The organism is Ruegeria sp. A5, assembly GCF_056543005.1.
The window spans coordinates 393230-449232 of sequence record NZ_JBQGAV010000001.1 but is presented as its reverse complement, the minus strand read 5'-3'; the positions used below and the strand labels follow the sequence as shown (position 1 = coordinate 449232).

General features: G+C 56.0%; 57 protein-coding genes and 1 other RNA gene (2 of these 58 running past the window's edge). 23 read left to right on the top strand and 35 right to left on the bottom strand.

What is annotated here, in order from left to right:
- The 9 genes from dxr to ACR0AY_RS02215 all read right to left on the bottom strand — a co-directional run.
- Window positions 1-477, bottom strand: partial view of a 1-deoxy-D-xylulose-5-phosphate reductoisomerase gene (gene dxr, locus ACR0AY_RS02255; protein WP_170405627.1) — the 5' end (the start) only. 696 nt of this gene lie to the left of the window's left edge; 477 of the gene's 1173 nt are visible here — the first part of the coding sequence; its start codon is at window positions 475-477; its stop codon lies off the left edge, out of view.
- On the bottom strand, window positions 477-1259 hold the full coding sequence (locus ACR0AY_RS02250; protein ID WP_170393136.1) for a phosphatidate cytidylyltransferase: 783 nt from the start codon (window positions 1257-1259) through the stop codon (window positions 477-479). Before ACR0AY_RS02250 ends, dxr begins: the two co-directional genes overlap by 1 nt.
- Window positions 1256-1987, bottom strand: a complete 732-nt coding sequence (locus ACR0AY_RS02245; RefSeq protein WP_170421502.1) for an isoprenyl transferase — start codon at window positions 1985-1987, stop codon at window positions 1256-1258. Before ACR0AY_RS02245 ends, ACR0AY_RS02250 begins: the two co-directional genes overlap by 4 nt.
- 9 nt (window positions 1988-1996) lie before the next feature.
- On the bottom strand, window positions 1997-2560 hold the full coding sequence (gene frr / locus ACR0AY_RS02240; RefSeq protein ID WP_170393138.1) for a ribosome recycling factor: 564 nt from the start codon (window positions 2558-2560) through the stop codon (window positions 1997-1999).
- Between the two features lie 184 nt (window positions 2561-2744).
- Window positions 2745-3740: an acryloyl-CoA reductase gene (gene acuI, locus ACR0AY_RS02235; RefSeq protein WP_170510026.1), complete on the bottom strand. Its 996-nt coding sequence runs from the start codon at window positions 3738-3740 to the stop codon at window positions 2745-2747.
- A 50-nt stretch (window positions 3741-3790) separates the two neighbouring features.
- Window positions 3791-4885, bottom strand: coding sequence for a dimethylsulfoniopropionate demethylase (locus ACR0AY_RS02230; RefSeq protein WP_170510029.1), 1095 nt, complete (start codon window positions 4883-4885; stop codon window positions 3791-3793).
- 1 nt (window position 4886) lies between these two features.
- Window positions 4887-5393 (bottom strand): DinB family protein, encoded by a 507-nt coding sequence (locus tag ACR0AY_RS02225; RefSeq protein WP_480453672.1) that lies wholly within the window; start codon window positions 5391-5393, stop codon window positions 4887-4889.
- The gene (locus ACR0AY_RS02220; RefSeq protein ID WP_170393142.1) at window positions 5393-6097 is read right to left on the bottom strand and encodes a DUF1326 domain-containing protein; all 705 of its coding nucleotides are present in this window, start codon (window positions 6095-6097) and stop codon (window positions 5393-5395) included. The genes ACR0AY_RS02225 and ACR0AY_RS02220 overlap by 1 nt, the downstream gene beginning before the upstream one ends.
- A gap of 4 nt (window positions 6098-6101) precedes the next feature.
- Entirely contained in the window at window positions 6102-6893 is a 792-nt protein-coding gene (locus ACR0AY_RS02215) for a DUF2182 domain-containing protein (RefSeq protein WP_170393143.1), read from the bottom strand.
- Window positions 6894-6982: 89 nt separating this feature from the next.
- Here ACR0AY_RS02215 and ACR0AY_RS02210 point away from each other — a divergent pair, with 89 nt between their 5' ends.
- From ACR0AY_RS02210 to ACR0AY_RS02170, 9 genes are all read left to right on the top strand, one after another.
- Window positions 6983-7714 carry a FadR/GntR family transcriptional regulator gene (locus ACR0AY_RS02210; protein ID WP_170405607.1) on the top strand — a complete coding sequence of 244 codons (732 nt, stop codon included), beginning with the start codon at window positions 6983-6985 and terminating at the stop codon, window positions 7712-7714.
- Window positions 7715-7830: 116 nt separating this feature from the next.
- Entirely contained in the window at window positions 7831-9231 is a 1401-nt protein-coding gene (locus ACR0AY_RS02205; RefSeq protein WP_170393145.1) for a selenium-binding protein SBP56-related protein, read from the top strand.
- Window positions 9232-9244: 13 nt separating this feature from the next.
- Complete coding sequence (locus ACR0AY_RS02200; protein ID WP_170510031.1) at window positions 9245-9895, top strand: hypothetical protein; 651 nt, start codon at window positions 9245-9247, stop codon at window positions 9893-9895.
- A gap of 62 nt (window positions 9896-9957) precedes the next feature.
- A complete protein-coding gene (locus ACR0AY_RS02195) occupies window positions 9958-10320 on the top strand; it encodes a DUF4345 family protein (RefSeq protein WP_170510034.1) in 363 nt (120 codons plus the stop codon).
- 36 nt (window positions 10321-10356) lie between these two features.
- Window positions 10357-10703, top strand: a transfer-messenger RNA (tmRNA) gene (ssrA, locus tag ACR0AY_RS02190).
- 99 nt (window positions 10704-10802) lie between these two features.
- Window positions 10803-11234, top strand: coding sequence for an ester cyclase (locus tag ACR0AY_RS02185; RefSeq protein ID WP_480453671.1), 432 nt, complete (start codon window positions 10803-10805; stop codon window positions 11232-11234).
- Window positions 11235-11363: 129 nt separating this feature from the next.
- Window positions 11364-12179 carry a sulfurtransferase/chromate resistance protein gene (locus ACR0AY_RS02180; protein WP_170421479.1) on the top strand — a complete coding sequence of 272 codons (816 nt, stop codon included), beginning with the start codon at window positions 11364-11366 and terminating at the stop codon, window positions 12177-12179.
- Window positions 12176-13426: a chromate efflux transporter gene (chrA, locus tag ACR0AY_RS02175; RefSeq protein WP_170510041.1), complete on the top strand. Its 1251-nt coding sequence runs from the start codon at window positions 12176-12178 to the stop codon at window positions 13424-13426. The genes ACR0AY_RS02180 and chrA overlap by 4 nt, the downstream gene beginning before the upstream one ends.
- A 76-nt stretch (window positions 13427-13502) precedes the next feature.
- A complete protein-coding gene (locus tag ACR0AY_RS02170; RefSeq protein ID WP_170510043.1) occupies window positions 13503-13970 on the top strand; it encodes a ClpXP protease specificity-enhancing factor SspB in 468 nt (155 codons plus the stop codon).
- A 27-nt stretch (window positions 13971-13997) separates the two neighbouring features.
- Here the strand turns inward: ACR0AY_RS02170 and ACR0AY_RS02165 are convergent, their stop codons facing one another.
- Window positions 13998-14561, bottom strand: a complete 564-nt coding sequence (locus ACR0AY_RS02165; RefSeq protein WP_170421470.1) for a hypothetical protein — start codon at window positions 14559-14561, stop codon at window positions 13998-14000.
- 207 nt (window positions 14562-14768) lie between these two features.
- On the opposite strand from ACR0AY_RS02165, the gene fumC reads away from it, so the two are divergent.
- The 4 genes from fumC to ACR0AY_RS02145 are packed head-to-tail and all read left to right on the top strand — an operon-like array spanning window position 14769 to window position 17219.
- The gene (fumC, locus tag ACR0AY_RS02160) at window positions 14769-16163 is read left to right on the top strand and encodes a class II fumarate hydratase (protein ID WP_170510046.1); all 1395 of its coding nucleotides are present in this window, start codon (window positions 14769-14771) and stop codon (window positions 16161-16163) included.
- Window positions 16163-16339 carry a DUF4169 family protein gene (locus ACR0AY_RS02155; protein ID WP_170510049.1) on the top strand — a complete coding sequence of 59 codons (177 nt, stop codon included), beginning with the start codon at window positions 16163-16165 and terminating at the stop codon, window positions 16337-16339. Before fumC ends, ACR0AY_RS02155 begins: the two co-directional genes overlap by 1 nt.
- Complete coding sequence (locus ACR0AY_RS02150; protein ID WP_170405591.1) at window positions 16336-16557, top strand: ribbon-helix-helix domain-containing protein; 222 nt, start codon at window positions 16336-16338, stop codon at window positions 16555-16557. The genes ACR0AY_RS02155 and ACR0AY_RS02150 overlap by 4 nt, the downstream gene beginning before the upstream one ends.
- A gap of 59 nt (window positions 16558-16616) precedes the next feature.
- Window positions 16617-17219, top strand: coding sequence for a DNA-3-methyladenine glycosylase I (locus ACR0AY_RS02145; protein ID WP_170510052.1), 603 nt, complete (start codon window positions 16617-16619; stop codon window positions 17217-17219).
- Window positions 17220-17231: 12 nt separating this feature from the next.
- Here the strand turns inward: ACR0AY_RS02145 and ACR0AY_RS02140 are convergent, their stop codons facing one another.
- The 4 genes from ACR0AY_RS02140 to ACR0AY_RS02125 all read right to left on the bottom strand — a co-directional run bounded on the left by ACR0AY_RS02140 (window position 17232) and on the right by ACR0AY_RS02125 (window position 21586).
- Entirely contained in the window at window positions 17232-18113 is an 882-nt protein-coding gene (locus tag ACR0AY_RS02140; RefSeq protein ID WP_170393157.1) for a fructose bisphosphate aldolase, read from the bottom strand.
- A gap of 72 nt (window positions 18114-18185) precedes the next feature.
- Complete coding sequence (locus ACR0AY_RS02135; RefSeq protein ID WP_480453669.1) at window positions 18186-19535, bottom strand: cytochrome P450; 1350 nt, start codon at window positions 19533-19535, stop codon at window positions 18186-18188.
- Window positions 19532-20746 carry a hypothetical protein gene (locus ACR0AY_RS02130; protein ID WP_170510058.1) on the bottom strand — a complete coding sequence of 405 codons (1215 nt, stop codon included), beginning with the start codon at window positions 20744-20746 and terminating at the stop codon, window positions 19532-19534. The genes ACR0AY_RS02135 and ACR0AY_RS02130 overlap by 4 nt, the downstream gene beginning before the upstream one ends.
- A gap of 87 nt (window positions 20747-20833) precedes the next feature.
- Window positions 20834-21586 carry a cytochrome c biogenesis CcdA family protein gene (locus ACR0AY_RS02125; RefSeq protein ID WP_170393160.1) on the bottom strand — a complete coding sequence of 251 codons (753 nt, stop codon included), beginning with the start codon at window positions 21584-21586 and terminating at the stop codon, window positions 20834-20836.
- 105 nt (window positions 21587-21691) lie between these two features.
- Here ACR0AY_RS02125 and ACR0AY_RS02120 point away from each other — a divergent pair, with 105 nt between their 5' ends.
- A complete protein-coding gene (locus ACR0AY_RS02120) occupies window positions 21692-21925 on the top strand; it encodes a sulfurtransferase TusA family protein (protein WP_170393161.1) in 234 nt (77 codons plus the stop codon).
- A gap of 56 nt (window positions 21926-21981) precedes the next feature.
- On the opposite strand, the gene ACR0AY_RS02115 is transcribed toward ACR0AY_RS02120, so the two are convergent.
- From ACR0AY_RS02115 to purC, 6 genes are all read right to left on the bottom strand, one after another.
- Entirely contained in the window at window positions 21982-24801 is a 2820-nt protein-coding gene (locus ACR0AY_RS02115) for an Rne/Rng family ribonuclease (RefSeq protein WP_170510064.1), read from the bottom strand.
- Between the two features lie 507 nt (window positions 24802-25308).
- A complete protein-coding gene (locus ACR0AY_RS02110; RefSeq protein ID WP_170393162.1) occupies window positions 25309-26643 on the bottom strand; it encodes a sigma-54-dependent transcriptional regulator in 1335 nt (444 codons plus the stop codon).
- Between the two features lie 11 nt (window positions 26644-26654).
- Window positions 26655-28433 (bottom strand): sensor histidine kinase, encoded by a 1779-nt coding sequence (locus ACR0AY_RS02105; RefSeq protein WP_370644429.1) that lies wholly within the window; start codon window positions 28431-28433, stop codon window positions 26655-26657.
- Between the two features lie 36 nt (window positions 28434-28469).
- Window positions 28470-29138 carry a phosphoribosylformylglycinamidine synthase subunit PurQ gene (gene purQ / locus ACR0AY_RS02100; protein WP_170510067.1) on the bottom strand — a complete coding sequence of 223 codons (669 nt, stop codon included), beginning with the start codon at window positions 29136-29138 and terminating at the stop codon, window positions 28470-28472.
- Window positions 29139-29164: 26 nt separating this feature from the next.
- On the bottom strand, window positions 29165-29395 hold the full coding sequence (gene purS, locus ACR0AY_RS02095; protein WP_010439914.1) for a phosphoribosylformylglycinamidine synthase subunit PurS: 231 nt from the start codon (window positions 29393-29395) through the stop codon (window positions 29165-29167).
- 100 nt (window positions 29396-29495) lie between these two features.
- A complete protein-coding gene (purC, locus tag ACR0AY_RS02090) occupies window positions 29496-30251 on the bottom strand; it encodes a phosphoribosylaminoimidazolesuccinocarboxamide synthase (RefSeq protein ID WP_170393164.1) in 756 nt (251 codons plus the stop codon).
- Between the two features lie 187 nt (window positions 30252-30438).
- Here purC and ACR0AY_RS02085 point away from each other — a divergent pair, with 187 nt between their 5' ends.
- Window positions 30439-30759: a DUF1476 domain-containing protein gene (locus ACR0AY_RS02085; protein WP_170393165.1), complete on the top strand. Its 321-nt coding sequence runs from the start codon at window positions 30439-30441 to the stop codon at window positions 30757-30759.
- Between the two features lie 121 nt (window positions 30760-30880).
- Complete coding sequence (gene bmt, locus ACR0AY_RS02080) at window positions 30881-31894, top strand: betaine--homocysteine S-methyltransferase (protein ID WP_170510072.1); 1014 nt, start codon at window positions 30881-30883, stop codon at window positions 31892-31894.
- 8 nt (window positions 31895-31902) lie between these two features.
- Here the strand turns inward: bmt and ACR0AY_RS02075 are convergent, their stop codons facing one another.
- The 10 genes from ACR0AY_RS02075 to ACR0AY_RS02030 all read right to left on the bottom strand — a co-directional run bounded on the left by ACR0AY_RS02075 (window position 31903) and on the right by ACR0AY_RS02030 (window position 43343).
- On the bottom strand, window positions 31903-32679 hold the full coding sequence (locus ACR0AY_RS02075) for an enoyl-CoA hydratase-related protein (RefSeq protein WP_170510074.1): 777 nt from the start codon (window positions 32677-32679) through the stop codon (window positions 31903-31905).
- 73 nt (window positions 32680-32752) lie between these two features.
- A complete protein-coding gene (locus ACR0AY_RS02070) occupies window positions 32753-33208 on the bottom strand; it encodes a cytochrome c-type biogenesis protein (RefSeq protein ID WP_170510077.1) in 456 nt (151 codons plus the stop codon).
- A complete protein-coding gene (locus ACR0AY_RS02065) occupies window positions 33205-35169 on the bottom strand; it encodes a heme lyase CcmF/NrfE family subunit (RefSeq protein ID WP_170393700.1) in 1965 nt (654 codons plus the stop codon). Before ACR0AY_RS02065 ends, ACR0AY_RS02070 begins: the two co-directional genes overlap by 4 nt.
- Window positions 35170-35243: 74 nt before the next feature.
- Window positions 35244-35822 carry a holin family protein gene (locus ACR0AY_RS02060; RefSeq protein WP_170465392.1) on the bottom strand — a complete coding sequence of 193 codons (579 nt, stop codon included), beginning with the start codon at window positions 35820-35822 and terminating at the stop codon, window positions 35244-35246.
- Window positions 35813-36424, bottom strand: coding sequence for a holin-associated N-acetylmuramidase (locus ACR0AY_RS02055; RefSeq protein ID WP_170510079.1), 612 nt, complete (start codon window positions 36422-36424; stop codon window positions 35813-35815). The genes ACR0AY_RS02060 and ACR0AY_RS02055 overlap by 10 nt, the downstream gene beginning before the upstream one ends.
- 147 nt (window positions 36425-36571) lie before the next feature.
- On the bottom strand, window positions 36572-37018 hold the full coding sequence (ccmE, locus tag ACR0AY_RS02050; RefSeq protein WP_170405562.1) for a cytochrome c maturation protein CcmE: 447 nt from the start codon (window positions 37016-37018) through the stop codon (window positions 36572-36574).
- Window positions 37019-37025: 7 nt separating this feature from the next.
- Window positions 37026-38054 carry an N-acetyl-gamma-glutamyl-phosphate reductase gene (argC, locus tag ACR0AY_RS02045; RefSeq protein WP_170510082.1) on the bottom strand — a complete coding sequence of 343 codons (1029 nt, stop codon included), beginning with the start codon at window positions 38052-38054 and terminating at the stop codon, window positions 37026-37028.
- 94 nt (window positions 38055-38148) lie between these two features.
- The gene (murI, locus tag ACR0AY_RS02040) at window positions 38149-38958 is read right to left on the bottom strand and encodes a glutamate racemase (protein WP_170405556.1); all 810 of its coding nucleotides are present in this window, start codon (window positions 38956-38958) and stop codon (window positions 38149-38151) included.
- A gap of 8 nt (window positions 38959-38966) precedes the next feature.
- On the bottom strand, window positions 38967-39845 hold the full coding sequence (locus ACR0AY_RS02035) for a lysophospholipid acyltransferase family protein (RefSeq protein ID WP_170421435.1): 879 nt from the start codon (window positions 39843-39845) through the stop codon (window positions 38967-38969).
- A gap of 78 nt (window positions 39846-39923) precedes the next feature.
- Window positions 39924-43343: an indolepyruvate ferredoxin oxidoreductase family protein gene (locus ACR0AY_RS02030; RefSeq protein WP_170635672.1), complete on the bottom strand. Its 3420-nt coding sequence runs from the start codon at window positions 43341-43343 to the stop codon at window positions 39924-39926.
- Between the two features lie 169 nt (window positions 43344-43512).
- Here ACR0AY_RS02030 and ACR0AY_RS02025 point away from each other — a divergent pair, with 169 nt between their 5' ends.
- The 6 genes from ACR0AY_RS02025 to grxD all read left to right on the top strand — a co-directional run bounded on the left by ACR0AY_RS02025 (window position 43513) and on the right by grxD (window position 50344).
- Window positions 43513-44421 (top strand): LysR family transcriptional regulator, encoded by a 909-nt coding sequence (locus ACR0AY_RS02025; protein ID WP_170393176.1) that lies wholly within the window; start codon window positions 43513-43515, stop codon window positions 44419-44421.
- Window positions 44422-44690: 269 nt separating this feature from the next.
- Window positions 44691-46937, top strand: a complete 2247-nt coding sequence (locus ACR0AY_RS02020) for a mechanosensitive ion channel domain-containing protein (protein ID WP_170510089.1) — start codon at window positions 44691-44693, stop codon at window positions 46935-46937.
- Between the two features lie 189 nt (window positions 46938-47126).
- Window positions 47127-49286, top strand: a complete 2160-nt coding sequence (gene purL, locus ACR0AY_RS02015; protein WP_170510092.1) for a phosphoribosylformylglycinamidine synthase subunit PurL — start codon at window positions 47127-47129, stop codon at window positions 49284-49286.
- Window positions 49287-49424: 138 nt separating this feature from the next.
- On the top strand, window positions 49425-49661 hold the full coding sequence (locus ACR0AY_RS02010) for a BolA/IbaG family iron-sulfur metabolism protein (protein ID WP_170393179.1): 237 nt from the start codon (window positions 49425-49427) through the stop codon (window positions 49659-49661).
- A 43-nt stretch (window positions 49662-49704) separates the two neighbouring features.
- Window positions 49705-49995, top strand: coding sequence for a hypothetical protein (locus tag ACR0AY_RS02005; protein ID WP_170510095.1), 291 nt, complete (start codon window positions 49705-49707; stop codon window positions 49993-49995).
- Entirely contained in the window at window positions 49982-50344 is a 363-nt protein-coding gene (gene grxD / locus ACR0AY_RS02000; protein WP_170393181.1) for a Grx4 family monothiol glutaredoxin, read from the top strand. The genes ACR0AY_RS02005 and grxD overlap by 14 nt, the downstream gene beginning before the upstream one ends.
- A 1-nt stretch (window position 50345) precedes the next feature.
- On the opposite strand, the gene ACR0AY_RS01995 is transcribed toward grxD, so the two are convergent.
- From ACR0AY_RS01995 to ACR0AY_RS01985, 3 genes are read right to left on the bottom strand one after another with little or no spacing between them, the layout of a single operon-like run.
- A complete protein-coding gene (locus ACR0AY_RS01995; protein ID WP_170405544.1) occupies window positions 50346-50696 on the bottom strand; it encodes an MliC family protein in 351 nt (116 codons plus the stop codon).
- Window positions 50696-51088, bottom strand: a complete 393-nt coding sequence (locus ACR0AY_RS01990) for a cell division protein ZapA (protein ID WP_170393183.1) — start codon at window positions 51086-51088, stop codon at window positions 50696-50698. The genes ACR0AY_RS01995 and ACR0AY_RS01990 overlap by 1 nt, the downstream gene beginning before the upstream one ends.
- Window positions 51088-51921 (bottom strand): coiled-coil domain-containing protein, encoded by an 834-nt coding sequence (locus tag ACR0AY_RS01985; protein ID WP_170510098.1) that lies wholly within the window; start codon window positions 51919-51921, stop codon window positions 51088-51090. Before ACR0AY_RS01985 ends, ACR0AY_RS01990 begins: the two co-directional genes overlap by 1 nt.
- A gap of 234 nt (window positions 51922-52155) precedes the next feature.
- Between ACR0AY_RS01985 and tkt the strand changes: the two genes are divergently transcribed.
- On the top strand, window positions 52156-54177 hold the full coding sequence (gene tkt, locus ACR0AY_RS01980; protein WP_170510101.1) for a transketolase: 2022 nt from the start codon (window positions 52156-52158) through the stop codon (window positions 54175-54177).
- A 50-nt stretch (window positions 54178-54227) separates the two neighbouring features.
- On the opposite strand, the gene ACR0AY_RS01975 is transcribed toward tkt, so the two are convergent.
- A complete protein-coding gene (locus tag ACR0AY_RS01975; RefSeq protein WP_170510103.1) occupies window positions 54228-55028 on the bottom strand; it encodes a thioesterase family protein in 801 nt (266 codons plus the stop codon).
- A gap of 87 nt (window positions 55029-55115) precedes the next feature.
- Window positions 55116-56003, bottom strand: partial view of a DUF808 domain-containing protein gene (locus ACR0AY_RS01970; protein ID WP_170510106.1) — the 3' portion only. It continues 84 nt past the right edge of the window; only the last 888 of its 972 coding nucleotides appear in the window; its start codon lies off the right edge, out of view; its stop codon occupies window positions 55116-55118.

Genomic DNA, 56003 nt, shown 5'->3' with positions numbered 1-56003 from the left:
GCCCACAAGCGCCTGAAAAACTGCCGAATGTTCGCTATCCACGGGTAATAGCGTGGCGCCATGCGCCCGAGCCGTTTCCAGAACCAGCGGCCCGGCACAAACCAGCGTTTCCTTGTTGGCAAGCGCGAGTGTCGCCCCTTGTTTCAACGCTTCGATCCCCGGAGCCAGTCCTGCGGAACCGACAATTGCAGACATCACCCAATCCGCCGGTCGCGCCCCGGCCTCGATCAGAGCGGCCTGCCCCGCAGCCGCTCGCACTCTGCTGCCGGCCAATGCGTCACGCAGATCATCGAGTTTGTCATCAAACGCAGTCACCGCCACGTCTGCATCCAGGCGCACTGCATCGCGTGCAAGCTGCGCGACGTTGCGTCCACCGGTCAACGCGACCACGTCATAGGCATTCGGATTTCTTGCGATCAGATCAATCGTATTCTGGCCAATGGAACCAGTCGCACCAAATATGGATACCCTTCGCATCACATACCTCCAGGCGCGTAAAACAGCCCTGCGAGCAACACAAAGACTGACGCGCCCATCATCCCATCAAACCGATCCAGAAACCCGCCATGACCGGGTATAAGGTTTGAGCTGTCCTTAACGCCAAAGCCACGTTTTGTCGCGCTTTCAACAATATCACCGATCTGGCTGGCCATAGAGGCAAGAACCGAGACAACGATAAAAGCAATGCCGAAACCGGCATAGTGCGCAAAAACTGTTCCGACCAGCGCGGCGGCAACCCAGCCTCCAACCGTACCGGACCATGTCTTCTTGGGGCTAACTCTGGGCCAGAACTTAGGTCCGCCAAGCGTTTTGCCCACAAAATACCCGGCGACATCCGTGGCCACGACCACAAGGATCAGCCAAACCATCCATCCAAATCCCAGGTTTTCTCGGATCGATATGAATCCCAGCCCCGACATCGCTATCCAAAGGGCAAACAGGACGTATATCCCGCGCGCACGGTTGATCTGTCCTGCTCCTACCAATGCCGGGGCCACCAAACATGGAAGCTTGTATAGCGGTGGTAGATGATAGCTTAGGACCACGGCGAACCCGGTCAGTATCGCCAGCTGAATCGCGACACCCTGACGTTCTGGGTCGATCATCCGGATCAGTTCCCATATCATCAGACCGCAGACGGTGCCGATAAATATCTCAAACCACAGGCCGCCTAGCCAAACTTCGACTGCCGCAATAGTCACAAGAACCGAAGCCGACAAAACCCGGGCAGTCAGATCAGACCATCGGCCATCACTCATGCCGGGACCGCTCCAAACCGCCGTTCACGCGATCCATAGTTGCGGCACAGCCGTTCCAGTTCTGCAGCGGTGAAATCAGGCCACAGAGTATCGATGAATTCGTACTCGGAATAGGCAGACTGCCACAGCAGGAAATTCGAAATCCGCGCTTCACCACTGGTACGGATCACCAAATCGGGGTCAGGCAGAACGCGCGTGTCCAGATATTTGGGCAGAGTTTCCTCGTCCACGTCCTCGGGGCGCAGAATGCCATCGGCCACGTCACGTGCCAAACGTCTGGTCGCGCGCGCCACCTCGTCACGACCGCCATAGTTCAAGGCAACGGTTAGATGAACCAGGTCGTTGTTCTGTGTTTCGCGTTCAAGCGTATCCATCAGCTCGGTCAGCTTGGCATCCAGCCGAACTCTATCCCCAATGAAACGGACCCGAATGCCGTTATCTTTCAAGGTCTTGGTCTCTTTGACGATGTAACGGCGAAACAAGCTCATCAAGCCTGCAACTTCGACCTGAGTGCGTTTCCAGTTTTCAGTCGAAAACGCAAATACTGTCAGATACTTGATCCCTAAACCCGGGCAGGCCTCGACCACCTCACGGACGCGGCGCGCACCTGCATGATGACCAAACAATCGAGGCCGCCCGCGCGACTGTGCCCAGCGACCGTTGCCGTCCATGATGATAGCAACGTGGCGCGGCCCTGCAATCGGAGAGGTATCGGGATCCTTTGGCATATCCGAGGCTCAGACCTGCATGATCTCGGCTTGTTTGGTCTCGAGCGCATCATCGACGGATTTGATCATGGTATCCGTCAGCTCCTGAACCTCGGTTTCCCAGAATTTCTGATCGTCCTCGGACATGCCGTCTGCCTTGGCCTTTTTGATCTGGTCCATGCCATCACGGCGCACATTCCTGATCGAAACCCGTGCGCTTTCTGCATATTGCCCCGCGACCTTGCCGAGCTCGCGACGGCGTTCTTCGTTCAGTTCGGGAATCGGCAGCATGATGATGGTACCATTCAGTTGCGGGTTTATACCCAAACCGCTTTCCCGAATGGCCTTTTCAACCTTGCCGACCAGGCCCTTGTCCCAAACATTCACGGTTACCATGCGCGGTTCAGGGACGTTCACGGTACCGACCTGATTGATCGGAGTCATCGCGCCGTAAGCATCGACCATGACGGGCTCAAGCATTGAAGCCGATGCACGACCGGTCCGCAGCGAAGCGAATTCGGTTCTGAGGTTGGCCATGGCACCGTCCATACGGCGTTTCAGATCATCGGTATCGAGTTCGAAATCATCAGACATGCTGCTCACTCCCCGTCTTCAGGTGATGTTCGGATGGGTCTTAAGCCATCACAAATGGGATGTATAGCAATCATGGTCACGAAATGTGGCAATGGCCAGAACTGTTTCCGGCATTTCGGCCTCATTCCCGACAATTGGGTCGGCCGGATGCATGCTCCGGCCGATCCGTTGTCTGTTTTGTCTATCAAGCGTTCACGTTTACCACTACGCGCCCTTTTACCTGACCTTGCAGGATGTCCGCTCCCAACTGGGGCAGATCAGAAAGGGTTGCTGCATGGACCATCGCCTCAAGCTTATCCATAGGCAAATCGGTCGCGATACGCTTCCAGGCACGGACCCGGTTGTCGTATGGCTGCATCACGCTGTCGATGCCCAACAGATTAACACCGCGCAGCAGGAATGGGATCACGGTTGCGGGCAGCGCCGCACCACCGGCAAGGCCAACCGCAGCTACCGAGGCCCCATACTTCATCTGCCCCAGCACGCGGGCAAGCATCGCTCCGCCCACCGCATCAACACATCCGGACCAAGTTTCACTTTCCAGCGGACGCTTGGTGGTCTCGTTCAACTCGTCACGCGGGACAATTGTGGTTGCACCCAGTGATTTCAGGTATTCTTCGGTTTCAGGACGCCCGGTTACTGCTGCAACCTCATAGCCCAGATGGGCCAAAATGGCCGTCGCGACCGAGCCGACACCTCCTGCGGCACCTGTGACCAACACCGGGCCATGACCCGGCTGCAAACCTTGATCCTCCAGCGCCATGACGGCCAGCATAGCGGTGAACCCGGCAGTGCCAACTGCCATCGCCTGCCGTGTATCCAACCCATCCGGCAACGGCACCAGCCAATCTGCCCGCGCGTTTGCTTTTTGTGAATAGCCGCCCCAATGCGCTTCACCTACGCGCCAGCCCGTCAGCACGACCTTGTCGCCAGGTTTGTAGCGTGCATCCGAGGACTGCTCGACCGTGCCCGCATAATCGATGCCCGGAATATGAGGATAGCTACGCACCAGACCACCGCCTTTGGGCGACATGCACAGGCCGTCCTTGTAGTTCACCGTTGAATATTCAACGGCGATCGTCACTTCTCCATCCGGCAGCGTATCCAGAGAAATCTGCTTCACCGAAGCGCTTGCGAGGCCACTTTCTTCATCTTTTTCAACGACAAGTGCATTAAACATGAACTTACTCCTTCTATTGCCTCAATCGGCTGTGTTCCTGAAACAAGGGCTTAGCGCCAGAATTTTTCCTGCACTTCGGCCCATCGCATTCCATGTTCGGTCATCAATTCAATCCGCGTACCTGGCGCCCAATGGGACCGGTCGACCATTCCAATGGCTACATTCACTCCAAACTCGGGTGAATACGCAGCCGAAGCCACCTGCCCGACCTGCCGGCCCCCGGCCATCAGCGGCCAAGATTCGGTGCACGGTCCGATCTCACCTTCAATGACAAGCGGACGGATCTGCCGGGGTGGACCGTTTTTCGCCTGATCCGCCAAATCGGCTTTGCCGATGTAATCCAGCGGAGAATTGCAGAACCGTGCTAGCCCACATTCATAGGGCGTATTCTCGCGCCGCATGTCCGACCCGAAACTCAACAGACCGCTTTCAACACGCTCAATCCCGTTTGGGCAACCTGCCCGCACATTCAGGTCTCGGCCATTAGAAAACAGCGTGTCCCATAGTGGCATGCCATAATCCGTTCCTTCGACGTATATCTCGAACCCGCCTTGTTTTGACCAGCCAGACCGGGCGACGACGAATGATGTATCTTCAAACGCCAACCGTTTATATCGAAAGAACTTTATATCCCTGACTTCATCACCAAAGACGCGCGTCATCAGCTCGTCCGCCTTGGGGCCTTGTACCGCCAAGGGCGACACATCCGGCTCAGAAATATCGACATCCAGCCCCAGCGCAATCACGATTCCCAGAGCAAATTGCCAAAGGTCACCATCGGCAACCGACAACCAATAGTGATCATCCGCCAGCTTGATCGCAACAGGATCATTCAGCATGCCGCCATTGTGATCTACTATCGGCACATAATAGCACTGGTTCGCCTGCATTTTGTCCATATCGCGCGGGCTGAGCATCTTCATCAGCCGCAACGCATCCGGACCTTTGATCTGTACCTGCCGCTCACACGAGACATCCCAGACCTGAACATGCTGTTTCAGATGCGCCGCATCAGCCTCGATGCTTTCAAAAACCGTCGCAAGCAGCATGTGATTATAAACGGTATACCCTGTGACGCCTTCGGCCTCGACGCCCGGAGTGAATGGGGTTTTGCGCACGCGCCGGTTCGGTGAGATGACTGCCATGTCAGAAATCCTCTGGCAGAAAGACAAGATCGCTGACAGGTGCCTGCGAACCAGCCTCGGTCAGCATTTGGTGCAATTGTCCGCGATGATGCGTCTGATGATTGAACATATGAATGACGCATTGCCCGTAAGACTTTGTTACGTCGTTCTCTTTTGCAGCCGAGTACCACGTGAACGAACCGCTCAGGACATCATCCCCCAACGTATTGGCCCATCTGGCAATACGGGCGTCAATCGTATCGCGCAGCGGCAGCCAGTCGGCCATGCCAGTGCAGATCGAGACACTCTCAGGAATGCCGCCACCTGGCCCCGGTCCCTTGTCAAACCGGGAAATCCAGATCCAATCCCCCCAAAGCAGATGATTGGCAGTTCCCATGATCGACCCGAAAAAAGCGCCGCGATCCCGTACCAATTCTTCGTCTGAAAGAGCTTTGAGAAAGCTCTTTAACTGGTTGTTTTGCCAGTGGTTATATCGCGCCATTTCACGGGCATAGGCACCGGTTATCATTACTTTGGCCCGTGCCAGTCAATCGGGCAGATCTCGGCTGACTTGCCGCCGAAGTCCCATACGCGACCATAGTCGCGCACCTTGGATTTCGTGCCTTTTGCTACAATGATGTCCGGCCCCATCCAGTATTTCGAATTTGAAACCATCACCGGGTGCTCTGGGTCTTTGCCCGCAAGCATTTCGATCTCACCCTGAATCTTGCGCCCTATCATGATCCGGCGTTTGGTGCCGTCCCTTTCGATCTGAACCGGTGCACGTTCAGCCCCTATGATCTCGCTGACCAACATAGTGAACAGCCCGGTTGTGCCACCTGCCTGACCGCTGAATATCTGCAACAGTCCATTGTAAGCCTTGCCGCTAGCACGTTCATCCACATAAGCCGCGACCTTCCACTGGCCTTCGCCCATGCGTCCGGGGATATCGACCAACAGGCCTACATTCAGTCCGGACAAATCTTCGCCTTCGTAATGGCCTTCGTCGATCGCGATACCCATCCACGCATGGCAATGCCCTTCGGTCGGAGGGTGTGCACCCAGCGAAACCACGCATGGGCAGAATACGTCACACGAACAGTTCAGGATCAGTTCACCCTTAACCGCCCAATCGGTCGGGCTCATCTCACGCCGCTTGGGATTTGGCATCCGGCTGTCAATTCTTTGACTGACCGGCAGCTTGTCTGCATCCGGTTTTCTGTTTTTAGCCATCGGCTTATCCTCCGTAAACAATGTGATGAGCGAGCAGTGCAAAACCACCCGCAATCAAGACGAATCCCATAGGACGGGTCACGGCGTGCCCGATCTGGGGAAGTTTTTCCAATACCATGAACAGGGTCGCCAGCCCCATCCAGAGCAGGCTCATTACGCCGCCGACAAAGCCCAACGCCATGAAGCCCCAGCAGCAACCGACACAGAACGCACCCAGTCCGACGCCCATGCGTACACCGCCGCCGAATCCGGTTTTCCAGTGGCCCAGAAAATACGTCATCGGTGCATGGCAAACACCGTGGCAGACTTCTTTCACCCGAGAAAACTGAAAGGCACCCACGGCGATCAACAGGCCGGCGGCCAGATATGGCGATTTAGCGATTCCCAACATATCGACCGCGCCGCCAAACAGCAGCGCCAATTGCAGGCCAGTGATCAGCGCAGCAAAGCCCACCCAAACTATGAAATATCCGGATAGAACGCCCAGCCACCCTGCCCGCGTACCGTTCGCGCTGCGGATCAGATCATCATAACTGCGCAACGTGGGCACCAAAGTCGGCAGCATCATGGCCGCCATCATGATCGCCCACATCCAGAAAAGTGGGCCGAACTCGGCCATGGGCATATACATGTCCATACGCGGATCCATGGCCGCCATCGCCTGACCCATCGGTCCAGGTCGACCGATCCAGTCCACGTCCATATCGCGGCTCATCGAGACCATCATCCACCACGACCAAAGGATCGTGATGTAGAAGCCCAACCAAAGCGCGCTGCGGAAAATTGAGCGACTCACTTGCTCCTCCCGACTCAACTCTCTTGCTTTTCAAATGTCAGACTTTTAAATGTCAGACAAATAAAAATTACGCATCGCTGAAAACAACCATGAAAATCGACCCTCAGAGTACTGCAGATCTATCCGCTCAAATTGCTCAGGCAATCCGCGACGCCATTATTTCGGGTCGGTTAATCGTAGATGAGCGTCTGCCCTCAGAATCTGAGTTGGCCGATCAGTTCAAAGTATCACGGCCTACGGTTCGCGAAGCACTGAAACGTCTGGCAGCGCAGTCCCTTATCCGCACGCAACGCGGGGCATCGGGTGGTGCGTTTGTGAACCGACTGAGTTTTGAGGACGCCTATTCCCAACAAGTCACAACCTCGACACTGCTGCTGTCGATGAACGCTGTCAGTTTCGACACCGCATGCGAAGCGCGTTATGCGCTCGAACGTGCATGCGCTGCTTTGTCGTCACAACGCCGCACCGCAGATCAACTCGCCACCATGCGGGCCGAGATATTTCGTCAGGCGCAACCAGGTCTCACAGATGAGGCTTTCTGCGCGTCCGACGTCGCCTTTCATCGCGCGCTTGTGGATGGCGCGGGCAACCCCGTTCTGTCCTACCAATTGGCCGGTGCGGTCGAGGCTATGCAACCTCTGATGAACATGATTACGTTCACGGCTCGATCCCGCGAAGAGATCATCGCCCTCCACAGTGACATCACAGACGCACTAGAAGCGCGTGATGCCGGCTCGGTCGATGCAGCATTGATCAAACTTGAGGCCTACACACGGCAACTGGCGCAGGACGTGGCCGAAAGACGACGCAAACCCGCCTGACCACAGGCAAAAAGGAACGAAGGACGGCGAGGTGCCCGAGCAGGCAGCATGACATCCGGCGTTAAGACCGGAACTTCCAACATGAATTGAAGATCAATGACTTACGGGAGGACGTTATGAACCAAAGACCGGACCCAACCTTTTACCCATCAGCCAAACTGGCGATGGAGGGCCCCACTGAGACGCTTGCATTCACTTTGATGCTAAGCCCTGATTTTTCCCAACCAGACGGTTTGGCCGTCGTGAACGTGGATCCGACTTCGGATGATTACGGAAAAATTGTCCATCAAGTGATCATGCCAGAGAAAGGCGATGAGTTTCACCATTTCGGGTGGAACGCTTGTTCCTCTGCGCTGTCACCACTTAGTGGTCATGCGTTTCTGGAACGCCGCTACCTCATTGTTCCTGGTATACGATCCAGCCGGATCTACATTATCGACGTCAAGAACCCGCTTGAGGCCAAGATACACAAGATCATCGAACCCGAAGAAGTTTTTGCAAAAACTGGATATTCCCGCCCGCACACGATCCATTGCGGACCGGAGGGGATCTACGTGAGCACGCTTGGAGGCGGTGGCGAAGACGGCACGGACGGCCCTCCGGGCATTTTCATCATGGATTGCGAGAGCTTCGAGATCATTGGGCGCTACGAGATCGAGCGAGGTATCCAAGACAAACACTACGATTTCTGGTGGAACCTGCCACGTGACTATATGGTCAGTTCGGAATGGGGGCTGCCTCCGCAATTCGAAAACGGCATCGTGGCCGAGGATCTGCTTTCGAACAAATACGGGCACAGCATCCATTTCTGGAACCTACGCAGCCGGACCAATATTCAGACCATCGATCTAGGTGAAAATCACCAGATGGCCCTGGAAATCCGGCCCGCTCACGATCCGGTCAAACAATATGGGTTCTGTGGTGTGGTGGTTGACACGACCAACCTGCAGGGCGCGATCTTTACTTGGTGGCGTAATGATGATGGCACCTTCGAGGCCAAGAAGACTATCACGATCGATCCGCAGCCCGCTGATCCAGATGACTTGCCTGAATTGCTGAAAGGCTTCTCTGCCGTTCCGCCACTGGTCACGGATATCGATCTCAGCTTGGACGATAAATACCTTTATGTGGCCTGTTGGGGCACGGGTGAGATGCATCAATACGATGTCTCTGATCCGATGAACCCGACCCTTGCGGGCAAAGTCGAGATCGGGGGGATCGTCAAGAAAACAAAACATCCCAACGGGCAAGACTTTGGTTACGGGCCGCAGATGGTTGAAATCAGCCGCGACGGAAAGCGGGTATATTGGACCAATTCGCTGTATTCCACATGGGATGATCAGTTCTATCCCGGTGAACGCGGGGCTGCGATGGTCAAGGCGGATGTTGGCGAGAACGGGGGCCTGACATTGGATCCGAAGTTCTGGGTCGACTTCCCCGACGGATATCGGGCCCACCAAATCCGGCTTGAGGGTGGAGACTGTTCAACCGATAGTTTCTGCTACCCATCGGTCTGAGTTGGAGACTCTGATGACATCAACGGCTGGTCTCTGGCTGGCCGTTGTGCTTAGCGGCGCTTATCATGGCCTGAATCCCGGAATGGGCTGGCCGCTTGCGGTATCTTCGGCGCTGATGGAACAACGGCCATCAGCTTTGTGGCGCGCATTGACCGCCCTGGCTGGTGGTCATTTCGTCGCCATGCTGGGGGTCCTACTGCCATTCGCTATGATGGCAGTTCTGGTTGAATATCAACGCGAAATTCGTATCGGCGCTGCGCTGATTGTGATCACAATGGGTGTTTACATCGCCATAACACGCCGGCATGCCCGGATGTTGTCGCGCGTACCGCCAAGCAAATTGGCACTTTGGTCGTTCCTCGTTGCGCTGGCACACGGCGCGGCGTTGATGTTGGTTCCGATTTATCTTGGATTGTGTGGATCAGACGAGCTGGAAACGGGCCAGTTCGCAGTCTCTCAGATCATGGCGAGCAATGGCCTGCTCGTACTGACGGTCGCTGCACTTCACACAGCCGCCATGATCCTTGGCGGAGGCATTCTGGCCTTCGCCGTCTATCGCTGGCTGGGCCTTCAATTTCTGTCACGCAGCTGGTTCAATCTGGAACTTGTCTGGGCTCTCAGCCTGATCGCGGTCGGAGTTATAGGCTTGTGGTCAGCGATTTAGATGCTTTTCTTTACATAGTGCTGCGCTAGACTCTGCGAGCAGAGCAGAAAGGGAAAAAGTCCATGATCGCAACCCTTAACGTGATTGCCGCCTTGCTGACCGTCGGCTTTGGTTTGTTCGGATTTCTGGCCCCGGCCTACACAGCCAACGCGCTGGACCTAGCCCCCACCAAAAGCACCATGGGACTTAGTGAGATGCGAGCCTCGGTTGGCGGGTTGTTCGTGGTGACAGGTGCCGTGGTTCTCTGGCTCAACACACCGATGGCATATGCCATGCTGGGCGTTGTTTATGCAGGGGCGGCGTTGGGTCGGTTTGTGTCTTTGGCGCTGGATAATCCCCCGTTCGTCAAGGCGCTGACTTTTGGTGGAATCGAGCTTGTTCTGGCCCTTTGGCTTATTCTCGCCAACATGAACAGAGCTGCTTAACTTATTGAATTTTATATAAGTCAACCTTAGCATTCCGGGTTTGCATCCGACCACGTCCTAACCTATATATGAGGGGTCCTTCGGGACTATGGACATAAACGCGCTCGTAATAAGCGGATCGGACCCGGGGGCGGTACCCGGCGGCTCCACCAACATCCTTCGTTTGAGGATCATGGGGCCGAAATAGGATCGACGAACGTCTAAAGGGGTTAGCTTTGTCTCGGCTGTCTGCCACCGTTACCGGCGAAACTAGTACAATTGCAAACGACAATCGTGCTCCGGTTGCAGTTGCTGCGTAAGCAGTAGCAAGACCGAAACTTAAGCCCTTGCGCCTAGCCGCGTAAGGCGGGGTTCGCAGGTACCTGGCAACAGAAACCTGCATTTTACCGATTATGTCTGCTCCATGCCCATAACTCACCAGGGATTCAGGGTTTATTCATTTCTCTGATCCATCTTCCTGAACAAGCGACAGGAGGGCTGAGATGACGAATTCTGACAGGCTTAGGGCATGGTATTCAGAGGTCTGGGAACAAGGCAATACCGATGCAATCGATCAGTTTTTTGCCCCGGATACGATGGCCGAAGGGTTGATACCCGAAATGCAGGTTGGCGCGGACGACTTTCGCGATCTGGTCATGGCGTTTCGTCATGTTCTGGGCGAGATCACAGTCGAACTGCCGAAGATCATCGAAAATGGTGATTGGGTCTCTGGTATTCTGCATGTCCGCACCTTCCGGGCCGATAACGGTGCCCCGCTTGAAGTTACCGGACAAGTCATGGCGCGCTTCAAAGGGGACAAGATGGTCGAGGCCTATAATCATTTTGATTTCATTACACTTTTTGAACAACTGGGGCAGTTCCCACAGGATACCCTTCCGGTTTGCATGACCGGGCAAAGGTTGGACTGGGCCTGATAAACTTGACCGCAAGCTTGACCCATCCCGCATTTGCGCGCTAGCAGAGGATCAAGGGGTAAGCTTGCGAACACCCCGTGAGGCGGCAGCCCAAGTTCGCATGTATCCAAAGCAATAAGGAAACATGCAATGGCTGCCCCCAATGCAATTACACCCCGACAACTCTTGCGCCTGATCGGTACGCCTCAGGCTCCTATCCTGTTTGATGTGCGAACAGATGGGGATTTCGACGATGATCCCTCCCTCATACCCGGCGCATTCCGAATGCCATATCAAAATGTTGATGGCATAAGAAATCATACCGGCGATCATTCTTGCGTAGTAATTTGCCAGAAAGGCAAAAAGCTGAGTCAGGGCGTTGTTTCATGGCTGCAGGCTGAAGGGGTGGTGGCAGAATTTCTGGAAGGTGGAATGTTCGCCTGGCGCGCTATGCCGGGCGCAATGGTCGTGCCTGTGCCTGCCCTTCCTGCAGTTGCAAAAGGCAACACGGTCTGGTTGACGCGGCACCGCCCCAAGATTGATCGCATCGCGTGCCCCTGGCTGATCCGCAGGTTTGTCGACAGGCGCGCTCGGTTCCTGTTTGTAGCACCGGATGAAATTCAGGGGGTTGCCGAGCACTTCGGCGCCACACCCTTTGATGTTGAAGGAACTGATTGGAGCCATCGCGGCGACAATTGCACCTTTGACACGATGCTGGATGACTTCAAGCTTCGATCCGAGCCTCTGGACCGCATGGCGACGATCATACGTGCCGCCGATACAAACAGGCACGATCTGGCGCCTGAGGCCGCCGGGTTGCTGGCCCTTTCGGTCGGCTTGTCGCGCCAGTATCGGGATGACCAACAACAATTGCAGGCTGGAATGCACATCTATGATGCACTCTATCGCTGGGCGCGCGATGGCTCTAGCGAGACGCATGATTGGCCCGCGGGTCACGGCAGATGACCCCTTCATATCACGAGTTGATCAGGGTGTTTGGGCGCATCGGGTTGTTGTCCTTCGGCGGCCCCGCCGCCCAAATTTCACTGATGCATCAGGAGCTGGTCGAAAAGCGCCCTTGGTTGGACGAACAGACCTATCTGCGCGCGCTTTCCTTATGCATGCTGTTGCCGGGCCCTGAAGCCATGCAGCTTGCCACTTATGCAGGATGGCGGCTGCGCGGAGTGGCCGGGGGGTTAATCGCAGGCAGTTTGTTTGTACTGCCGGGTGCTCTGGTGATCGCGCTGCTGGTATTGCTTTATGCGGCCTATGGTACATTGCCTTTGGTTCAAGCCGGATTCTTGGGCATCAAGGCCACGGTGATCATCATCGTCCTGCAAGCATTACGGAACCTATCGAAGAAAGCACTTACAGACATTGAACACCGGGCAATCGCAGGCCTCGCCTTTTTGGGGATCTTTGTCTTCAACCTGCCCTTCCCGCTAATCATCCTGTGCGCTGCCGTTTGGGGATTCGTGACTTCGAAAGACGACAAGCCCGTTGCCGTTCAAGCCAGCCCAACACTTGCCAATCCTGTTCGCACAGCGGTTTTCTGGCTTATCCTTTGGCTGGGGCCGTTGTTTGTGCTGTCTTTGAGCGGTCAGGAACTGCTCAGCGATCTGGGCTGGTTCTTTGCCCGCCTTGCGGTTGTAACTTTTGGCGGTGCCTATGCGGTGCTGGCCTATATGACCCAGACCGTGGTCGAAACCTACCAATGGATCAGCACGGACCAGATGATCGACGCGCTAGGTCTGGCCGAAACCACGCCTGGGCCACTGATTCTGGTGACTCAGTTTGTGGCCATGCTTAGCGGTCAGATTGCCGGAGGCGCCTCGCTGGCGTTGGCGGCGGGCATTGTCGCTTTATGGGCGACGTTTGTACCGTGTTTTCTGTGGATTTTTCTTGCAGCCCCGCATCTGGACAGAATCGCCGCGCGTCCGCGTCTTGGGGCCGCGATGCACGGAATCACAGCTGCGGTCGTCGGAGTGATTCTCAACCTCTCCGTGTGGTTCGGGCTAAACGTCTTGTTCACCTCAATTCCGGGGTGGCATTGGGGACCAGTTTCTCTCCCCCTACCCGACCTTTCGTCGCTTGAATTCAACGCACTTGTGCTGACCGTTCTGGCTGGCCTGTTGATTTTCCGCATGAAATCCGGTTTAGCAACCACACTTGGTATCATGGTTCTGGCCGGACTAGGCATGCAGATTTTGTAATCAATACAGCCCAGCACAGCCTTTCGTTTCCGTCCGAATGAACTATGCTGGGATTAACCACTTTCGAGGATCTACCATGTCGCAAGACATCGACTACGGGAATCTGATGCACAAGGCCATGCGAGGCCTGATCAAGACCGTCCTGACCGACGTGTCCGAAACCGGCCTGCCCGGTTCGCATCATTTCTTTATCACTTTTGATACACGGCATGAGGGCGTTGAGTTGGCCGATTGGCTGCGTGAGCGCTATCCAGGCGAGATGACGATTGTCATGCAGCACTGGTTCGAAAACCTCGAAGTCGGTGACGATGGCTTTTCGATTACGCTGAATTTCGGGGATGCGCCGGAACCACTTTACATCCCCTATCTGGCGATCAAGACCTTCGTGGATCCTTCGGTTGAGTTTGGCTTGCGCTTTGAAAGCCCGGAAGACGAGGACGAAGAGATCCATGTGACGGAAGAAGCCCCGATTGAGCTTGAGGCCGAAGAGGCAGAACCGCAGCATGATGCGGATGTGGTCTCGCTGGACAGCTTCCGGAAATGACCCAGAAAACCCCGCTTGATGCGGGGTTTATTCTTTTTGAAGGAATGTCTCGACCGAGCGCGACTTAACCCCATCGCGAAACCGGGAAAATGACAGGTCGAGCCCGCCATCAGCTAGTGTCCGGTCAAATTGCTGAAGCTCATAGCCACCGTTTTCGGCTATGAACAACGAAAACACCGTCAGAGTATCCCCTTCGATCCGCCCCCAAACAAAGGGTTCCCCTTTCATCGGGTCAAGCGGCACCTCATGGCCAAACACATTTCGCTTCATGGCCGCAGAATAAACATCGGGCCGATCCGAGCTTTGAAAATCAACCGAGTATTTCTCATCCTTGATGCGACCGTCGGCTTTGTAAGTCGTGGTGGTCCAACTCACGTTGAAGCCCCCTTTAATTTCCTGAATCGAAACGCTCATATCCCGAGGGGTCGCCGTACCATCCGCATCAACAACGTCGGCTGAACCGGTATAGTCGCCCACGAACGGCTCGATTCCCGTCGCCTGAGCGTGTTGCACAAATACTGCCAGCCAAAAACTCGCGGCAAACAATAACGCAAGCGTATACAAAGGGCTTTTGAGAAGTGACACGCGCATGGTTGCCTCCGTCAGGGTTATTGTCCCATCTTAACTTTAGCCCGCCGACGTACAATGGCACTGTTTTCGCTAACAGAAATTATTTGTAGCTGTGCCGCGTCTATACCTTTGCGCGGCCCAAGTTTAAGGTGCGCTCAACTGGCCGATTGCGCCACAGCCTTGCTGCGGGTAAACGGCATACGACTGCATACCAGACCGGAGCGACCGATGTCTCAAACCCGCACTGAATCCGACAGCTTTGGCCCGCTTGAGGTGCCTGCCGATAAGTACTGGGGCGCGCAAACGCAGCGTTCGATCATGAACTTCCCCATTGGCTGGGAAAAGCAGCCCGTCGCCATCGTGCGCGCGTTGGGTGTGATCAAAAAGGCCTGTGCAATTGAAAACAAAGCCATCGGCAAGCTGGACGCCAAGATCGCCGACGCGATCATACAAGCGGCCGGTGAAGTGTTCGAAGGCAAGTTTGACGACAACTTTCCTCTGGTCGTATGGCAAACCGGCTCGGGCACGCAATCCAACATGAACTCGAACGAGGTCATTGCGAACCGCGCGATTGAGATTATGGGTGGCGAGATTGGCTCGAAAGATCCCGTTCACCCGAATGATCACTGCAATATGGGTCAATCCTCGAACGATACTTTCCCCACCGCGATGCACATCGCCACAGCGATGAGTGTGCGCGATGTGTTGATGCCCGGGCTTGAGAAGTTCGCCTCGGCGCTGGAAGCCAAGGCAAAAGAGTTTGCCGGTATCATCAAGATCGGCCGCACCCATACGCAGGATGCCACGCCGTTGACGTTGGAACAGGAATTCGGCGGGTATGCGCATCAAATTCGTCAGGGCATTGCGCGTGTAGAAGCTGCAATGCCCGGTATCTATGAACTGGCTCAAGGCGGTACTGCTGTGGGTACCGGTTTGAACACGCATGGCGGCTGGGATGAGGCTGTCGCCAAGAATATGGCCGATATCACCGGCCTGCCCTTTGTGACCGCGCCGAACAAATTCGAAGCTCTGGCTGCACATGATGCCATGGTCTTCCTGTCGGGCGCGTTGGCCACGATCGCCGGTTCCTGCTACAAGATTGCCAACGATATCCGTCTGTTGGGTTCGGGGCCCCGCTCAGGATTGGGTGAGCTTATCCTGCCCGAAAACGAGCCCGGTTCCTCCATCATGCCCGGAAAGGTGAACCCGACACAGGCCGAGGCGCTGACTCAGGTGGCCGCACATGTGATGGGCAACGACGCAGCAATGAAGTTTGCAGGCTCGCAGGGCCATTTCCAGTTGAACGTCTACAACCCGATGATGTCCTATAACCTGCTGCAGTCGATCCAGCTGCTCGGCGATGCAGCCGACAGCTTTACCGAGCGGATGCTGTTGGGCATCAAAGCCAACGAGCCACGCATCGACAAGCTGATGAAGGAATCCCTGATGCTGGTGACTGCTCTGGCACCGACAATCGGGTATGACAACGCCACGACCGTCGCCAAAACAGCGCACAAGAACGGCACAACACTTAAGGAAGAAGCCATTGCGTTGGGCTTTGTGGACGAGGCGACGTTTGATGCGGTTGTACGGCCCGAGCATATGATTGGACCCAAGGACTGATGGGTAAACCGGTTAACCTGAACCGGTTTCGAAAAGAAAAAGCGCGGGCTGAAAAAAAGGCCCGCGCGGATGCAAACGCTGCGAAACACGGGCAATCCAAAGCCGACAGGACCGTTGTAAAGCTGCAGCAAGACCGGCAGCGCTGGGACCTTGACGGTCACAAGGTCGACGAATGAGTGGACGTCCTGTCAAACGCTCCCTGACCTTGCAAGGTCATCGAACATCCGTTTCGCTTGAGGATGAGTTCTGGCAAGCCTTCCGTGACATCGCGCGGAAAAAAGATATCCCAATCAATGTCCTGGCGGCAAATATTGATGCAGAGCGCGACCCGGAAACCGGACTGGCTTCGGCCATTCGTGTCTTCATTCTGAATTGGTATCGTCAAACCGATTGAGTACTTGATTTCAAACAATCGCGTCGCTTATCCTCGCGGAGAACAAAAAGGGTACATTCATGAACGATTTGGCAACGGGCCCAGATGGAAAACCTCGGTGTTCGTGGTGCAACGCCGCCCCCGAATTCTTTGACTATCATGATAACGAATGGGGATATCCGGTTTCCGATGACAGACGATTGTTTGAGAAACTTTGCCTCGAGAGCTTTCAGTCGGGCCTGAGTTGGCGCACTATTCTGTCAAAACGCGAGAATTTCAGAGCAGCGTTTTGTAAATTTGATTTCAATAAGATAGCAGAGTTTTCTGACGCAGATATCAATCGACTTCTGGACGACAAAGGCATCGTGCGACACCGCGGCAAGATTGAAGCCGTTATCAACAATGCCTGCCGCGTGCAGGACCTAATCGCTTCCGAAGGATCATTGGCCGCTTATGTCTGGAGGTACGAGCCTACGGCGCCACCCGCCCCGCAAAGCGCTTCCACGTCGGCAGAATCCATTGCGATGTCGAAAGATCTGAAAAAACGCGGTTGGAAATTCGTAGGCCCCACCACGATCTTTGCCTTTATGCAGGCCATGGGGTTGATCAATGATCACGCCAACGGATGTGTCATGCGCGAAAAAGCGGCGCAGATGCGCCGCGATTTCATCAAGCCCGAATAGATTACCCCACGATCAGATCGAGGCGCGGAAGATATTGTCGATATTCCCGCCGAGCGCTGCGTTGAATTCTGCGTCAGATTGCTGTTTGGACAGCCCTTCGGTCAGTGCGCGCGAAAACGAGGCGATCATCTTGCTGTTTTGGCCAAGCAGGTCGCAGGCCTGCTCGGTCGAGTATCCGCCGGACAGCGCTACAACACGCAGGACGCGCGGGTGATCCGCCACCTCATCATAAAGGTTGGCCTGGCTGGGGATGGTCAGCTTCAGCATCACTTCCTGACCCTCGACCAATTGATCCAGATTCTTCAGAATTTCTGATTTCAGAATGTCCTCAGCCTCGGCCTTGGTTTCCGAGTGGATGTTTACCTCAGGCTCGACAATTGGGACCATTCCCGCATCAGTGACCACGCGTGCGACCTGGAACTGCTGCGCGACAACGTCGGCAATGCCCTGAGCATTTGCTTCGTGGATAACTGAGCGTTCCTTGGTGCCAAAAACACCATCCGCCTTGGCCAACGTCTCAGCCAGCCCCGGAATTGGCTTCATCATCTGAACACCGTTGGCCTGATCCTCAAGTCCTTTGTCGATTTTCAGGAACGGCACGATGCCTTTTTCGGACCAAAGGTAATCCGCAACCTTCTTGCCGTCGATTTCTTCACCCAAAGTCCGTTCGAACAGGATCGCGCCAATCACTTTATCCTTGGTGAAATCGTCAGCCAGAATGATCCGCGCGCGCATCTTCTGAATCTCGCCGAACATCTCTTCGTCTGATCCGTAATCCGATGCTTCAACACCATACAAAGCCAGCGCTTTGGGGGTTGAACCGCCGCTTTGGTCCAGTGCTGCGATAAATCCTGCGCCTTCGGACATCTGCGCGCGCTGTTCTGCTTTCGACATAACTCAATCCCGTTCAATATGATTCCGCATTTTCAATCCGCATACAGCATGCCGAAGAGCGATGGTAGTTTGTTAGCGCTCAACCAAGCGCAACCAAATTCCGTCTTTCGATCTGACGGTCAAATGCGCGACCGGTACCGGCGTTTCGTCTGGTATTGTTTCGAATCGGTAACGACGCAAGAGCATCGATAAGATCAAAGGACCTTCTACCATCGCGAACCCTGCGCCCGTGCAGACACGGGGGCCAGCCGAAAACGGAATATAGGCCTCGCGCTGGCATTTCTTTCCGTTCTCCGTCGTCCATCGTGTGGGATCGAAATCGTCCGGCCTGTCCCAAAGCCGCTCATGTCGATGCAAATGCCAGGGGCTCACAACGATCTGAGAGCCCTGCGGAACATCCCGATCACGGAAGCGTTCTGGGCATGTCGCCTCGCGCACCATCATCGGAACTGGTGGATACAGACGTAGAGCTTCGCGAAATACATCGCGGCTGAGTTTCAATTGGGACATGGTGGAAAAATCAGGCGTGTCCAGGGCCTGCGCTTCTTCAGCCAGTTTATCCTGCCAGTCCGGATACAGTGCCATCAAATAGAGCGTCCAGGCCAGTGCCGATGCGCTGGTCTCGTGCCCCGCCAAAAAGAAGATGGCGACCTGATCAACCATTTCCTGCGCATCGAACCGGTCTCCAGTTTCCGGGTCTGTTGTCGTCATGATCTTGGTGGCCAGATCATCGGGGGCTGACCTGTTTGCTATCGCCTTGGCGCGTTCATCCGTCAATCGGCTGATCAGATCTCGGATCTCGCGGGCCGTTTGGCGGGTTTTGCGAGAATGAAAACGGGGCATCCAGCTTGGAACGGGCAAGAAGGCGGCCAGGTTCAGCAAGGGCTGTTCGCGCTGATAGATTCTGAATTTATCGAAGACCTGCGCGGCAACCTCATGTTCGATAGGAACCGAAAACAGGGTGCGGAAAATCACATCCGCCGCGACATGGCTTGTGATTTCTTCACATTCCACCTTCTGCCCAACCCTGCCAGAAAGCCGATCCGCACAAGCCTGCGCCGCATTTAACATTGCGGGAAACGTATCTTTCAAACGTCCGCCTTCAAAGGCGGGATCAATGATCCTGCGCTGCCGTTTCCAGACTTCGCCATTGGTCAGGAACACGGACCGGCCCAATAAGGGGCGTAAGCCTTCGCTGATGCGATTTGATTTTGGAAACGCATCCGGGCGCTTTTTCAGAACTGCGCGGATCAGATCGGGTTGGTTGACCATATACGAGCGAAAGAACGGCGTTCGGAATTCAGCCATCCACGCTCGATATAGACGCTGGGGCTGAGCAGACAGCAAGTCTTGCCGAAACAGACGTAGATACCGCCACAGCGAGACCTTATCTGGTCGTGCTTCGGGCTTTGGGGGCTTCATGCTTCCACCGCGATGTATTTCGAAACAGCCCGCTCAATGCGCGATCGTGATGGCGCGCGCCTTTCAAACCGCTGTTTCAATGTTTCAGGACCTGCGGTGATGCGGAAATAGTCATAAAGTCCAGGTTGATCGAACGCACAAAGATATTGAAAGTGCAGGCGAAAAAAGCGCCAACGCAATTGCTGCCATCGCGCGTGGGACAGTGTTTGGGTGAAGGCCGCAGAAAGAACCAGCGGCCCGCATTTTTCGGGGCCAGCGACGCCGCTGACCGCGACCGGATCGCACAACGCAAACGCGCAGCCATCCCCTGGTGCAGAGACATCGATCCAAGTCATATCCGCGCGTTCGGACAGATATTTAAGATCAGCGCGAAGCGTGTGTGCCTGCGGTAGAAACGAAACCATTGGCACCACCTGCCCCAAGGTCAGAAAGGATAAGACTGGCTTATCCTGTATACCGCCCCGTCGTCGTAAAACATCTGCCAACACTGACACACCAAGATGGGCGCCAGAGCTGTGACCTACGACCAGCACCTCATCGGTGTCTGTGTCCAGCGTCTCGGTGATCAGGTCAGAAAACTCCCGCAGCCTCGATTGCAGATCTTGCGAATACGCGCCGTATAGCTTCGCCGAGTGGGCATAGTCATGCATAAGGTAATAAGCGAACAGTCGATTATCGATCTTTCGGAACCATTGCATCAGAGCATAGATTACCCCGGCAGCAGGTACCAAAGACCACCACCCAACGAGTGGTTTCAATACAGAGACTAAACCCCAAGCAATCAACAACGATGCAAAAAGCTGCAGCAGCAGCATTGCCACCGGGTATAGCGCCGCAATTACGGGCCCCTTGCGCAGCTGCATCAGCCGCCAAAGCGTACCGGTCGAGATATATATCCAGGCGGTTCTCGCCAGTTGCAGATAGGTTGCCGGTATCGATTGAGCCATGCTGTCACGCACGATATCCGACCAGACCAGAACCTGAACATCTGCATCAACAGGACTGCCGTCCTGCTGAGAAATCACCTGCCAGCCGTAGGGACCTTCGCCCGTCCTAGCGCTAATATCGATCTGGTATCCCGATATCTCAGCCTGGGCGCCCCCCTCTTTGCGGTAGAGCTCTCGATATCGGCGCGGATGAATCGGGTCGTAGCCGGGAATGTAAAACACCCGGCGTTTGCGCACCTGCGGATTGGATTGCTGACTGCTCATTACCCGGCCCCCTGCGCCAAAGATTAGCGCAGCGTTGACGCCAAGGTAAGACCTGGCGTCTATCCATCCGCGTTTAAAGCCAGAGGGTTATCCGAGGTTTGCCAAAGCCGGAAATGTTTCCAGCAGCCACCAGCTGAATTCGGTGAACAAACCGGTGACAAGCATGATGCCAACAAAAAGCAGCAGCCCGCCCATCACCTTCTCGATTGTGCCCATATGCGGTTTGATACGGTTCATAACCGCCATCGAGCGGTTCAGGAACATCGCAGCCAGCAAGAATGGAATGCCCAGGCCTGCCGCATATACGCCAAGCAATACGGTGCCACGCGTGACTGATGCTTCGGAGGCGGCCAGCGACAAGATTGCACCTAATTGTGGGCCGATACACGGCGTCCAACCGAAGGCGAAGGCCAGTCCCAGAATATATGCCCCGAACACAGATCCGCTGGAGTCACCCGTATCAACGCGTGCCTCACGATCCAACAAAGGAATACGGAACACGTTCAGAAAGTGCAGGCCAAAGACAATGACGACAGCGCCCGAGAGTTTGGCGAAAAGCACCTGATTCTGAAGAACAAACGCCCCAAAGACCGAGGCTGTAAAGCCTAGCAGCAGGAACACGGTCGACAGACCCAGAACAAAAAACAGTGCCGCCAGGGTCGCCTTGCGCCGCGCGCGCGCCTCATCCTGCATCTCGTTGATAGTCACACCGCTCATATACGCGAGGTACGGTGGCACAATCGGCAGCACGCAGGGAGACAGAAAACTTATCAACCCGCCCAGCATGGCGATAAACATGGCAGGCAGAAGGCCCGCGTCTATGATCTCAATTCCGAACATGACTCAGCACATATGGTATCGCGCGGGTTTCGTCACGAGGCCATTCGGTCACATCCTCGTGGTTGCGCGCTGGACAGTATCGCTCGTTAGAAATATCTCAGCCCCATGACCAATGAGATTGAAACACTGGATGCGTTGGGATTGTTGTGCCCCTTGCCTGTTTTGAAGGCTCGGAAGCGCCTGAAATCCTTGCCTGCGGGGGGTATGCTGCGCGTGCTGGCCGATGATCCTGCCGCGATTATCGACGTACCGCATTTCTGTACCGAATCTGGCCATACACTTGTCTCGCAAGATACAGTGGATGGTCATCAGATATATGTGATCCAAAAATCGGCCTGAGGATTCTTTGGAACGCACCCTAATGAAAAAGGCGGGCCAGTTGGCCCGCCTTTTTCTTACTGTCCCAATGACCACCACCCTCGGCGCTTTGGCTTGGCCGGCGCGGGTTCGGGTTCGTCCGCCACTGCCTCCAAGACCGGCTCTGGGGTGGCTGCTTCAATGACTTCGGGTTCTGCTGCCACGGTCGATTCTTCGGCTTCTTCGGCAACCGGTTCAGGCGCTTCAGCAGGTTCCTCTGGCACTTCTTCATCGACTTCAGAAGCCGACGTTGCTTCGGCGATCTCAAGTTCTGATGGTGCATCAGCACTATCGGGCTCAGCGGCTGGTTCGATGCTTTCAGACTCATCGGCTGGCTCTTGCTGTTCAGCCTCGGCGGCCTCAGCATTGACCGGCTCTTTATGCGGATCGGAGTTCGCATTATCCGCTTCGGTCTGCGTCTCGCTTGCATCGACTGTGGCCTCAGTATCCTTTTTGCGTCGACGCGGTGCCCGGCGCTTTTTCGGTTTGGCCGCTTTCTCAGCATCTTCCTCAGCCTCGGTCTGCTTGGTATCGACGCTCTCAGCTTCGTTGCTCGAGTCGGTTACACTGTCTGCGTCAGACTCGTCTGCATTGCCATCCGGCGCGTCACCATTGCCCGAACTCTTCTTGCGCCGGCGCCGACGCCGTTTACGCTTGGGCTTGGTCTCTTCCTCGGTCTGAACCGCAGTTTCTTCTTCGTTTTCGTCCTCATCCGTGGCGTCGACCATATCCATCAGCGACGCATCAACCGAAACCACCGGCGCAGTTGCTTCAGGAACAACGCGGCTAGCGGTCTTGAACTTCTCCATCGAGAAGTCGGGGCTGACCAAATGAACGTCCCCTTCGATCCGAACCGACAAACCATACCGCGCTTCGATCTGCGCGATGTGTTCGCGTTTCTGGTTCATCAGGAAGTTGGCGATGCTAACCGGGCAACGCACCAATACCTCACGCGAACGGCGGCGAGTGCCTTCCTCTTCAATCTGGCGAAGGATTGACAGTGCCATATTGTCGTCCGACCGGATCAGGCCGGTACCATGGCAAGACGGGCATGGCTGGGTCGTCGCCTCAAGCATTCCAGGACGCAGGCGCTGACGGCTCATTTCGAGCAGTCCAAAGCCCGAAATCCGGCCCACCTGAATACGGGCACGATCCGTTTTCAGCTTGTCTTTCAGTCGTTTCTCAACGGCCGAGTTATTTTTGCGCTCGTCCATATCGATGAAATCGATCACGATCAGACCGGCCAGATCGCGCAGACGCAATTGGCGCGCCACTTCTTCGGCGGCCTCCAGATTGGTCTTCAACGCGGTTTCCTCGATCGAACCTTCTTTGGTCGCCCGGCCCGAGTTCACATCGATCGCCACCAGCGCTTCGGTCACGCCGATCACAATGTAACCGCCGGATTTCAGCTGAACCGTCGGGTTGAACATCCCAGCCAGATAGCTTTCCACCTGATATCGCGCGAATAGCGGCAGCGCGTCTTCGTATCGCTTCACGTTTTTGGCGTGCGACGGCATGATCATCTTCATGAAGTCTTTGGCGATGCGATACCCGCCCTCGCCTTCAACCAGAACCTCATCGATGTCGCGATTATACAAGTCGCGGATCGAGCGTTTGATTAGGTCGCCTTCTTCATAAATTTTCGCAGGCGCAATGGATTGCAACGTCAGCTCGCGGATCTGCTCCCACAGTCGTTGCAGGTATTCATAGTCGCGCTTGATCTCTGATTTTGTCCGCTTGGCACCCGCCGTACGAACGATCAGACCCGCGCCCGTGGGCACGTCGATTTCAGCGGCAATGTCTTTCAGTTTCTTCCGGTCAGCGGCATTGGTGATCTTGCGGCTAATTCCGCCGCCCCTTGCGGTATTGGGCATCAGTACGCAGTACCGACCCGCCAAAGACAGATACGTGGTAAGTGCCGCACCCTTGTTGCCGCGCTCTTCCTTGACCACCTGCACCAGCAGGACCTGACGCACCTTGATAACTTCCTGAATCTTGTAGCGGCGCGGGCGTGGCTTGCGCGGAGGACGGATATCCTCGCTATCGTCTTCGTCCGCCACCGACTCGATGGTATCGTCTTTCGAAGCCGCGTCAGCGCTTTTGCTTTCTGTCTCGCCATCCGCCTCGGGCTCATCGCCAGAAGCTTCCGCCTCCTCTTCGTCAGACTTGGCTTCGACCTCATCCGAAGGTTCTTCTTGGTCGGTATCAGTTGCTTCGACCGGCGCGTCTTCCGCTACCTCAGCAGTCTCTTCTGGCGCTTCCGCCTGTTGATCTACATCTTCGGACTTGGCTTCTTCGATCGGAGCTTCTTCAGCGACAGGCTCGGCGGCATCCTCAGGCTCTTCCACCGGCGTCTCGGCAACGATTTCCATCGGAGACGTCCCTTCGGGCACCTCCGTCTCTTCACCGTCATCCAGATCTATGGTTTCCATTCCGGTCGGCTCTGAGGAAACCTCCAGCGTCTCAACCGGATCGTCCGTCTTGACGTCAGCGGCCTTCGAGCGCGAACGCGACCGGCGCTTCTTGGGCTTTGTTTCCTCGGCCTCATCCCGCGCCTTCATCGCCTCGGCATAGGCGCGCTCTTCCTCCATCAGCGCCTCGCGGTCAGCGACGGGGATCTGGTAGTAGTCGGGATGGATTTCGGAAAAGGCCAGAAACCCGTGCCGGTTCCCGCCGTAATCCACAAATGCCGCCTGTAGCGACGGCTCAACCCGTGTTACTTTTGCAAGATAGATGTTGCCAGCAAGCTGGCGTTTGTTTTCGGATTCAAAGTCAAATTCCTCAACCTTGTTTCCGTCGACCACCACAACGCGGGTTTCCTCCGCGTGGGTGGCATCGATAAGCATTTTCTTAGCCATGTGTCCTTGGTGCACCGCGCCAAACGCGTTGTCCTGACCCGTCCAGGCGGACAGGCGCTTTTGGGGAGGTGTCTTGTACGGGCGATATCGGACGGCGCGCGGCAGGGTCTGGCGCTTTGGCCCCCTGCCCGTATACTCAATCGTTGCGCGCGCGTCATCGCGGTTCTTCTCCGACAGGCGCGTCTAAATGCGGCCCGCCCATTTATTCCTTTCACCCGCATAGACGGGTTCAGGCGTTCATCTGCCCCATTGGGGCATAATCGGTCTGCCGCGCCGCGCGGGATCTATCCTCACCATCAGCTCAGCAGCGAAACTCAAAACACGGGGCTTGCAGGCACAAAATACCCGGCCCGTTCGATCACAATAAAAGCAGTCCTGTGGAAAAGACAATGGGCAAACTGCATCGCGCCCCAAGAACGCGCCGAAGAGTCCCTTCATCTGTTCAAAAATATCCAGGGGTTGAATTGAACCGCAGGCTCAAGAGGGGGCCAGCCCCCTCCTCCGCTTTCACAGGTAATCCGAACGCTGCAACCCGTACTTCGCCATCTTTTCGTTCAGTGTCCGGCGTGGCAGGCAGAGTTCTTCCATCACCGAGGCGATCGATCCCTTGTGACGGCGCATCGTATTGTCGATCAGCATCCGCTCGAAGGCTTCAACATATTCCTTCAACGGCTTGCCTTCAGTTGTCATCACTGGCTGCATCTCTTCGTGATCCGACATCAGCAGCGAAGCAATTGTCCCCGACCCGCGCCGCGACTGCAGCACCGCACGCTCAGCAATGTTGATCAACTGCCTCACATTCCCGGGCCACGGGGCCTGAAGCAGCTGAGCCGCTTCCTGCGCACTGACCTGAGGCGCGTCGCAGCCATATTCCTCTGCGAACTGTTCGCTCAGACGGGTGAACAGCGTCAGGATGTCCTCACCCCGCTGTCGCAGCGGAGGCATGGTGATGCGCAGCGCCGCCAACCGATAGAACAGATCGGGACGCAATACATCTTCTGAGGTTTTGCCCGCTTCCTGCAGGTTCGAAATCGCAACGATCCGCGTTTCCGCAGGGGTGCCCTGCTCATTCATAACGCTCAATAGACGGGCCTGCAGCGTATCACTCAGGGCTTCGACATCCTCAAGAACCAGCGTACCGCCTCGGGCCTCTTCGATGGCGGGCAACTGCGTGTCTTCGGGGAGCATCGGGCCAAACAGGCGTTTCGACAGCGCTTCTTCCTCAAGTGCTGCGCAAGAAACCAGGACGAATTTCTTACCCGCCCGGCTACCAACCGCGTGCAATGCATGCGCCACCAAAGTCTTTCCGGTTCCGGTTTCCCCATCGATCAGGACATGACCATCCGCCTGCCCCAGATCCAGAATATCTTCACGCAACCGCTCCATGACGGGGCTGGCACCGATCAGCTTGTTCATGATCTGCGTACCGCCAGACAGCTCACGCCGCAGGGCTCGGTTGTCAAGCGTCAGACGACGCGCATTGCTGGCGCGTTTGGCAAGTTCGGACATGCGATCGGGGTTAAACGGCTTTTCAAGGAAATCGAACGCCCCGACACGCATCGCCTCTACGGCCATTGGCACGTCGCCATGTCCCGTGATCATGATCACCGGGAGCGTGCTATCGGCCCCCATCAGCTTTTTCAGCAGTTGAATGCCATCCATTCCCGGCATCTTGATGTCAGAAATCACGATCCCGGGGTATTCTGGCCCCAAGACCTTGAGCGCATCCTCGGCGCTTGAAAAGGTTTCGGTGTCGTACCCCGACAAAGCCAGCCACTGGCTGATCGACTGGCGCATGTCCTGTTCATCATCCACGATGGCGATTTTCATGGCCTGTGCCATAGTCACTTCCTCTATTCCGCGGCCTCAAGGCCGTCGCTTCCCAATATGGGCAATTGCATCTCAAACACCGCGCCACCCTGTTGGCCGTTGCGCGCGGTCAGCCGTCCGCCATGGTCGTTCACGATCCCGGACGAGATGGCAAGCCCCAGACCAACGCCGTCCCCCGGGCGTTTGGTCGTATAAAACGGCTCGAACAGGTTTTCGATATCCTCGATCCCGTGGCCATTGTCCCGCACGGTCAGTACCGCAGTTTCACCTGCAGCGAGAATGATCTCGACATCCGGCTCATCCACAGACTTGGTCGCATCCAGCGCATTGCGCAAGAGATTGACCATAACCTGTTCGATCCGCATCCGATCACCCATCACTATAACAGGTTCTTCGGGCAAAATCTGGGTTATCTTAACATGTCGCTGACGCAGCTGCGGCTCCATCATCGATAGGGACGAGGCCAGCGCTTCGCCAAGATTTACTGGCGAAAACGCATCTGCACCTTTGCGCGCATAGGATTTGAGTTGGCGCGTGATCGCTCCCATCCGCTCGATCAATCCGTCGATCCGCCCAAAGCTGGCTAACGCCTCTTCGGGTCGGTTTCGACGCAAAAGCAGACGCGCGCCGGCCAGATAAGTTTTCATCGCAGCCAGAGGTTGATTTAACTCGTGACTGACTGCCGCAGACATCTCTCCAAGTGCTGCCAGTTTTGAGCTCTGGGCAAGGGTTTGCTCGGCAACTTCCAGCGTCTTTTCAACACGTTCACGCTCAGCGATTTCCCGCTGCAGCCTTACGTTCAATGCGCGAAGCTCCGCCGACTCGCGCTGGAACAAGGTCATGCGCAACGTCGCCCTGCGGCTAAGCGCATAGAAGGTCAGCGCCAGAAGAATCGCAAAGGCCATGATCTCAAGCGCCAGAACGCTGTTCACCCGCTCGCGGATCGACGAATAGGTGGTGAACGAGGTCATTTGCCAGCCCCGGAACGGAATGCGGGTCTCCATACGCATCACAGCCTCGCCCTGAAGATAGGCATCGGGGGGCAAAGCGCTCCAATCGGTTGTGGCCCGGATTGCGCGCTGAATTGCGTTCTGAGGGGGTTGGCGCAACATGGCACCGCTTTCATCCAGACCCCTCCACTGAGGCTCGGTCGAGAGGATGATCGTACCAGTGCTGTCGGTGACCATCACCGCATCAGAAATACCTGCCCAGGCGCGTTCAAATTTCTGCAGATCAACTTCAACTACGATCACGCCAAGAATCTCTGCATTCGCCTCGATTCGCCGCGAGTACACAAAGCTGTAACCGCCGGACTCACGTGGAATGACCGAGAATATAGTGGCATTCGATCGAATTGCATCGATGAAGTAAGGCGAGTTCCGGTGGCTTTCCTGCAACCGATTCCGGTCGGTTGCGGCACGTGTCAGGCCATCCCCATCCAGCAAAACCAGCGAGGCCGCCCCGATTTCTTCAACGAAAGAGATCAGGCGCTGGCTCGACAGCGTGTAATCGCTGGATTGCAGGGCCGAAATCAGGGTGGGGTCACGGGCAAGCAACTGCGGCACGATGGCGTTGCGTCGCAACTCACTCAGCAGGTTGCCGGAATACAAAGCTAACCGCAGTTCGGCCCGGTTTCTGGTCGATTCGGTGAAGCGACTTGTTAGCAGACTGTTGGTGATCCACACTGTGGCGACGGTAGCAAGCAGCAACAAAAACACGGCAAGCCGCAGCCGCCAGCCCATAGGCGCGCCGCGAAACCGGTTCAGAAACCCTTTGCTGTCTGCTTGATCTTCCGCGCTCATGTACTGACGCTACGCGTCCCGACTGATGACCTCAAGTCACGCGGGCGTCAGCACCCCGGCCAATGCGCGGAAGAGCGCCGTCCCGTCAGTGCCTCCGTGGCCTGAATCCGCCGCTCGTTCTGGGTGGGGCATCATGCCTAACACGCGCCGGTTGTGCGATAAAATCCCTGCAATATCGTCGCGCGAACCATTGGGATTTTCGGCATATGTGAAGGCAACGCGATCCTGATCTTTCAACTCGGCCAAGGTCTCATCGTCTGCGAAATAATTGCCATCGTGATGCGCAATCGGGATATCGATCACATCCCCGGCATTGTACCCTTCACTAAAGGCGCTATCGCTGGTTTCGACCTTCAGTCCGATCGTTTTGCAGATGTATTTCAGACCGGCATTGCGCAACAGCGCGCCAGGCAGAATTCCGGTTTCGGTCAGAACCTGAAAACCGTTGCAGATACCGACGGCATAGCCACCACGCTCGGTATGCGCGGCCAGCGCTTTACAAATGGGCGATTGCGCCGCAATCGCGCCGCAGCGCAGATAGTCGCCGTAAGAAAACCCACCCGGCACACCGACGATATCTATACCCTCGGGCAGCGCGGCATCCTTGTGCCAGACCATATCGACGGAAAAACCGGCCTGCTCGAAAGCAACGGCAAGATCACGATCGCAGTTGGAACCGGGGAAAACGATGACGGCTGCGCGCATGGCGGACCCTCCTAGGTCAGAAAAACTTAGAGCAGTTCGATCTCAAAGCGTTCGATGACCGTATTGGCCAACAGCTTTTCGCACATCTTGGTTACGTCCGCCTCGGTCGCGCCGTCTGCCAGTTCCAGATCGATCACCTTGCCCTGACGGACACCTTCGACCTGATCAAAGCCCATCGCACCCAATGCGTGACGCACAGCCTCGCCCTGCGGGTCCAGAACCCCGTTCTTGAGCATCACATGCACACGTGCTTTCATTTTCGAGAACTCCACTGATGGACCGCGCATCGATCCGTTTCGTTGGGCGCGGGATACCCCGCTTGGGCTTGTCGGACAACCCTGTCGATATGAGACAGGATCAGTTGATCAGCGTTGGCTTTGTGACATTGCTCTTGGGCAGAACACCAAGACGGCGGGCGACCTCAGAATACGCATCAGTCAGACTACCCAGATCACGGCGGAACACATCCTTGTCCAGCTTCTGACCGGTTTCGATATCCCATAGACGGCAGCTATCGGGGCTGATTTCGTCCGCAATGATCAGTCGTTGGAAATCGCCTTCGAACACACGCCCGATCTCGATTTTGAAATCGACCAGACGAATACCAACCGCCAGCATCACGCCGCTCATGAAATCATTAACGCGCAGTGCAAGGCTCAGGATATCGTCCATATCCTGCTGGCTCGCCCAGCCGAATGCCGCAATGTGCTCTTCGGTCACCAACGGATCACCCAGCGCATCGTCCTTGTAGCAGTATTCAACAATCGGGCGCGGCAGTTGAGTACCCTCGGCGATACCGAGGCGTTTGGACATCGATCCGGCGGCATAGTTGCGGACGATCACTTCCAGTGGAATGATCTCACAATTCCGCACAAGTTGCTCCCGCATGTTCAGACGGCGAATAAAGTGCGTCGGAACTCCGATCTGGGCCAGACCGGTCATGAAGAATTCGCTCAACCGGTTGTTCAGAACGCCCTTTCCATCGATCACGTCTTTCTTCTCGGCGTTGAAAGCTGTGGCGTCATCCTTGAAGTACTGCACGATGGTGCCCGGCTCGGGACCTTCATACAGGATCTTGGCTTTACCTTCGTAAATCTTCTTGCGACGCGCCATGAGCGACCTTTCCAGTCTGGGGAAAGGGAATGAGTCCCTTCACGTTGGCGCCCTCATAGTGCAAGCCCCGCTTTCCCGCAAGTTCGCAACCCCGAGAGGCTTTGACGCAGCGCAAATACCTTGCGCACAGGGCGTCGTATAGTCATATCATCAGAAAAGAACATCTAACCCAAGAGGTCCCCAACCAATGACCACATTCGACGAACGTGAAGCCGCGTTTGAAAACAAATTCGCTCATGACGAAAAGATGCAGTTCATCGCCCGGATGCGCCGCAACCGATTTATGGCTGTATGGGCCTCGGCGCTGAAAGGCGAGACTGTGGAACAGGCGCGAAAATACGGGCAGGAATTGGTCCACACCGACCTGCAAAATGTCAGCGAAGACGATGTTGTCGAGGCGGTCAAAGGATACCTCGGTGACCTCGCGGATGAGGCTAAAATCCGCGAGAAGATGGTCGAACTTCTGGTCGAAGCCAAAGAGCAGGTGATGGCAGAAGCCGAGTCCTGATGCCTGAGCTTCAAAACTCATGATCTTCATGAGTTTTATGAATTTGATTTGACGCCCCGGTCGTGAGACACGGGGCGTCTCATATTTTTACGGGCTGTGGCCCCAATTTTGGAATACTCCAATGACAAACGCGCTCAGCAACCTTCTGGAAACCGTAGACGTCATTCTGGCGGATGGCGCGACCGGGACGAACCTGTTCAACATGGGCCTGCAATCAGGCGATGCGCCGGAATTGTGGAATGTCGATGCGCCTGACAAGATTCGTGCTCTGTATCAGGGCTCGGTCGATGCCGGCAGTGATCTGTTTTTGACAAACACATTTGGTGGAACAGCCGCGCGTTTGAAGTTACACGACGCCCAGAACCGCGTGGCCGAGCTGAACCGTACTGGCGCTGAACTGGGTCGCGAAGTCGCTGATAAAGCAGGCCGCCCAATCATCGTGGCCGGATCCGTTGGTCCGACCGGCGAGATCATGGAACCTGTCGGTAGCCTCTCACACGCCGAAGCCGTCGAGATGTTTCATGAACAAGCTGAGGCATTGAAGGCCGGAGGCGCAGATGTTCTGTGGCTTGAGACCATAAGCGCGCCGGAAGAATTCCGGGCTGCGGCAGAAGCGTTCGCTCTGGCAGATATGCCGTGGTGCGGCACCATGAGTTTTGACACGGCTGGCCGCACAATGATGGGTGTTACATCTTCTGATCTCGCAATGATCGTGGAAACTCTGCCCAATCCTCCGGTTGCGTTCGGGGCGAATTGCGGCACTGGTGCCTCGGATATACTGCGGACGGTACTTGGGTTCGCTGCCCAAGGAAACGAACGTCCACTGATTTCCAAGGGCAACGCAGGGATCCCGAAATATGTGGACGGTCATATCCATTATGATGGAACGCCTGAACTGATGGGCCAGTACGCCGCCATGGCGCGCGATGCAGGTGCAACGATCATTGGCGGTTGCTGTGGCACTATGCCTGCGCATTTGCGCAAAATGCGCGAGGCGTTAGATAACGGTCCGCGCGGCGAGCGCCCGACCCTGGATCAGATCGTATCGGCGCTTGGTCCGTTTACCTCAGCCTCAGATGGCACTGGGGACGAGGCCGTTCCCGAACGGCGCACTCGTCGCCGCCGCCGGGCCTGATTGAATGATCAGCGCCCTTCGAATTTCGCAGGGCGCTTTTCAAGAAAGGCTACGACGCCTTCGGCAAAGTCTCGGGTACGTCCGCATTCGCCCTGCAGGTGGGCTTCGGCCGCAAGTTGCTGAGGTAATGTTCTATCGTAAGTTCCCCGGATCGCTTGTTTGATCGCGCGAAACCCAGAGGTTGGGCCATTCGCCAAATACGCAGCTCTCTTGCGCCAATGAGCGTCGAACTCATCATCTGCAACCGCTTCCCAGATCAATCCCCATTCATCCGCCTGGCGCGCGCTGATCTTGTCTGCAAACAACGCTGCACCCATCGCTTTGGCAAACCCCATCTGACGCGGCATGAACCAGGTGCCGCCTGCATCAGGCAGCAGACCGATCCGAGCGAAAGCTTGCAGAAAATAGGCACTCTCGGTTGCTATCACCACATCGGCACAAAGTGCCAGGTTGGCCCCCGCCCCCGCTGCAGGCCCGTTAACTGCCGCTATAGTTGGCACGGGGCAATCATAGACAGCTTCAAGCATCGGTTCATATTCGTCGCGAAGCGCGCGTTCGAGGTCGATCTTTCCTGTGCTCGACGCGTCACCCAAATCCTGACCTGAACAAAAGGCAGAACCAGCACCCGTCAGGACAATCGCGCGGGCGTGTTGCGCGGCGTCTTTCATTGCGTAGGTGATCTCGGCCCGCATCTGCGTCGTCAACGCATTCATCTTATCCGGCCGGTTCAATGTCAAAACCGCCAAATTACCAGTAATGTCCAGAAGGACCGCTTCGTATTCCATGCAAAACCTCAGCTGCGCAGCGTTCTGCAAAACACTGACGCAAATGCGGAAAAAGGAAAAGAAGAACCGCGCGTCAGTCTTCAAGAATTCGGCGCAGACGCTCTTGTTCTTCCTCACTAAGGCCTTCGGAATGCGCTACTTCCTGATGCTGCGCACGCTTGCGCAAAAAGTTCCAACCCATGCCGACCGCTATCAGCAGCATGACAGGAGCCGACAGCCATAACAACAGATTGGCGCCGGTCGCGGTAGGTTTCAGCAGCACATATTCGCCATAGCGATCAACGATGAAGTCCACAACCTCTTGATCAGTATCCCCCGCAACCAGACGTTCTCGCACCAAGATACGCAGATCACGCGCAAGTTCAGCATTGCTTTCGTCAATGCTTTCGTTCCGGCACACCAAGCAGCGCAGACCGGTACTAATATCCCGTGCTCGTGTCTCGAGCGCCGGGTCGTCAAGCACTTCATCCGGCTGAATAGCCATGATGGGGGATGCAATCAGCAGCAGGATAACAAGCAGGCGCTTCATTCGGCAGGAACCCCGCTTGCAGGCGTTTTCCGTGCACCGGCTGCAACACGGAAACGGCGATCCGACAGGCTGAGCACACCGCCCAGAGCCATGAGGATACATCCGCCCCAAATCCAGTTGGCCAGAGGTTTGATATAGGTTCGCATCACCCAGCCGCCATCAGCTTGTTGATCCCCGATCACAACATATAGATCGCGCAGAAAGCGGTAGTCGATTGCAGCCTCAGTTGTCGGCATCCGTGCCACAGGGTAGTCGCGCTTTTCCGGGTTAAGAGTCGCGATATAGCGCCCGTCCTTCTCAACAAGCACATCCGCCATGGTTGAGAAATAGTTCGGCCCCTGTACCTGACGCACATCTTGCAACGTCAACGTAAACTGCCCCACTTCAAAAGGCTGACCCGGTTGAGCGACACGAATATCCTCGACTTCCCAAGCGGTTAGGCCTGCGATGGCAAACATGGTGACGCCCAAACCACTATGGGCCACCGCCTTACCCCAGTCTGCGCCGGGCAGTCGAAACAGGCGTCCAAGACTGCCTTTGCGGCCAGTGCGGCTCCAAAGATCGACGATGGCGCCGAAGGTGATCCACGCCCCCAGGAACAAACCCACGGGTCCCAATGCGCTGCGTCCGGTCTGCATCACCCAGACCAGTATCGCGATCGTGACCGCCAGCACAAATGCATAGCGCAAAGACCATGCCGCCCGGCTTAGCTTGCCCCGCTTCCACGGCAGCATTGCGCCAACGGGAAGAACGATTCCGAGGGCGACCATGAATGGGGTAAATGCGGCATTGAAGAACGGCGCGCCCACCGAGAGTTTTCTATCGAACGCCATCTCGGCCACCATTGGCCACATTGTGCCAAAAAACACGACAAAGCAGCTAACTGCCAACAAGATGTTGTTCAGAACCAATGCACTTTCGCGGCTGACCATTCCAAAGACACCCTTCGCCTCCATCGCCTGCGCGCGTGCAGCAAACAGGGTCAACGCACCGCCGGTAAAGATGATCAGGATGAACAGGATAAATACGCCACGCTCAGGATCATTGGCAAAAGCATGGACCGAAGTCAGCAGCCCCGATCTCACGATAAAGGTCCCGATCAGAGAAAACCCAAACGCGATAATCGCAAGCAAGATCGTCCAGCTTTTCAACGCCTCGCGTTTTTCCACCACGATGGAGGAATGCAATAGAGCGGCCGCCAGTAGCCAAGGCATAAAGCTGGCGTTCTCAACAGGATCCCAGAACCAGAACCCGCCCCAGCCCAATTCGTAGTAGGCCCACCAGGATCCAAGCGCGATACCGATCGTCAGGAAGACCCAAGCCGCCAATGTCCAAGGCCGAACCCAACGCCCCCAAGCCGCGTCCACCCGGCCCTCGATCAATGCAGCAACGGCAAAACTGAACGCCATGCTGAGGCCGACATAGCCCAGATACAGGAATGGCGGATGGAAGGCCAAACCGGGGTCCTGCAGCAGCGGATTCAGGTCCCGTCCATCGAACGGAGGAACAGGCAGTCGGTCAAACGGGTTCGATGTGAAGAGGATAAAGGCATAGAAAGCCACTCCGATCGCGGCCTGAACGGCCAGCACCCGCGCCTTTAAGGTCGGAGGCAAGCCAGCGCCGAATATGGCGGCCATCGCGCCGAATATCGCTACAATCAGGACCCATAACAGCATCGAACCTTCATGGTTTCCCCAGGTCCCGGTGATCTTGTAGAGCATCGGTTTTGCCGAATGGCTATTCTCGACCACGATCCGCAACGAGAAGTCAGACGTGGTAAACGCCCAGACCAGCGCACCAAAGGAAAAGGCGGCCAAAATGAACTGCGTGATGGCGGCCGGTTCAGCGAAAACCATCCACCCGTTCCAACGGTTGGCAGCCCCGATCAACGGCACCACAGTTTGGACGATGGCAACGAGGAAGGCTAAGATAAGTGCGAAATGGCCGAGTTCTGTAATCATGGCCTGCTTATACTGCGGCACCGGTGCAAGTGCCATTCACATTCGCCTCGGATCACCGCACATAATGTCGCGCCTCAGGTCTTTCGTAGTCGCTTCCAGTCCTCCAATGCAGGGTTCGAATCCGGCTGGTTGACTGCTTCGGCCAACGATGCGTCCGAGCCAGTATCGGCGACACCCGGACTGTCATCGCGCAACCCGCGGATCGTTTCAAGATTGGCGATCACCTCAGGCGCCCTCAGCATTGTCGCGCTGATCTCTCTTTGAAAATCCTGCGCTTTGATCTGATGCCGCGCGCCAAAGTAAAACGACACGATCACCCCTAACAGCCACCACAGTGGCTCTGGCACCAGCGCAATTCCCTGCATACGTGCTGCGAACCACAGCGGATCGATCATGGCGGCCAGAAACAAACCCAATGTTCCCAAAGCCAGCGCCGGTCGCGGAAGGCGATTCAGCCCGTCCATGAACCGATCAAATCTGGTTTTGCTTGGGGCTTGGAATTCAGTGCCGAATTGCGCCATGGCCGCACTGCGCAGTTCGACAGAACGCTCGGCACCGCTTTCTACATTTTCGCGAAACATTTCCGCAGTTTCGCGAACCACATTGCGACCTCCGCCAAACAAGAGCGCCAACAAACCCGAGATCAAACCCATCCCGAAACCCTTTTCTGAAACGCGTCCTCGCTCAGATGATACTTGGGCGATAAAAACTCTTCGGCACGCTTGATCCATCCGCCTTTGCCGCCCGCGCGTGTTCTGGCATATTTACGAAGAGCCATCCGCAGGTCTGCCAAACGGAAATAATAGTTTCGTCTTGCGACCCCATAGGCATCACGAAACACCAGAGGCTTTGGACTAGCCGCCTCGCGGCTCGCCTGCGCAGTCTGAGGGCCGATGACCCCGTCAACCGTAATGTCATACTCCATCTGCCGCAGCAGGTTCTGCAGGATTTTCACCGCTTGAGCTCCTGCATTGACGTACATGTCGAACACGGATGCCTGTACGGCTTCCGGCAGCACCTGAAGGCGTGGTCTCTCAAAATAGTGTTCCAGAAAAATATCGACGGCCTGCGCTTTGCTAAGCATGCGCACGTCTTGTTGCGTCACCGAACCATCTCGGTCCAGATCGAGACCCAATCTGCGCATGGTATGGATCGTCACCCCGTATTTCGTGGCACCGCCGGGATCATCGGGGTCATCCACAAAACCACCTTCCCGCGCCACGATCCCTTTCGCAATCTGTCGTACCGTCAACATCGTCACCCCTATGCCAAACTTTGGCAAACGGTCGGACAATTTCGTTAACACCACTGCAAAACAAAGGGCGCTGCCTACCTTAGCACGCAACGCCCCGCTTCTTCTATTTAGAAATTTTAACGCCAATGGCATTCAGCGATGCTGCATTCAGCTATCGCCTGATTCCTGATAAACGCCTTGCTCTTTTAATGCGTCCACAACCTCTTTGGGCATGTAGGTTTCATCGTGTTTCGCAAGGATTTCAGTGGCTTCAAAGACTCCATTCACATAACTTCCGGTGCCCACCATACCCTGATTTTCCGAGAACAGATCAGGCAGAACACCGGTAAAAGCGACCTTTACGCTTTCACCGCCGTCGGTCACGACGAAATGCACAGTCTCACCCTGCCCGCGAATGATCGAACCTTCTTCGACCAATCCACCGATACGGAACACCTCGGTCGGTTTCGGCGGTTCTGCAATCACCTGACTGGGTGAGCGGAAAAAGTTGATGCCATCACGCATCGCATATCCGATCAGACCCGTCGCCAGTATCAGGGCCGCAACAGCCACTAGAATGACTTGTACACGACGACGTTTCTTAAGCGTTTTCATACCGTCCTCACGGGAACAAGGGGGCCATCATCAGACCCAGGGTTTCATCCTCACCTAACATCAGGTTGGCGTTCTGCAAGGCTTGCCCACTGCTACCTTTTGTCAGGTTATCCAATGCTGCCACCACGATTGCACGGCGTTCGATCCGATCTCCAACGACACCGATATGGCAGAAGTTCGACCCCCGCACATGGTGGGTTGAGGGCGTCTCGCCAAATGGCAGCATCTCAATGAAGGGCTCGGCTTCATAGGCCGATTGAAGTGTCTCATACACGCTCTGCGGGTCACCCTTTACATAGGTTGTGGCCAGAATACCCCGGTTGGCTGGGATCAGGTGCGGTGTGAACTGCACATGCACCGTCCGTCCAGCCAGTTCCGTGAATTCCTGATCAAACTCGCCCAGATGCCGGTGCGTCCCGCCAATGGCATATGCGTTCGCCCCTTCACTGAGTTCTGCGTGCAATAGATTCTCTTTCAGCGCCCGACCTGCGCCCGAGACCGCGCATTTCAGGTCCAGAATGATGTCATCAAGATCAATCACACCCGCCGAAATCAGCGGACGCAGCACATACTGCCCCGTCGCGGCATTGCATCCGGTCCCGGCAACCAGCCGCGCGCCGCGGATTTCGTCACGGTAGAACTCGGTCAGACCATAAACCGCCACTTCCTGATGCCCAAGCGCGGCATGTGAATTCCCATACCACTTCTTGTATTCGTCGCCATCGCGAAGTCTAAAATCTGCTGACAGGTCAACAATTTTCAAGGTGTTGGGCAGTTCGCGAATGACTTCCTGACTGGTCTTGTGCGGCAAAGCGCAGAAACACAGGTCGATTTGGTTAAAGTCGATCTCGGAAATCTTGCAAAGCACCGGCAAATCCAAATGGCGCAGATGCGGAAATACCTGCGCCATTGTCTGTCCAGCCTTCCGCTCGGCGGCCAGAGCTTTGATTTCCATACTCGGATGCCCGGCGATCAGCCGCACGAGTTCCGCGCCGGTGTAACCAGAAGCGCCAAGAATTGCGATTTTGTGGGTCATGTCAGACCTCTTTCATTCATGTGTCACATGGGGTGACCGCCGCTGTGACGGTCAACGAATTACGGAATCGGAAAAGCGCCGTCCTTGACCTAGGTCAGGCGGCTTCAAAGGTGATTTGTCGTCGGAGGAACTGAGTCGCGCGATCCGTCACAACGCCCGGCTTACCCGTTGTCAGGAAGCCATCAGTGCCCTCACCCAGCATATTCGGATGCCGTTGCAAGTAGTCTGCAAGGCTTTCCGCAACCAGATCACCCTGGCTATAGACTTTCACATCCGGTCCGAGCGCCTGCTGAAACGTCTCTGCCATCAGCGGGTAATGCGTACAGCCCAGAATGGCTGCTTGCGGTTCCGGCATCTTGCGCTTCAGAGCATCCACATGGCTGCGTACCAAAGCCTCGGCCAAGATCATGTCGCCCTCTTCGATGGCGTCCACCACCCCGCCGCAGGCTTGCGCCTCGACATCAACCCCGATCGCCCGAAACGCCAGCTCCCGCTGAAACGCACGGCTCGACACTGTCGCGGGCGTCGCAAACAGCGCAACATGCTGCACCTGAACCTCACGCGGCGGAGAGTTGTCGCCCCATTGCCGTTCAGTCAGCGCCTCAATCAAAGGCACAAATACGCCCAGTACACGCTTTCCTTCTGGCACGCCCGCTTCTTGCATCCGACGCAGGGCGGCGGCGCTTGCGGTATTGCAGGCCAGAATCACCAGATTGCAGCCGCGATCCCAAAGGTCCTGCACAGCGTTTCGTGTCAGGTTAAAGATATCTTCGGCATCGCGCACACCATAAGGCGCATGCGCGCTGTCCGCGAAATAAAGAAAATCAACGTCGGGCAGACGTTTCTGCGCGGCGTTCAGGACGGTCAAACCACCCAATCCGGAATCAAAGATACCTACTGCCATTTGCCCCTTCAGGCGCGATGCCGTTCCTCGAATTCATAGCCATAGTCATAAGACTTCAATGGCTCTGGAGACAGCTCATACGTGGCTTTGCGCAGGAAATCCATCATCTTGCGCGTATCCTTGCCCAGCGGGTCCAGAATGTCGCGCCCAATGGGGTCTCCTACAACTACGCGGACGGGGGTATCGACACGTTTCTTGAACTCTTTGATCAGCAACCCCATCCGCAGAGTGTTGTGCAGATGGCTGGCAATCTGGAACAAACGCGAGGTGTGACCATCGAAGAAAACCGGCACAACGGTCGCATTGGATTTGGCAACCATCCGCGCTGTAAATCCGCGCCACCCTGGATCCATCGGATGAGAAAATGGCTTGGCCGCAGTGCTGACGGTGCCACCCGGGAAGATCCCGATTGCACCACCATCGCTTAGGTAGTTCAGAGCGGTTTTGCGGGTCGCAAGATTCAGCTTCATCGCATCTTTTGTGGCATCAAACGAAATTGGCAGCACGATGCTGTTCAGGTCTTCAGCTTTGCGAAAAACATGATTGGCGAGAATGCGAAAGTCTGTCCGAGTCTGAGACAGGATGTGTCCCATCATTAGCCCGTCTAGAATGCCGTAAGGATGGTTCGCAATCAGGATCAATGGCCCATCTTTTGGGATGTTCGACAACGCACCGCCAACCACGTCTAATGTCAGCCCATATCGATCCACCATTACGGACCAAAAATCACGCCCCTGTGCGACCTCCTGCTCATACCCGTCAGCGCGGCGGATAAGACGCAGACGACCGGTGGTGTTTTCCATCAGCTTGATCACCATCCGCCCGCTCCGCGTTTCTGCGGAATGGGCGTAAGAGATGTCACGAGCGACGTGATGGCGCGAGGGCATTGGCTACTCCGGTTTGCTGCCGCTTAGATAAGGCCGGGTAGCCATTTTGCATAGGTTTGATGACAAGCTTGTAAAGCCTCACTCTGCCGCAGCTTTCATCTGAGGCCCGCCATCGCGAATAACAGCCAACAATTCCTCGCGACGTTTCGCAGCCTTGGCTTCATTCGCGACCAAAACCGGACCGAAACCGCGAATGTCCAATGGCAGAGCCGCAAGGGCCGCGATCGCATCACTGGTTTCGGGTGTCAGGCTGGGCAAAACCTCTTTCATGTCCTTTTCATACTGGCGGATCAGAGCACGCTCCATTTTGCGCTCTGTCGTGTAGCCAAAGATATCCAGCGGAGTGCCGCGCAAACCTTTCAGCTTGGCTAGAACCTTCAACGGACCAAGAAACCACTCTCCGAACGCTTTCTTGGCCGGGCGTCCATTGTCGCCCTTCGTCCCCAGGGTTGGCGGCGCAAGATGGAAGGTCATCTTAAAGTCACCATCAAACTCGGCCTCCGCCTTCTGGCGACTGTCGAGCAGCAATCGGGCGACTTCATATTCATCCTTATATGACAAAAGCTTATGGTAGCCTTTGGCAATAGCCTCACGAACGTGTTGATCTTCAACGCTGTCGACCAGCTTGCGATAACGTTTCGCCAACCGCTTATTTTGATAGTCGATCAGGTGCGCAGCGCGGAAATCGATCACTTGATCGAGGGTCTTTGGCAACTCTTCCACGTTGGGGCGCAAAATATTGGCCACGTCGTTGGGGTGGGTCACCGCCCAGCGACCAACTTCAAAGGCGCGTTTGTTGCGCTCGACCGCCGCACCATTCAACTCAATAGCACCCATTATCGCTTGGTGACTGATCGGTAGCAGACCACGCTGCCAGGCTGCACCAAAGACCATCATATTGGAATAGATCGAGTCGCCCATCACGGCTCGCGCCAGATCGGTGGCATCGAAAAGGGCCACCCCATCTTTCAACCGCGCTTGCAGAGCAAGCTGCAATTGATCGCTGGGGATCGTGAATTCTGTATCGCGCGTGAAGTCACCGGTGATAATCTCATGACTGTTCACAACAGCGCCGGTCTGGCCGGTTTGCGTGAGGCCAAGCGTCTTGGCCCCGGCCGATACCACCAGATCACCGCCGATCAGCGTATGCGCCTCGCCAGTGGCAACACGGATCGCGCTGATATCTTCGGGCCGGTTGGCCAGACGGCAATGGATATGTACGGCGCCACCCTTCTGTGCGAGGCCGGCCATTTCCATCATACCGGCACCCTTGCCGTCGATTTGTGCGGCTTGCGCCAGAACCGCCCCGATGGTGACAACGCCTGTGCCGCCAACTCCGGTAATTACGACGTTATGAGTGCCAATGATCTGTGGCAAAACGGGGTCCGGTAGATCGGGCAAGTCGAGGTCGGTCGTCGCCTCTTTGCGGATTTTCGCCCCTTCAACGGTTACAAAAGACGGGCAGAACCCGTTCAAGCAGGAAAAATCCTTGTTGCAGCTTGACTGATCAATCGCACGCTTGCGGCCAAGTTCGGTCTCTTTCGGTACGATGGAAACACAGTTCGACTGAACGCCGCAATCTCCGCAACCCTCACAGATATCAGTATTTATGAACACTCGCTTATCGGGGTCGGGGAACGTGCCGCGCTTGCGTCTCCTGCGCTTTTCAGCTGCGCAGGTCTGGACATAAACAATGACCGATACACCCTCGATTTCGCGGAATTTTTCCTGAACCTGCATCAGTTTTGAACGCTCGAACGTCTCAACGCCCGAAGGCAACGCACCAAAATTCACATCTTCTTTTTCGTCGTAAACGACAGCGACGTTGCTGACACCCATCGCGCGGACCTCGGCGACGATGCGTTCGGCACTTAGCCCACCTTCGTTCTCCTGACCTCCAGTCATCGCAACGGCGTCGTTATAGAGGATCTTAAAGGTGATATTTGTGCCCGCAGCCAGTGCCGCCCGGATCGCCTGCACGCCGGAATGGTTATAGGTGCCATCGCCGAGGTTTTGGAAAACATGTTGTGTGGTTGAAAACGGAGCCTCGCCGATCCAGTTTGCGCCTTCGCCGCCCATCTGGGTGAAACCGGTGGTTTCGCGATCCATCCACTGCACCATGTAGTGACAGCCAATTCCGGCATAGGCACGGCTGCCATCAGGCAGCTTGGTTGAACTGTTATGCGGACATCCAGAACAAAAGTATGGTAAACGCGCCGCGATTTCCTGCGCATTGTCAGCCCGGCGCGCTTCGGACAGCGCCTCCAGTCCGGCACGAACGCCATCTGTATCGCGCCCCTCTTCGATTAGGATCTCACCCAGCTTCTCGGCAATCATGATCGGGTCAAGCGCCCCTCGGGTCGGGAACAGTTCTTCGCGGTGCAGCGTCCCCGCGCCGCCTTTGTACCAGCCATAAACACGGCGCCCACGACGGTCGTCAAAGATAGCCTCTTTGACCTGAACTTCGATCAGCTTGCGCTTTTCCTCGACGATCACGATCAGGTCCAGCCCCTCAGCCCAATCGTGGAAGCCCTTCATATCCAAGGGGAAAGTCTGCCCGATCTTATAGGTGGTAATGCCTAGCCGTTCGGCCTCATCCGCGTTGATGTTCAGCAGCGACATGGCATGAGTCAGATCAAGCCAGTTCTTACCCGCCGCCACAAACCCAATCTTGGCACCCGGTTTTCCCCAGACCCTCTTGTCTAGCTTGTTGGCGTGCGAAAAGACCTCTGCCGCAAAGCGCTTGTGGTCGATTACGCGCGCTTCCTGCAGATGCGGCGTATCACCCAGCCGAATATTCAGCCCACCCTCTGGCATATCGAATTGAGGGGTGACCAGCTGCATTCGGTCAGGGCGGCCATCTACGACGGAAGTCACTTCGATCGTGTCTTTCATCGTTTTCAGCCCGACCCAGACCCCGGCGAACCGGCTAAGCGCGAACCCATAGATGCCATAGTCCAGAATTTCTTGCACACCAGCGGGGCTGACCACGGGCATGTACATGTCCACCAGTGACCATTCCGACTGATGTAAAACGGTGGAGCTTTCACCCGTGTGATCATCGCCCATGGCCATCAATACACCGCCATGTTGCGCCGTGCCCGCCATATTGGCATGGCGCATCACATCACCGGATCGATCTACGCCCGGCCCCTTGCCATACCAGAGCCCAAAAACACCATCGAATTTTCCGTCGCCACGCAGCCCCGCCTGTTGGCTGCCCCACAATGCGGTTGCAGCCAGATCTTCGTTCAATCCGAATTGAAAGGTGACATCCTTTTCGGCAAGTTGCTTTTCTGCACGAGACATCTGAAGGTCTACAGCCCCAAGCGGAGACCCCCGATAGCCTGTGACCAGACCTGCTGTGTTCAATCCCGCCGCAGTGTCTCGTACTTTTTGCATCAGCATCAAACGCACCAGTGCCTGCGTGCCGTTCAGAAGAACCGGGCTTTTGGACAGGTCGAACCGGTCGTTGAGTGAAATTTTCGGCTGACTCATCTGACGTCTCCCCTCGTCGGATTAGTGTGCTTTATTCTCGTGCATATTAGGTCATAAATACTGACCTGTATAGTGATTTTACTCTATTCCGTAACGATTTCCGGGTTTCATTGTGGAATTTGTTACCTGTTTCATATAGGGCTGCGCGAGGATAACGAAAGTTGCGGCGATGGATTGGGACAAGCTCAGAATATTTCACGCGGTTGCAGACGCTGGCAGCCTCACACACGCGGGAGACAAGCTCAATTTATCTCAATCCGCGGTGAGCCGTCAGATCCGCGCGCTTGAAGAATCACTCGATGCAACCTTGTTCCACCGCCATGCACGCGGCCTGATTCTGACAGAACAAGGCGAATTGTTGTTCGATGCTACGACAGCTATGCTGAAACGTCTGGATGCCGCTGCAGCGCGTATCCGGGATAGTGAAGATGAGGTATTTGGCGTACTGAGGGTGACCACCACCTTCGGGTTCGGCACGCTGTGGCTCGCCCCGCGCCTACCGAAGCTCTATGAACAGTATCCCGACCTCAATATCGACCTCATGCTTGAAGAGCGGGTGTTGGATCTGCCAATGCGTGAAGCCGATGTGGCCATCCGCATGAAAGAGCCCAGCCAGGCCGATCTCGTGCGCAAACGGCTGATGACTGTGCAGATGCTGCTCTATGCAACGCGCAGCTATTTGGATGCTCATGGTGGGGCGCCTGAAACGCTGGAAGACATTTCCAAGCACCGATTGATCTGCCAAACGCCCGCAGCCCCTCAGGTTGGGGCAAGCGCGTCGATGGTTCGTCACCTTATGACATACAATCCCGGTTCGTTGCTGACCGTGAACAACTATTTCGGCGTTCTTCAGGGCGTGCTGCATGATCTGGGTATCGGAGTACTTCCTGATTATGTGACTGAGGACTTCCCGGATCTGGTCCCCGTCATGTCAGACATCGAAAGTGCTGATGTCCCGGTTTACCTCGCCTACCCCGAAGAATTGCGTCATTCCAAACGGATAGCGGCATTTCGGGACTTTGTGCAGGATGAGATAATCGCCCATCGCAAACAGCTGAGGCAATTGGGCAAGCTATAGCCATGCACTCAGAGCATAGCGGGCATGACGCCGGGGTCTGCTAATAGACCTTGATCGTTAATAAACTGATCCCTAAATGAGCACATGAAGGCGGTGATGCTGAAACGCTCATCATCTTCATACCTCCCTGTTGGACTACGGCCGAGCTTAGTGCTCGGCCTTTTTTTTTCGCCAGGCTGATGCAATTCAGTGGAAAGCACTGGGAAAATCCAACGCGTAGGCCTATGATCCCGAAAAAACACCTAAATTTCGTGTTCGAGGGCTAATTCATGTTCCACTCATTCCGCCTATTGTTGGCGATGATTTCAGTCTTGTTCCTGGCCGTGCCACTTCATGCACAAGACACAAGCACAACCGCTACAGTTGAAATTCCCGAAGATCTGACGCCAGAACAGGTTGATGATCTGGTTGCGCGCATGTCTGACGACCAGGTACGGGCAATCCTTCTGGAACGCCTTGACGCTGTTGCCGAAAAGCAAGCGGCGGAAAAGGAAGGTCAGGAAGACCCGCTGACCGAGCTCAATGAGATCTGGGCAGAAATGGTCGCATCCTGGACACATGTTCTGACCACAGTTCCCAATATCATCAGTGCGCAAATCACTGCATTTAGCAATTTCTCTGACAAATTGGGGGGCGCTGGTGTTATGACGCTAATGGGGCTGGTGCTCTCGGTCCTGATAGTCGGCTTCATTGCTGAGAAGCTATTCATTTTCCTGACCCGCCGCTGGCATGAGGCAACCGAGCCCTCGGGTGACGCTGATCTCAGAGGCGCTGTGAACTACCTGTTCCGCCGATTTTGCCGCGAAATTGCAGGGCTTATCGTATTCTACGTCGTCATTCGGGCGATTGGCCGAGGATTGCTGAGCCCCGAGCAGATCATCTATGCAGCCCCATTTGTATTCTACCTAATCTGGGTGCCGCGTCTGGGGGCAGCAGTCTCGCGCTTTGTTCTTGCGCCGCAAAAGCCACAATTCCGATTGGTAAACATTGACGACCACTGGGCAAAATACCTGCATCGCAACCTGATCGGTCTGCTGATCCTGATCGGCTTTACCTTGTTCGTACTAAGGTTCAATGCGCTGAACGGGGTTACCGGCGATCAGACGCGCATCGGTTTCTGGCTGAACGCAGCAATCCACGTCTATATTGGCATAATCGCCTGGACAGCGCGCGAAGGTTTGTCACAGATGATGCTGGGTACCGACCCGGACCACACCAAGTTCGACGAAGAAGTCGCGCGGTATTACCCGTATTTTGCAATCGGCGTTTCTGTCGTGATTTGGCTGCTGGTCGAATTCCTGGTAGCACAACGCAACCCGGCGCTGATCCGCGTGCTGTCCGGTGGAGCGCATTTCACAACCATGTTCTGGCTGTTGATTGCACCTGCACTTGATACATTGATACGTGGTTTGGTGCGTCACCTGCAGCCGCCAATGTCGGGCGAAGGGCCATTAGCAGAACGCGCCTATCGATCGGCCAAGCGCAGCTATATTCGCATCGGTCGGGTGATTGCTGGCCTCTTCGTCGTCTTCATGATTTCCCGTGTTTGGCAGCTAGATCTGCGCCATGTTGCGTCCGCAGGAATCGGTGCCGAAGTTGGCGGCGCAATCATCGAGTTCCTGCTGATCATCGCTGTCGGCTACATCCTGAACGAGATCGTCTCGCTGTGGATTAACCGTCGTCTGGCCAAGGAACAGACAGCGGCCGAGGAGCTGGATGAAGAAGCCGGCGGAGAAGGTGGCGGCGCGGGTGGTTCGCGTCTGGCGACAGTCCTGCCCTTGTTGCGGATTACCGCACAAGTCACCATCTCGGTGATCTTCGGCCTACTGGCCCTGAGCGCTTTGGGCATCAACATCACGCCGCTGCTGGCTGGTGCTGGTGTTTTGGGTCTGGCCATCGGCTTTGGTGCGCAGAAACTGGTGGCCGATATCGTTGGCGGCATCTTCTTCCTGATCGATGACGCCTTCCGCGTCGGCGAATATGTCGATGTCGGCGGGACCATGGGAACGGTCGAGAAAATTTCGATCCGCTCAATGCAGCTTCGCCACCATCGTGGTCCGGTGCACACTATACCTTATGGCGAGATTCAAAAGCTCACCAACTTCAGCCGTGACTGGGTGATCATGAAGTTGAAATTTACTGTGCCGTTCGACACCGACCCCAACAAGGTCAAGAAGATCTTCAAGAAGATCGGTGCCGAGATGATGCAGGACGAGGTTCACAAAGATGGCTTCCTGCAGCCCTTCAAATCTCAGGGTGTGTTCGACTTCGACGATGTCGGTATGATCATCCGAGGCAAGTTCATGGCCAAGCCCGGTAAGCAATTCACATTGCGTAAGGAAATCTTTAACCGTGTGAAGGCCGAATTCAACGCAAATGGTATCGACTTCGCCCGCCGCGAGGTGCGCGTCGCCATCCCGGGGTTGGATGAGGCTGAGAACATAACTGAAGAACAAAAAGCTGCCGCCGGCGCAGCCGCCGCAGATGCGGTCAACAAAGGGCAAAACCCCGCCTGACACTTAAGCTTCGACACGTTTCAGCCGCTGGCTGAACCAAATCAGCACGCCTCTCAAATCGGAACCGGTCTTATGGCCGGTTCCGTTTTTTATTGCCCGATGACCCCTGTGCGGGTTTGGCTCTTTCCTCAAGCGGCCCATTGCCCTAAAAGGCCCGCAATCTCGGCCCACTTGGACACAGGACAGAAGATGCAAGAGCCCGCCATCACACCCGATCTGATTGCCGCACATGGGCTCAAGCCCGAGGAATACGACATGATCCTTGAGATCATCGGGCGTGAGCCGACCTTTACCGAGCTTGGCATCTTTTCAGCGATGTGGAACGAGCATTGTTCTTATAAGTCATCCAAGAAATGGTTGCGCACCCTTCCAACCTCTGGCCCTCAGGTTATCTGCGGCCCAGGCGAGAATGCGGGTGTCGTCGATATCGGCGACGGTCAGGCCGTGGTGTTCAAGATGGAAAGCCACAACCACCCCTCGTATATCGAACCCTATCAGGGCGCGGCGACCGGCGTGGGCGGCATCCTGCGGGATGTTTTTACCATGGGCGCACGGCCCATCGCCTCGATGAACGCACTGTCCTTTGGCGAGCCAGGCCACCATAAGACGCGCCAATTGGTGAACGGAGTGGTCGAGGGTATTGGCGGCTACGGCAACTGCTTCGGTGTGCCTTGCGTGGGTGGCGAAGTTCGGTTCCACCCGGCCTATAACGGCAACTGCCTTGTGAACGCGTTTGCCGCTGGTCTGGCTGACAGTGACAAGATTTTCTACTCGGCCGCTTCGGGCGTTGGGATGCCCGTCGTCTATCTGGGCGCAAAAACCGGTCGTGACGGTGTGGGCGGAGCAACCATGGCATCGGCCGAATTCGATGACACCATCGAAGAAAAACGCCCCACCGTTCAGGTCGGCGACCCCTTCACCGAAAAGCGCCTGATGGAAGCAACGCTGGAACTGATGCAGACCGGTGCCGTGATCTCGATCCAGGACATGGGCGCGGCGGGCCTGACCTGTTCTGCCGTGGAAATGGGCGATAAGGGCGGCCTTGGCGTGCGCCTTGATCTGGAAAACGTACCTCAGCGCGAAGAGAACATGACAGCCTATGAAATGATGCTGTCGGAATCTCAGGAACGGATGCTGATGGTCCTCAAACCTGAGCTTGAGGCCGAGGCCCGCGCCGTGTTCGAAAAATGGGACCTCGATTTTGCCATCGTAGGCGAAACCATTGCCGAAGACCGTTTCCTGATCATGCACAATGGTGAGATCAAAGCCGATCTGGTCCTGTCTAAACTGTCCTCGACCGCGCCTGAATACGACCGCCCGTGGGAACCGACCCCTGAGTCCGCGCCACTGGAAGACGTACCACAGATCGATCCGATCGACGGTCTGCGCGCCCTGCTCTCTTCACCCAATTACGCAGGCAAACAATGGGTCTATGAGCAATACGACACCATGGTCATGGCGGATTCAACTCGCACGCCGGGTCTGGGCGCTGGCATGGTCCGCGTACATGGCACCGACAAGGTGCTGGCCTTCACCAGCGACGTAACCCCGCGCTATGTCCGTGCAAACCCGGTGGAAGGCGGCAAACAAGCGGTGGCCGAGGCCTATCGCAACCTGACCGCCGTGGGGGCCAAACCACTTGCCACCACAGACAACCTGAACTTCGGGAACCCCGAAAAGCCCGAGATCATGGGTCAGTTCGTCGGCGCGATCCAAGGTATCGGTGCCGCCGTTGGTGCGCTGGATATGCCCATCGTGTCGGGCAACGTCTCGCTTTATAACGAGACAGACGGTCAGGCGATCCTGCCAACCCCCACCATCGGCGCGGTTGGTCTTCTTGCTCATAGCGACGAGATCATCGGAAACGAGGTTCGGGATGGCCATGTTGCGCTGGTCATCGGCGAAACCAACGGCCATATGGGTCAGTCCGCCCTGCTGGCCGAGGTATTCAACCGCGAGGACGGAGACGCGCCGCATGTTGATCTGGCTGCAGAGGCGCGCAACGGGGAATTTATCCGTGCCAATCGCGAGATGATCAAAGCATGTACTGATCTGAGCGATGGCGGCCTTGCACTGGCAGCGTTTGAACTTGCTGAAACTGCAGGCGTAGGCGTTTGCCTGGATGATGCATCATCCGAGTTCCTATTCGGCGAAGACCAGGCCCGTTATCTTGTGGCGTGCAACTTCGATCAAGCCGAGGCGCTAATGATCGCTGCCGGTCAGGCTGGTGTCCCGCTGGTCTCGGTTGGTCGATTTACCGGTGACAGCGTGAAGATCGGCAATTCCGAAGCTCCTTTGGCAGAACTGACCGAGACCTTCCGCCAGAGCTTTGCCGCCGCGGTCGCCTGATAAATCGTTTCTTCCGAATTCCAGAATTCCCGCGTCTTCCATAGGCGCGGGATTCGCGTATCTGAAAGATGCTCGACATCTTGCACGCCCGCTCCCATCACTCTACATCTTGGGAAAGACCTACAGGAGTGAACCTACATGCCGATGAGCGCCCACGAGATCGAAACCCTGCTGCGCGAAAGCTTTCCCAATGCGGAAATTCAGGTTGGTGGCAGCGATGGCGTGCACATGTCCGCCATGGTCGTGGACGAAAGCTTTCGCGGCAAAAACCGCGTTCAGCAACAGCGTGCGGTTTACGCTGCGCTGAAAGGCAAGATGGATGGATCTGATGGGGAATTGCACGCGCTGGCGTTGACGACGAAGGTACCTGAATGACACAGCACTACTTTCAAAAAAGCGCCTAAGTGGCTTTGAAAAGATGAGTGGCTGGCCCTTCTGGATATCTCTTCTTGGTGCATTGATAGTTGTCGCCGCCCTCATCGAAGCCTATGTCAAACGCAACAGAAAACGAAAACTGTCGGATATGCGCCCTGACCCCGATACGCTTAGCAAGGTTGGGGGAATTGAACGATACGGGCTTGATCCGGTGACGCTTGCACAAGCAGAACACCGGCGGCTTGAAGAAGAAGGATGGGCACCTGAACCGCCCGATAACCGAACGACCGCCGCGCAAGCGGATGAAAAGGAAAAGCAAGATGAGCGACGTTAAGACCCAGATCGACGAAACCGTCAAAGCCAACGATGTGGTGCTTTACATGAAAGGCACCAAAGAGATGCCGCAGTGCGGGTTCTCATCCCGGGTGGCCGGTGTTCTGAATTACATGGGTGTCGAATACACCGATGTGAACGTTCTGGCTGACGAAGCTGTGCGCCAGGGCATCAAGGACTACTCCGACTGGCCAACCGTGCCTCAGCTTTATGTCAAAGGCGAGTTTGTCGGCGGTTGCGACATTATCACTGAAATGACGCTGTCGGGTGAGCTAGACACACTGTTCGATGAAAACAGTGTGGGCTATAACAAAGACGCTGCGGACAAAATCCGCGAAGCAAACGCGTAAGCTATCGGCTGCTACAGTCCTTGAACAATACGAGTTCCGGGGCTGTATCACCTTCGGCCTGATGGCTGATCGTGGCATCCCACCCCTTGGAGCGCAGGGTGTATGTCCCTGCCCCTCCGACGGATTCATACCGGATGCCCGAGCCGCTTGGAACCTGTTTCATAGGGATCAACTGATCATCGATCATCATCGCAGCCGCCCCATCGCCATTTGAGGCGTTAAAGTAGGACACCGGCACTTGCGTGTTGTTCTCACAGGTAAACGTCACGGACAGAATGTCGATATCGGCCTTTGCCATCGTGCCAGTCAGCGAGACGACGGCCGCGCAAAAGGCCATTCGGGCGATCGGCATTAGGCCGTCCTTTCTTCAATGACTGCCGCCAGGGCTTCGGCGCGCGCCGCCATTTCAGCCAGCGTATCCGTGACAGATGGCGGCACTACCGCGACCTCGATCCGTTCAGGTTCCGGCTGCGGTTGGCTGCGGAGCCGCTTCAATTCGGTCTCCAATTCAACCAGCTTGGCCTCGGCCAGTTTCATGCGATCTTCATGCGCGGCTGCCTTGTCTGCCAACATGAGTCCCGCCATCAGCAGCATCCGCGATTCCGGCATACGTCCGATCTGGTCCGACAAAACCTGAGCCTCATCATCCAGCAGTCTGGCTGCCGCTTGCAGAAACGGTTCTTCACCGTCCTGGCACGAGACATCAAAGCCGCGGCCACCGATATGAATGGTTACTTCGGGCATTATTCCACCTCTCCCTCGGCCAGATTGGCATGACTTAGTAATGGCTCAAGCCGAGCCAGGACCGCATGCGCTTCGGCTGCGTCCGACGCGCGCGCGGCACGTATGGCTTCTAATTCGGCTGTCGTGGCCCGGTTCAGCATGTCAGCATCCGTGACACCGTCCTCTGCGGCGGCGCGTAATTCATCGACAGCGCTTCGGAGCTGATCGTTTGCATTGCGAAGCCGTTGCAAATCATCATCCAACCGGGACATCGCGGCCCCATGGCTAGCCCGTTCCGCGCGCAGCATCTCAAGCTCGGCATTGAGTTCGGTTAACCGCTCGCTATCGACCAGTTCAGCCCGCAGACGCGCCAATTCGGCCTCCATCTCTTCCGCGCGATCCGCGATTGGGGTCAGTTTCTCGACCTGCGCGCGCAATGTATTGGCCTCTTTTGCGGCGCCCTGATGTGAGCGCAGAGTCTCAATCTCTGCCTTCAAGCCCTCGACTTCGTCCGTGTTTTCAAGCGCAGCCTTGGCATCCGCCAACTCGGCCCGCGCAGCCTCAACCGTGGCGAGCTGAGAAGTCGCCTCGGCCAATTGCGCACGCAGCGCATCCACTTCCGAACTCGGTGCCGGTTGCGCACGCAGCGCGTCAATCTCTTGCGCGTGCCTCTCTTTGATCGTTTTCAGCCGTTCCTCAAGCTGGGCATTGGCCACCCGCTCTTCTTCAAGCGCCGTTCGCAGCGACGTATCATCACCGGCTGCGGATCCAGCATCGTGCAAGGCCTCGACACCATTACCGATCCGCTCCATCGCGGTGATAATACGGCGTTGTAGTTCTTCGATCTGACTCATGCCTGTGTCACCTCTTTATCAAGGTTCGTTCTAATATTCGCCTACCCGAATCAAAAGCGGCGGCGCTCGGCCCTAGTCTAACGGAATGCGACAGAAAATACCCACTGTTTGGTTTCAACCACTTGCACACCGCTCTTGAAGCGCCAATTCGGTGTGCCACGCGGTTCTGCTTGCACTTTGACAATCGGATGGTATTCAGCGCCCATCTGCCCGTAAACCAAAGGAACTACGCCCGTGGACCTGACTGCGCTGCGCAATGCCAACCCCGAACACTGGGACAAGGCTGCGGCCATCCGCACCCTGACCCTCGACGCTGTCGCCGCCGCCAATTCCGGCCATTCCGGTATGCCGATGGGCATGGCCGATGTTGCGACCGTATTGTTCGAAAAGCACCTCAAATTCGACGCCGCTGCCCCGAACTGGCCGGACCGCGATCGGTTCATCCTATCGGCGGGTCACGGTTCGATGCTGGTCTATTCGCTGCTGTATCTCACCGGTCATGGCGATGTTACGCTGGAAGAGATCAAGAACTTCCGTCAATTGGGCGCCAAAACTGCCGGGCACCCCGAGAACTTCCTGATCGATGGTGTCGAAACCACTACCGGACCTTTGGGTCAGGGCATTTCGAATGCCGTTGGCTTTGCGATGGCCGAGGAAATTCAGCGTGCGCATTATGGCAAGAAGATCGTTGATCACTATACCTACGTGATTGCGGGCGACGGCTGCCTGATGGAAGGCGTCAGCCAAGAGGCGATCACTTTGGCCGGTCGCCACGAGCTGAGCAAGCTGATCGTCTTCTGGGATAACAACAACATCACCATCGACGGCACAGTCGACATCGCCGACCGCACGGATCAGGTGCGCCGTTTTGCGGCCTCGGGCTGGCATGTGCTTGAGATTGACGGCCACGACCCCAAGGCCATCGATGCGGCCATCATGCAGGCGAAGAAGTCGAACAAGCCGACGATGATTGCTTGTGAAAGCCACATTGCACTGGGTCACGCGGCGCAGGACACTTCAAAAGGCCATGGCGCTCTGACCGATCAGGATCAGTTGAACGCCGCCAAAGAAGCATATGACTGGCCGCATGATGCGTTCGTCATCCCTGCTGAGGTCAAAGCCGCTTGGGAGGCCATTGGTGCACGTGGCAAAGCCGAGCGCGCAGCGTGGGAGGAGCGTTTTGCGAAAGTCTCCGAACGTAAACAAGCCGAATTCAACCGCGCCTATGCGTTTGAGGCGCCAAAGAAGCTGGCCGGCGCCATCCGGTCGTTCAAGAAACAGATGTCGGAAGACCAGCCAAAGCTGGCCACACGCGCCTCTTCAGAGAAGGTGTTGAATGTCGTTAACCCGATCATGCCCGAAACCATTGGCGGCTCGGCTGACCTGACTGGATCGAACAACACCAAATCGGCTGATATGGGCGTGTTCCTTCCGGAAAACCGCAAGGGTCGGTATATCCATTACGGCATTCGTGAACACGGTATGGCCGCTGCTATGAACGGTATGGCGCTGCATGGTGGCATTCGCCCGTATGGCGGTACGTTCATGGCCTTCACCGACTATGCGCGGCCCTCGATGCGTTTGGCTGCACTTATGAAAATCCCGACGGTGTTTGTGATGACCCACGACTCGATTGGTCTGGGCGAAGACGGTCCGACGCACCAACCGGTGGAACATCTGGCGATCTCACGCGCGACGCCGAACACTTATGTGTTCCGCCCAGCCGATACGATTGAGACCGCCGAAGCCTGGGAATTGGCGCTGACCTTCAAGGATAGCCCCTCAGTCCTGTCGCTGACCCGTCAAGGCGTGCCAACTGTTCGGACCCAGCACAAAGCCAAAAACCTGACCGCGCAAGGCGCTTATGTATTGGCTGACGCAGAAAACAAGCGTCAGGCGATTCTGATTGCCACAGGTTCCGAGGTTTCGCTGGCGATGGAAGCTAAAGCAATACTTGAGGCCGAAGGCATCGGCACTCGGGTCGTTTCCATGCCCTGTATGGAGCTGTTTGCCGAACAAGACGAAGCCTACCGCAAGCGCGTATTGCCTGCGGGAGCCGTCCGCGTCGGTATCGAGGCTGCGGTTCGCGCCGGAGGCTGGGACCGTTGGCTTCTGGGCGAGCGTGGTCGCGAGGCCAAGGCTGGGTTCATCGGCATGTCCAGCTTTGGTGCGTCGGCACCCGCCGGAGAGCTCTACAAGCATTTTGGCATCACGACCGAGGCAACAGTCGCCAAGGTCAAAGAACTGCTGGGTTGAACCTACCCAAATTAGTCAAAAGGCCTCGGTTAAAACCGGGGCCTTTTTTGTTAGACGAAAATTATTACTGACTGCATACCATCGACAATTAGATCACCATCGGTGTTCCACATCCGCATGACCTGAGAGCTGTAGCCGTCATGTCCAGCTGTCAATTGATGTTCCATCAACCACCATCCATCGCGAGTATGAATATCCTCGGACAGCACGTTGAAAATCCAGTTCATTGACGAGTTGTTTCCCGGCTTCTTCAATGTCGGGAATATGGCCGGTGGCAATAGGTCCGCAATTGCGATCAACCCTTCGATCCTATCGCGCATATCGGCATCATTATGGCGCGCCCAAACCTTCACATAGCCACGCTCTGCACCAGCAAATGGCCGCGCCCCGTCGATCAACCGAACGTCGAAGTTCTCAAGAAATGCGATGGGAAGTTTTGGCAAATCTGGCGGGAAATAGTGTTCTGTGATCTCTGGCTGTATCTCTGCCTTAGCCGGATGTTCGAACGCCACATGGCTTTCCTGTGCCTTGCCAAACGTAAATGTCCCAAGCGCGGCTGTATTCCCCTCAATCCTTGCTCGTGTATTGATCGTTGTGACATTCCGCCCATTGCGAAGCACCTCAGTTTCGATCAGCGGAGGTGAACCGATGGGCGCGGTAAAATTGATCAGGGCCGAGCGTAATGGCGGCAGAACATCGACCGCATTTCTCGCAGCAGCCAGCAGCAAGGCAGACGAGAAGCCGCCATATGTTGTACGGCCTTGCATCCAGTTTGGCGGCACCGGAAACTGCAGCATCCCGTTCAACCGATCTGAACTGGCAAGGACTTGGGAAAGGCTGAGTTTAGTCATCGATCTCACACCGGGTATGCTTCGATTGGAACTTACCCCGCTCTTACCGTTGTGCCAGATGAAACCTCACGTCAAATGATCCTGATTTCAGTGTTTGTTCGCAGATCCCGAAATCGCGCTGATCGCGGGGGACAGCAGCTTGGTTGCCACCGGTATCAGCGCCAGCCCATAGACCAGACCGAATACACCATCCATTGTCGCCTTCGCGATCCACTTTACCGCGCCTGCCCATTGTTCAGACACAGCATGACTCGCAGCATTTGCCCAGTCGTAAATGTGATGGCCCAGCCAGCCAAAGCCCAGGACCTCCATACCGTGGATCATGATCGACCCGCCGACCCACAGCATCGCAGCAGTACCAACGATAGACAGAACTTTCATAACAACGGGCATCGCTTTGACGAGGCCCCTTCCCGTTCCACGCCCTATCGGCGTCGGAGCGTTTTGCGCCAGGAACAGCCCGACATCATCCATTTTCACGATCAGAGCGACCGAGCCATAAACGGCGACGGTGACCCCAACGCCCACCACGGCCAGCGTCGCGGCTTGCATCCACACATTCGGCGCTTCAATGGCCGCCAAAGCGATGGTCATGATTTCAGCAGAAAGAATAAAGTCAGTCTTGATCGCACCCTTCACCTTCTTTTCTTCCAGATGGCCAGGATCAGGATTTTTCATATCTTCGTCTATCGCATGGCTCCCATGTGGAAACAGGACGTGAAAAATCTTCTCGGCCCCCTCGAAACACAGATATGAACCACCGAGCATAAGCAGCGGTGTGATCAACCAAGGCGCAAAATTGGCGAGTAGCAATGCCACTGGCAACAACAGAATGATCTTGTTGAAAATCGATCCGCGCGCGATGCGCCAGATGATCGGCAGTTCCCGCGCCGGGGCAAAACCCTGAACGTATTTGGGCGTCACGGCCGCATCGTCAATGATCACACCCGCAGTCTTAGCCCCAGCCTTGCCGGC

What these genes read in the sequence shown, in the direction of transcription:
- ACR0AY_RS02250 (WP_170393136.1), bottom strand. Translation starts at nt 1,259, where the DNA reads ATGAGTGATGGCCGATGGTCTGATCTGACTGCCCGGGTTTTGTCGGCT.
- ACR0AY_RS02245 (WP_170421502.1), bottom strand. Translation starts at nt 1,987, where the DNA reads ATGCCAAAGGATCCCGATACCTCTCCGATTGCAGGGCCGCGCCACGTT.
- frr (WP_170393138.1), bottom strand. Translation starts at nt 2,560, where the DNA reads ATGTCTGATGATTTCGAACTCGATACCGATGATCTGAAACGCCGTATG.
- acuI (WP_170510026.1), bottom strand. Translation starts at nt 3,740, where the DNA reads ATGTTTAATGCACTTGTCGTTGAAAAAGATGAAGAAAGTGGCCTCGCA.
- ACR0AY_RS02230 (WP_170510029.1), bottom strand. Translation starts at nt 4,885, where the DNA reads ATGGCAGTCATCTCACCGAACCGGCGCGTGCGCAAAACCCCATTCACT.
- ACR0AY_RS02225 (WP_480453672.1), bottom strand. Translation starts at nt 5,393, where the DNA reads ATGATAACCGGTGCCTATGCCCGTGAAATGGCGCGATATAACCACTGG.
- ACR0AY_RS02220 (WP_170393142.1), bottom strand. Translation starts at nt 6,097, where the DNA reads ATGGCTAAAAACAGAAAACCGGATGCAGACAAGCTGCCGGTCAGTCAA.
- ACR0AY_RS02210 (WP_170405607.1), top strand. Translation starts at nt 6,983, where the DNA reads ATGAAAATCGACCCTCAGAGTACTGCAGATCTATCCGCTCAAATTGCT.
- ACR0AY_RS02205 (WP_170393145.1), top strand. Translation starts at nt 7,831, where the DNA reads ATGAACCAAAGACCGGACCCAACCTTTTACCCATCAGCCAAACTGGCG.
- ACR0AY_RS02200 (WP_170510031.1), top strand. Translation starts at nt 9,245, where the DNA reads ATGACATCAACGGCTGGTCTCTGGCTGGCCGTTGTGCTTAGCGGCGCT.
- ACR0AY_RS02195 (WP_170510034.1), top strand. Translation starts at nt 9,958, where the DNA reads ATGATCGCAACCCTTAACGTGATTGCCGCCTTGCTGACCGTCGGCTTT.
- ACR0AY_RS02185 (WP_480453671.1), top strand. Translation starts at nt 10,803, where the DNA reads ATGACGAATTCTGACAGGCTTAGGGCATGGTATTCAGAGGTCTGGGAA.
- ACR0AY_RS02180 (WP_170421479.1), top strand. Translation starts at nt 11,364, where the DNA reads ATGGCTGCCCCCAATGCAATTACACCCCGACAACTCTTGCGCCTGATC.
- chrA (WP_170510041.1), top strand. Translation starts at nt 12,176, where the DNA reads ATGACCCCTTCATATCACGAGTTGATCAGGGTGTTTGGGCGCATCGGG.
- ACR0AY_RS02170 (WP_170510043.1), top strand. Translation starts at nt 13,503, where the DNA reads ATGTCGCAAGACATCGACTACGGGAATCTGATGCACAAGGCCATGCGA.
- ACR0AY_RS02165 (WP_170421470.1), bottom strand. Translation starts at nt 14,561, where the DNA reads ATGCGCGTGTCACTTCTCAAAAGCCCTTTGTATACGCTTGCGTTATTG.
- fumC (WP_170510046.1), top strand. Translation starts at nt 14,769, where the DNA reads ATGTCTCAAACCCGCACTGAATCCGACAGCTTTGGCCCGCTTGAGGTG.
- ACR0AY_RS02155 (WP_170510049.1), top strand. Translation starts at nt 16,163, where the DNA reads ATGGGTAAACCGGTTAACCTGAACCGGTTTCGAAAAGAAAAAGCGCGG.
- ACR0AY_RS02150 (WP_170405591.1), top strand. Translation starts at nt 16,336, where the DNA reads ATGAGTGGACGTCCTGTCAAACGCTCCCTGACCTTGCAAGGTCATCGA.
- ACR0AY_RS02145 (WP_170510052.1), top strand. Translation starts at nt 16,617, where the DNA reads ATGAACGATTTGGCAACGGGCCCAGATGGAAAACCTCGGTGTTCGTGG.
- ACR0AY_RS02140 (WP_170393157.1), bottom strand. Translation starts at nt 18,113, where the DNA reads ATGTCGAAAGCAGAACAGCGCGCGCAGATGTCCGAAGGCGCAGGATTT.
- ACR0AY_RS02135 (WP_480453669.1), bottom strand. Translation starts at nt 19,535, where the DNA reads ATGAAGCCCCCAAAGCCCGAAGCACGACCAGATAAGGTCTCGCTGTGG.
- ACR0AY_RS02130 (WP_170510058.1), bottom strand. Translation starts at nt 20,746, where the DNA reads ATGAGCAGTCAGCAATCCAATCCGCAGGTGCGCAAACGCCGGGTGTTT.
- ACR0AY_RS02125 (WP_170393160.1), bottom strand. Translation starts at nt 21,586, where the DNA reads ATGTTCGGAATTGAGATCATAGACGCGGGCCTTCTGCCTGCCATGTTT.
- ACR0AY_RS02120 (WP_170393161.1), top strand. Translation starts at nt 21,692, where the DNA reads ATGACCAATGAGATTGAAACACTGGATGCGTTGGGATTGTTGTGCCCC.
- ACR0AY_RS02115 (WP_170510064.1), bottom strand. Translation starts at nt 24,801, where the DNA reads ATGGCTAAGAAAATGCTTATCGATGCCACCCACGCGGAGGAAACCCGC.
- ACR0AY_RS02110 (WP_170393162.1), bottom strand. Translation starts at nt 26,643, where the DNA reads ATGGCACAGGCCATGAAAATCGCCATCGTGGATGATGAACAGGACATG.
- ACR0AY_RS02105 (WP_370644429.1), bottom strand. Translation starts at nt 28,433, where the DNA reads ATGAGCGCGGAAGATCAAGCAGACAGCAAAGGGTTTCTGAACCGGTTT.
- purQ (WP_170510067.1), bottom strand. Translation starts at nt 29,138, where the DNA reads ATGCGCGCAGCCGTCATCGTTTTCCCCGGTTCCAACTGCGATCGTGAT.
- purS (WP_010439914.1), bottom strand. Translation starts at nt 29,395, where the DNA reads ATGAAAGCACGTGTGCATGTGATGCTCAAGAACGGGGTTCTGGACCCG.
- purC (WP_170393164.1), bottom strand. Translation starts at nt 30,251, where the DNA reads ATGGCGCGTCGCAAGAAGATTTACGAAGGTAAAGCCAAGATCCTGTAT.
- ACR0AY_RS02085 (WP_170393165.1), top strand. Translation starts at nt 30,439, where the DNA reads ATGACCACATTCGACGAACGTGAAGCCGCGTTTGAAAACAAATTCGCT.
- bmt (WP_170510072.1), top strand. Translation starts at nt 30,881, where the DNA reads ATGACAAACGCGCTCAGCAACCTTCTGGAAACCGTAGACGTCATTCTG.
- ACR0AY_RS02075 (WP_170510074.1), bottom strand. Translation starts at nt 32,679, where the DNA reads ATGGAATACGAAGCGGTCCTTCTGGACATTACTGGTAATTTGGCGGTT.
- ACR0AY_RS02070 (WP_170510077.1), bottom strand. Translation starts at nt 33,208, where the DNA reads ATGAAGCGCCTGCTTGTTATCCTGCTGCTGATTGCATCCCCCATCATG.
- ACR0AY_RS02065 (WP_170393700.1), bottom strand. Translation starts at nt 35,169, where the DNA reads ATGATTACAGAACTCGGCCATTTCGCACTTATCTTAGCCTTCCTCGTT.
- ACR0AY_RS02060 (WP_170465392.1), bottom strand. Translation starts at nt 35,822, where the DNA reads ATGGGTTTGATCTCGGGTTTGTTGGCGCTCTTGTTTGGCGGAGGTCGC.
- ACR0AY_RS02055 (WP_170510079.1), bottom strand. Translation starts at nt 36,424, where the DNA reads ATGTTGACGGTACGACAGATTGCGAAAGGGATCGTGGCGCGGGAAGGT.
- ccmE (WP_170405562.1), bottom strand. Translation starts at nt 37,018, where the DNA reads ATGAAAACGCTTAAGAAACGTCGTCGTGTACAAGTCATTCTAGTGGCT.
- argC (WP_170510082.1), bottom strand. Translation starts at nt 38,054, where the DNA reads ATGACCCACAAAATCGCAATTCTTGGCGCTTCTGGTTACACCGGCGCG.
- murI (WP_170405556.1), bottom strand. Translation starts at nt 38,958, where the DNA reads ATGGCAGTAGGTATCTTTGATTCCGGATTGGGTGGTTTGACCGTCCTG.
- ACR0AY_RS02035 (WP_170421435.1), bottom strand. Translation starts at nt 39,845, where the DNA reads ATGCCCTCGCGCCATCACGTCGCTCGTGACATCTCTTACGCCCATTCC.
- ACR0AY_RS02030 (WP_170635672.1), bottom strand. Translation starts at nt 43,343, where the DNA reads ATGAGTCAGCCGAAAATTTCACTCAACGACCGGTTCGACCTGTCCAAA.
- ACR0AY_RS02025 (WP_170393176.1), top strand. Translation starts at nt 43,513, where the DNA reads ATGGATTGGGACAAGCTCAGAATATTTCACGCGGTTGCAGACGCTGGC.
- ACR0AY_RS02020 (WP_170510089.1), top strand. Translation starts at nt 44,691, where the DNA reads ATGTTCCACTCATTCCGCCTATTGTTGGCGATGATTTCAGTCTTGTTC.
- purL (WP_170510092.1), top strand. Translation starts at nt 47,127, where the DNA reads ATGCAAGAGCCCGCCATCACACCCGATCTGATTGCCGCACATGGGCTC.
- ACR0AY_RS02010 (WP_170393179.1), top strand. Translation starts at nt 49,425, where the DNA reads ATGCCGATGAGCGCCCACGAGATCGAAACCCTGCTGCGCGAAAGCTTT.
- ACR0AY_RS02005 (WP_170510095.1), top strand. Translation starts at nt 49,705, where the DNA reads ATGAGTGGCTGGCCCTTCTGGATATCTCTTCTTGGTGCATTGATAGTT.
- grxD (WP_170393181.1), top strand. Translation starts at nt 49,982, where the DNA reads ATGAGCGACGTTAAGACCCAGATCGACGAAACCGTCAAAGCCAACGAT.
- ACR0AY_RS01995 (WP_170405544.1), bottom strand. Translation starts at nt 50,696, where the DNA reads ATGCCGATCGCCCGAATGGCCTTTTGCGCGGCCGTCGTCTCGCTGACT.
- ACR0AY_RS01990 (WP_170393183.1), bottom strand. Translation starts at nt 51,088, where the DNA reads ATGCCCGAAGTAACCATTCATATCGGTGGCCGCGGCTTTGATGTCTCG.
- ACR0AY_RS01985 (WP_170510098.1), bottom strand. Translation starts at nt 51,921, where the DNA reads ATGAGTCAGATCGAAGAACTACAACGCCGTATTATCACCGCGATGGAG.
- ACR0AY_RS01975 (WP_170510103.1), bottom strand. Translation starts at nt 55,028, where the DNA reads ATGACTAAACTCAGCCTTTCCCAAGTCCTTGCCAGTTCAGATCGGTTG.